Below are 57,671 nucleotides of genomic sequence, written 5' to 3'. Positions count from 1 at the left end.
GCTGGTTCGACGCCGGTGACTTCCTCAAGTTCACCGGCACGGCGTCGTACGCGGTGGCGCAGATGCTGACCGCCGTCCGCGACGCGCCCGCCGTGCCCGGGCTGCCGGAGGAGGCCCGCCATGGTCTGCGCTGGCTGGACAAGATGTGGGACGGGACGGACGGTGTGCTGTACTCCCAGGTCGGCCTCGGCGCCGGCAACGACCGCATCCGCTCCGATCACGACGTGTGGAGGCTGCCCGAGGAGGACGACGCCCTCACGGTGGAGCCGGGCGACCCCGACTACTTCGTCAAGTACCGGCCCGTCTTCCGCGCCAACGAACCGGGCGACCCCGTCAGCCCGAACCTCGCGGGCCGCGTGGCCGCCGCCTTCGCCCTCGCCGCGCAGACCGAGGCCGAGGACGACCCGTCCGCGGCCGGACGGTGGCTCGCCAAGGCGGCCGCCGTGTACGCGAAGGCCGACACCCGGCCGCGCGGAGCGCTGGTCACGACCGTGCCCGGGTCCTTCTACCAGGAGGACGCCTGGCAGGACGACATGGAGTGGGCCGCCGTGGAGCTGGCCCGCGCGGCGGACGTGCTGGACGACGGCCGGCGGGCGCGCTGGGAGCGGGAGGCGGCCGGCTGGGCCCGCGCGTACGTCCGGTCCGGCGCGCGCGGCACGCTGGGCCTCGCGGACGTCAGCGCCCTGGCCCACGCCGACCTGCTGTCCTCGGCCGATGCGGGAGAGGAGGTGTCGGAGGTCCTGGAGGCCGACCTCGGGCGGCAGTTGGAGCAGGGCGGGAAGAGGGCCGCGGGCGATCCCTTCCGGGCGGGGGTCGTCCTCACCGACTTCGACGCCGTACCGCACGCGTTCGGCCTGGTGGCGACAGCCGAGCTGTACGCGCGCGCGACCGGCGACCACCGCTACGACGCCTTCGCCGCCCGGCAGCGGGCCTGGGTGTTCGGCTCCAACGCCTGGGGCACCGGCTTCGTCGTCGGCGCGGGCGAGCGGTATCCGCACTGCCTGGAGCACCAGGTCGCCAATCTGGCCATGAGCCGCACCGGGAAGGGCGACATCCTGCGGGGGGCCGTCGTCAACGGGCCGAACAGGGCGGACCGCCTGCGGAAGCCGTCCCCCTCCGACGCCGTGCGGCCCTGTTCCGCCGCGCCCGAGGGCCACGCGTGGGCCGACTTCGACGGCCGCGGCGCCGGCTACGTCGACGAGGTCGGCGCCTGGCAGACGGTGGAGCCGGCGGACGACTTCACCTCCACGGCCCTCCTCGCCCTGTCCCTCGTCGCGGCGCGGTCCTGAGCCCCCGGCGGTGCAGGCGCCCCTTCCGCGGGAGACGGGGGAGGAACGCGGTGCGGCGGCCGGCCCCGTGGCGGCCCACCGGCACGCAGACCCGTGGCGGCCCACCGGCACGCAGACCGCGTGAACACTGCCGGACACCGGCACTGCGCGGGCGGACGCCGGCCGGGCATCATGCCGTCAGGGGAGCACCACGGAGGGATGCGGGACCGGAAGACTGCCGGACACCGGCAGGTTTCCGGTCCCGCATCCTGGTTCCGGCGGTGTACCGCCCGCGCGGGGCCCGGTGGCCGGCCGACGCGTTCCCCGATCACGCGGGCCGGGTCTTCGGCGGCCGTGCGGCACGCCCCGAAGCGGCGGCCGGACCGGGGGAGGCCGTGGGTGACCGGAACGCCGTCCCGGTCGTGCACCGGCACGCGGATGCCCCTCGGGTCGTCGGCCGCCGCCACGGGGGCCGGGACGCGCGGACGCCCCGCGGTCACGGTGGTCACGGGACGTGGCTGTCCGGATTATTCGGCTTGCCCTCATGTGCGGCCCTCGTGCTCCGCCGCCCGGCGGCGTCGTCCGCCACGGTCCTCGTCCGGACGCCGCACGGACCGGTAACACGAAGGACACGCAGAGGCGATGACGGATTCTAAGGATGATCATAGGATCGGCCGTCGTCGGCTCCCGTCCGGTCCGCGTCCGCGACGCGGTGCCCGCGCGTACGACCGCCGCCGCCGTCCCCCGACGGCGGGCCGGGGGCCGCTGCCCGACCGGTACACCTGCACCACCCCGCACCCCCACGACTCCGGGAGGAGCATGTGAAAAGACGTCACACGGCTGCCTGGGCCGCTTCGGCACTCGTCACCGCCTTCGCGCTGACCGGTCCCGCCGCCGCGGCGTCCGGCGCCGCCGCCACGACGCGGACCGAGGCGGGGCCGGTCGCCACCGCGACCGACCCCGTCACGCACGAGGAGAACGACCGCGTCCCCGAGGGCTCGGTCTGGACGCAGCACTACTTCCCGTCCTCGGACCGCTCCGGCACGGAACTGCACGCCGACGTCCTGCTGCCCGAGGGACTGCGCAAGAACCAGAAGGTCCCCGTCATCCTGTCCGTCGGCCCCTACTTCGGGCACTCCGGGCAGACGGACGACGAGGGCTTCACGCACACCGGGCCCTCCGCCCGCTTCAACGACTTCATCGAGGGCGCCGACGTCTTCGCCAACGGCTACGCCTTCGTCATGGTGGACCTGCGCGGCTTCGGCGGCTCCACCGGCTGCCTCGACTGGGGCGGCCCCGGCGAGCAGGCCGACGTCAAGGCCGCGATCGACTGGGCCGCGAAGCAGCCGTGGTCCACGGGCGCGGTGGGCATGTACGGCAAGTCGTACGACGCCGTCACGGGCCTGATAGGCAACAACCTGGACCAACGCGCGCTCAAGGCGGTCGTCGCCCAGGAGCCCGTGTGGGACATGTACCAGTACATCTACTCCAACGGTGTGCCCCGCCCGAACGTCACCGGCACCGCGGGCGCCTACAACGGCATCGCCACGCTCGGTCAGATGGCGGACGACGACGCGCACTACCTGGCCAACTCCCGGTACGAGGAGAGCCACCCGGAGTGCCTCACGGAGAACTCCGCCGGGTACCGCATCGCCGACCAGTGGGACGAGCACTGGACCTCCCGCGACCTGGCGAGGACGGCCAAGGGCACGGACACCCCGCTCTTCGTCACCCAGGGCTTCATCGAGAACAACACCAAGCCCGAGGAGATGGAGGAGTACCTCGACAACCACAAGGGCGTCGAGCGCGGCTGGCTCGGCCAGTGGGAGCACGTGCGCGGCGGCGACCGCGCCCCCGACGGACGCCTGTCCATGGGCCGCGAGGGCTGGTACGAGGAGACGCTCTCCTTCTACGACCAGTACCTGAAGGGCATCGAGCCGAAGGTCCGCTACCCGGCCTACTCCGTCGAGGACAACACCGGCGCCTGGCGCGCCCAGAAGACGTGGCCGGTCGTGGAGAGGTCCGCGACCCTGCGGCTCGGCGGCGGCTCGTACATCGACGACGGCGGCGCCTCCGCGAACGCGGCCCTGACCGGGGCGGACGGGACGGCGGCCCCGCAGACGGCGGACCGGCCGTCGCCGTCCGGCCGGTGGGACATGGAGAACGCGCCCAGGACCGACCGGACCGCCCCGAAGGGCCTGGCCGAGAAGCAGGCCAGGCGCCAGAAGGCCGGCGAGGTCACGTCCAGCTTCTTCGTGTGGTCCGAGCCGCTGAAGAAGGACGTGCGCGTCACCGGCACGCCGCGGATCTCCCTGAACGCCGAGGGAGAGGGCAACATCATGCTCAAGCTGTACGACGTCGCCCCGGACGGCAGGGCCGTCATGTTCGACGAGCAGGTCTCCCTGCTGGAGTCGGGCCGGCTGTCGGTGGACCTGAAGGCGACCGACTGGACCCTCGAGGCCGGGCACGTCCTGGCCGTGGAGATCGGCTCCATCCAGACCGGCTCGTGGCGTGACACGCCCTCCGGCGAGACCATCCAGGTCAAGGGCGCGCAGCTGAAGCTGGCCCTGGACGGCCCGGCCGACGACGTCCCCACCGCCGGCGACCGCTCGCCGTTCCTGGACACCTACCTGCGCCAGTACACGGTGGACCTGCCGGCCGGTCCCGCGACGTTCACGGTGCCCACCGTGGGCCGCCGCTGACCTTCGCGCACCACCGAATCCCCGGGCCGGCGTCGGCCCCACGGCTTCCGGCCCGCCCCGGAACGCCGGCCGGCGCCGGCCCGCCGCATGCCCGGCGCCGGCCCGCCCGTGCCCCGGACCGGAACCGGGCCCGTCCGCCCGCCCGCGGCCACAGGTAGTGCCTGCGCTACCACGGTCGGCCCGCTGGCTTCATGGCCGCCGGTCATCGGCCCGCCTACCGTCAGGAACCGCTCACGCAACCCCTCGCGGAAGGTGTCGTTCATGTCAGTGCCCTCGGCCGCCGTGGCCGTCGACGTCGAACGGGTCGGCAAGACCTACGGTGGTGACCAACCCGTCGTCGCGCTCGCCGACGTCGACGTCCGGTTCTTCCGGGGTACCGCGACGGCGGTGATGGGGCCGTCCGGCTCCGGCAAGAGCACGCTGCTGCACTGCGCGGCGGGCCTTGACCGGCCCACGTCGGGACGGGTCAGGATCGGCGCCACCGACCTGTCGTCGCTCACCGAGCGGAAGCTGACCGAACTGCGGCGCGACCGGATCGGCTTCGTCTTCCAGGCGTTCAACCTGGTGGGGGCGCTCACCGTGGAGCAGAACATCCTGCTGCCGGCGCGGCTGTCCGGGCGCCGTCCGGACCGGGCCTGGCTGGCCGAGGTGATCGACCGGGTGGGGCTGGGCCCGCGCCTGCGGCACCGGCCCGCCGAGCTGTCGGGCGGCCAGCAGCAGCGGGTGGCGATGGCGCGGGCGCTCGTGACCCGGCCCGAGGTGATCTTCTGCGACGAGCCGACCGGGGCGCTCGACACGCACACGGCGGCGGAGGTCCTGGCCCTGCTGCGGTCGGCGGTGGACGACACCGGACAGACCGTCGTCATGGTGACCCACGACCCGGTCGCCGCCTCCTACGCCGACCGCGTCCTGGTCCTCGCCGACGGCCGGCTCGTACGGGACATGCCGCAGCCCGGGGCGGAGCGGATCGCCGAGCAGCTCGCCCACCTGGGCCGCCGCCCGCACCTCGCCCACCGGGAGGGCTGACCCGTGCTGCACCTGGCCGCGCAGATGCTGCGCTTCCGCAAGGGCGGTTTCACGGCGACCTTCGTCGCCCTCGCCGCCGGCGTCGCGATCCTGACGGCGTGCGGGCTGCTCGTGGAGTCGGGACTGCGCTACGAAGGAGTGCACCAGCGCTACGACGGGACGGTCGCCGTGGTCGCCGACCGGGACCTGACCCTGAGCACGGAGGTGCTCGGCGAGCGCGAGTCCACCACGGTGCACCTGCCCGAACGCGGCAGTCTGCCCGCGTCGCTGGTCCGCGACCTCGCCCGGGTGCCGGGCGTGGAGAACGCGGTGGGGGACCGGTCGGTCGCGGTCATGGCGGCGGCGGCCCCCGGGCTGCCGGTCGCGGGGCACGGCTGGCGCAGCACCGCGCTCGCCCCGTACCGCACGGTCTCCGGCAGGGAGCCGCGGTCCGACGGCGAGCTGGCCGTCGACACGCGGCTGGCCGGGCGGGGGCACGTCCGCCCCGGCGACACGACCACCGTCGTCACCGCGGGCGCCGCCCGCCGGTACCGGGTGAGCGGCGTCGTCGAGGCGGCCGGCGCCGACGGGGCGAAGGCGGCGGTGTTCTTCACCGACGCCGAGGCCGCGCGGCTCGACCCGCACCCGGGGCGCGTCGACGCGATCGGCGTCCTCGCCGCGCCGGGCGCCGACGTGCCGGACGTGGTCGCCGGGGTGCGCCGGGTGGCGGACGGGGCCGGGGCCACGACCTACACGGGCGGCGGACGCGGGCTGGCCGAGGAGCCCGAGGCGGCCGGCGCCCGGGAGCTGGTGGTGCAGGCGGGCGCCTCGTTCGGCGGCTACGCCGCGATGATCGTCGTGTTCGTGCTCGCCGGGACGATCGGCCTGTCGGTGCGCCACCGCCGCCGCGACCTCGCCCTGCTGCGGGCGGTCGCGGCGACGCCGGGCCAGGTACGGCTGATGGTGCTCGGCGAAGTGGGTCTGCTCAGTGTGATCGCCGCGCTCGTGGGGGCCCCGGCCGGCTGGGGCTGCGCGCTGTGGACCAGGGAGCAGCTGGTGTCCCGCGGGTTCGTGCCCGAGTCGTTCACCGTGCGCGGCGGGCCGCTGTCCGCGCTGGCGGTCACGGGCACGGTGGTCGCCGTCGCGCTGCTCTCCGCCTGGATCGCCGCGCTGCGCACCACCCGCGTCCGGCCCACCGAGGCGCTGGGCGAGGCGGCCGTCGAACGTGGTCCGGGCGGCCGGGTCCGGCGGGTGTCCGGGCTGGTGCTGCTGGCCGTCGCCGCCGGCCTGACCGGCCTCACCGGTGTCACCGACGGGGAGACCGCCCTGGGCGCCGCGGTCAGCATGCTGTACACCTTCGTCCTGGCGGTCGCGCTGCTGGCCCCCTGGATCAACCAGGGCGCGGCCCGGCTGCTCGCGCCCGTCCTGCGGGCGGTCTGGGGCGACAGCGGGTACCTCGCCGCCGCGAACCTGCGGGCCAACGCCCGCGGCATGGTCGCCGTCCTGACGGCGCTGGTGCTCTCGGTCGGGTTCGGCGGCGCCGTCTGGTTCCTGCAGGACAACCTGGAGCGCCAGACGGTGGCGCAGCATCACGACGGGACCCTCGCGCAGTACGCGCTGACCGGCGGTGCCGGCCTTCCCGCGTCGGCCGCCGAGAGGGCCCGCGCGGTCCCGGGGGTCGTCGCCGCGACAGGCGTACGCCGTACGGCCGTCGTCGTGCAGAACGACCTCGGCGCGCAGAGTGTGACCGCCCAGGGCGTCGACCGGCAGGGCGCGGACCGGACGATGGACCTGGGGGTGCGCTCCGGGGACCTCGCGGACCTGCGGGAGGACACCGTCGCCGTGTCCGTGACGCAGGCCCGGGCGGCGGGCTGGCGGCTGGGCGGCGACGCGCGCTTCCGGCTCGGCGACGGCACCCCGGTCACCCTGCGCGTCGTCGCGCTCTACGACCGCGGCTGGGGGTTCGGCGACGTCACCCTCGACAACCGCACGCTCGCCGGTCACACCGTCACCGGCCTCGACGACCACGTCCTCGTCCGCACGGAGCCGGGCGCGGACGCCGGCGCGGCCCTGGCGGACCTGGCGGCGGAGTACCCGGCCGGCGCGGCGGTCCCCGCGGACCGGCTCACCGGGGAACTCGCCCAGGACCTGGCGGTCGGCGCCTGGCTGAACAAGGCGCTGATCACCGTACTGGTCGGGTACGCGGTGCTCGCCGCCGCCAACACCCTGGTCATGGCCGCCCTGGCCCGGGGCCGGGAGCTGTCCCTGCTGCGGCTGGTCGGGATGACACACCGTCAGGTGAAGCGGATGGTCCACGCCGAACAGGCGGGCCTGCTCGGTGTGGCGATCACGATCGGCGCGGCGATCGCGGTGGTCACCCTCTCCTCGGTCGTCGGCGCCGTCGCGGGCGAGCGCGTCCCCTACGTCCCGGTGCTCGGCTGGGTCACCATGGTCGGCGGCACGGCCGCGCTCGCCCTGACCGCCACCGTGCTCCCGATCGGCCGCCTCCTGCGCACCCCGCCGGTCGAAGGCATCGGCGTCCGCGAGTAGGCCGCCCGCCCCGGCCCCCGCGAACCGGCCGTCCCACCCCGCCGGAGCCCTGCCGCACGCGCGGCAGGGCTCCGGCGCCCTGCGTCCTGCCCGGTCCGCCGGGCACGACGCCGCCTTGCCGTGTACGGACACCCCGCGCCGCGGACAAGGACACGGCCCGTCCGGAGCCGCCCGCGGCGCTGTCGGCGAATGACTCGCCGTAGCGTCACGAATCGAGCAGGAAAGGCCCCGCAACCGCGTTTTCCGTTCGAGTCCGAAGATGGCCTGCAACAGAGCACAACCGCACGAGACGGTTGCCGCGAGACAAGGTCCACGCTCGGGAAGGTGGTGGGGGGCGCGGCACGTGTGCCTCCGGCTTGTGGTCTCTCCTCAAGGTCTTCCTGGTGGCTCCCGCGGGGCCGGCGTCAGCGTCGGCTCCACATGGAGCAACGCCCCCTGCCCCGTTCTGGTGGTGGACCGCGAGGGCCGCATCGTCGAGGCGAACGACGCCGCCCGCGTCCTGCTCCCCGGGCCGGCGGGCGACGACCGGGCGTCCGAGGACCTGCCGGACTGGCTGGCGGACGCGCACCGGCGCATGGTCGGCGGCCCCGGGGGCACACACGTGAACGCGCTCTACGGCACCATAGGCGAGCGCCTGTTCGAGGCCCACCCCACGCCGAGCTCGGACGGGGACGTGGTGTGGTGGCTCATCGACGACACCGACCGCCGCCTGGCCGAGGCGTCCCTGCGCAGCGAGCAGGAGCGCGCGGCGATCCTCTCCGAGGTGTCCAGCACGCTGCTGTCGTCGATGAACGTGGCGCACTGCACCGAGGCGACCGCGCGCCTGGCGGCGCACCACCTGGCGGACGCCGCCGTCCTCGTCTCCCCCGCCCAGGGCCGCCGCTTCCCGCTCACCCACGCGCGGGCCGGCGGCCCCGTCACCCAGGCGGTGCGGACCGTCGACCCGGCGACCGTGCCCGGACTGGTCGAGGCGCTGCAGGGCTTCCCGCCCGCCCCCACCCAGTGGATCAACCCGGACGACATCCCCGCGTGGGCGATCCCCCTGGGGTTCGCCGGCCAGGTCGGCTCCGTCATCGTCACGCAGCTGCCCGGCCACAGCGAACCCAACGGCGCGCTGATCCTGCTGCGCGCCGGCACCGGCCGGGCCTTCACCGAGGGCGAGGAGGCCTTCACCCGGCAGTTCGCCGCCCGTGCGGGAGCCGCCCTGTCCGCCGCCCGCCTCTACAGCGAGCAGGCCCGCGTCACCGCGACGCTGATGCGCGACCTGCTGCCCCCCGACCTGGGCGGCGTGCACGGCGTCGAGTACGCCGGACGCTACCGCGCCGCCCAGGACGACCAGCGCATCGGCGGCGACTTCTACGACGTCCACCCCGGTGCCGACCCCACCCGGGAGTCGCTCGTCGTCCTCGGGGACGTGGCGGGCAAGGGCCTGGACGCCGCCGTGCTGACCGGCAAGATACGCAACAGCCTGCACGCCCTGCTGCCCCTCGCCCACGACCACGAGTACGTCCTCAACCTGCTGAACGCCGCGCTCCTGACGTCCCATCACACACGGTTCGCGACGCTCGTCCTGGCCTCGGCGCGGCGCCAGGCGGTCCGGGTGCGGCTGCGGCTCACCAGCGCGGGCCACCCGCCGCCGCTGGTCGTCCGCGCCGACGGCCGGGTGGAGGAGAGCAGGACGTCCGGCGACCTGGTGGGCGCCATGCCGACCGTGTCGGCCCGAACCGAGGAGACCGACCTCGCCCCCGGGGAGACCTGCCTGCTCTACACCGACGGCATCACCGAGGCACGCGGCGGACCGCTCGGCCGCGAGCTGTACGGCATCGAGCGGCTCAAACGGGACCTGACGGGGTGTGCCGGCATGCCGGCGGAGGCGATGGTGGAGCGCGTCCACATGCTGGCCGCCCAGTGGCTGGGCCGCGGCCGCCACGACGACATGGCGGTGGTCGCCATCGGCGCGCCGAAGAGCGGCGCGCCGACCGTGGTCAACGGAGACACCCGCCCCCGGAACACACACCAGCGGCAGAGGAGAAACCCATGACCGACTCCGGCGACACCGCGGTCACGGCCGGCCTGCGGGACCGGCTGTGGCAGGCCGTCCTCGACGGCGACGCGTACACCACCACCGACGTCCTGCGCCAGAGCCTGGACGCCGGCCTCGACAAGGAGACGCTCCTGCTGGGTCTGGTCGCCCCCGTCCAGGAACAGGTCGGCCTCGCCTGGGCGGCCAACCGGATCACGGTCGCCCAGGAGCACGCGGCCACCGCCGCCAACGAGCGGGCCGTCACCGCGCTGATTCCGGCCGCCTCGGCCCGGCGCCGACAGCGCGGCCGGGTGACCGTGGCGTGCGTGGACGGCGAGTGGCACGCCTTCCCGGCCCGCCTCGTCGCGGAGGTCCTCCAGTTGCACGGTTGGCAGGTGGACTACCTCGGCCCCCAGATCCCCGTGGCGCATCTGATCGACCACCTGCACCGCACCGGCGCGGACGCGGTGCTGCTCTCGTCCTCGATCCCGGCCAGGCTGCCGACCGCCCACGCCGTGATCACCGCCTGTCAGGCGGCGGGCATGCCGGTCATGGCGGGCGGCAGGGCCTTCGGACCCGACGGCCGCTACGCCCGCGCCTGCGGCGCCGACCGGTGGGCGGCCGACGCGCGGGGCGCCGCGGCCGCGCTGGAGGCCGGTCTGCGGGCACCGGGCCCGGCGGCGGCCCGCCAGGCGGTGGACGACCTGCCGCACCTGGCCGACCAGGAGTACACCATGGTCGTGGGCGCCCGCTCCCGACTGGTCGAACAGACACTGACGGACCTGGAGAAGGACGCCCCCGCCATGCAGCTCTACACCGACGTCCAGCGCCACCGCACCGCCGAGGACTTCGCCTTCATCGTCGACTTCCTCGCCACCGCGCTCTACGTCGACGACACCGACCTGTTCACCGGCTTCGTCACCTGGACCGCCGACGTCCTGGAGGCGCGGTCGGTCTCCGCGCGGTGCCTGCCGCCCGGCCTCGACCTCATCGCCCGGCAGCTCCGCGACTTCCCGCGCGCCACGGCCCTGCTCCGCGAGGGGGCCGCCGCGGTCGCGGCCCGTCCGCGCCCCGGCCCGGGAGAAACCGCACCGGGTCCTGGGGGCGTCGCATGACCACTCCCGCGCCCGAGTTCGGCCTCGTCGTCACCCTCATGCCGAACGTGCTGATCGTCGAGGTCACCGGCGACCTCGACCACAGTACGCGGGACAGGCTCGTCCGCACCGTCGTCACGCACCTCACCCCGGGCACGGTCGTCCGCCGGCTGCGGCTGGACTTCGAGCGGCTGACGTGGATCGACTCGACGGGCCTGTCGGCGCTGCTGATGGTCCACCGCCACGCCCGCGCCCTCGGCGTCGGCCTCCGTCTGGACAGCCGGCCGTGCTTCCTCGACCGCCTGCTCGACCTCACCGGCACCTCGGCCTACCTGACCGCCCCCGTGGAGGCGGTCGACGGGGTCTCCGGCAGCGAAGCGGGCTGACCCGTACGTACGGGGGTGCGGCCCTCGCGCGGACCGGCTCGTCCGGCCGGGGCGACCCGTCGCACGCCGGGGCCGCGCCCGGCCCGTCGCCCGCCGGTCCCGTGCCCGGCGGCCACGGGCCGGGACACGCCGACGCACGGCACACCGTGTCAGTCGAGCAGGGTGACCGAGTGGTCGAGCGTGGTGCCGGTGACCGTGTAGGTGGCCGTCTGCCTGTTGTCGCAGTAGGACACGTACGAGTTGCCGTGGGCCGTGGGCCGTGGTGCCGGCGACCGCGTCGACCACGGGGCGCACGTCGGTGCCCTCGGGGAACGAGGTCGTGTTCAGGTCCGTGGTCCGCGTCTGGTTGATCGGGTACGCGTCCGTCGACGGCGACTGCTCGCCGGTGCGCGTGCTCGCCGCCCACGACAGCACGAACCCGGCGTTGTTCACCACCGCGATCTTCTGTACGCAGGGTGCCGCCTGGGCGGGAGCGGCCTGGGCCGCCACGGCCGGAACGGTGGCGAGTGCGACGGTGCCCACGAGTGGCAGCGCGGTCCGTGTGAACACCCGGTTCATCGTGCATCTCCTTCGGTCTGTGGGGGAGTTGCTCGCTTCTGCGATGCACGACCCGGGTGCCCGTGCGGACATCCGCAATCACTGCGGCCTCAGGGCGGCGACGCGAACCGGCCGGGAGCGCGCCCCGGCCGCGCGGACCCCGTCCCCCTCGGTACCGCGCCCGCTCCCGAAGGCGCGGTGCGAAGGGCGCTGACCACGCCACTCGCGCCTCCGCTCACACCGGCGGCCGCCGGATCCCACGGGTGCGCGATGTGCGGACATCGGTGTATTCGTGGCGCGAGGGGCGGATGTCGCATCGCGAACGGAGGCGCCGGCGGGTGCCCGCGCAGGTCACCCCGGCCGGTCCGGAGAGGCGGCGTCCTCCGCTCCGTAACTCCCGCACACACGCTTCCGGGGCGCTTTCCCCGGGGCATTCGGCCGGAACCCGTCCGGCGGCCCCGAGGCGGGTCACGCCTGGCGCTGGTCGAGGGCCTCCATCAGGCGCCGGGACGCGCCGTCCATGTGGTGGGCCATGGCCGCGCGGGCGGCCTCGGCGTCGCCCTTCTCGACCGCTTCGAAGATCGGTACGTGGTCGGCGTAGGCCGTCTCGCGGGACCGGACGGCGCCGGTGCGCTCCACCCAGCCGCGCTGGATCATCGCCCGCACGCCCTTGAGCATGTCCCGCAGCACCGTGTTTCCGGCCAGTTCGCCGAGGGCCGCGTGGAAGGCCGTGTCCGCCTCGGGGAACTCCTCGTCCGGACACTCGCGCATGGCGGCGAGGCGGGCGCGCAGCAGTTCGACGCCCGCCTCGTCGCGCGCCTGCGCGGCCAGTCCCGCGACGGTGACCTCCAGCTCCGCGCGGGCCTGCACCATGTCGCGGGCGCCCCGATCGCCGAGCACCAGACCCAGCTCGAACAGGCGGTACAGCACATCCGAACCGGTGCCGCGGAAGTAGGTCCCGCTGGACTGGCGGATCTCCAGCAGGCCGAGGAAGCCCAGCGACTTGATCGCCTCGCGCACGGTGGGCCGGTTCACCCCGAGCATCTCGGTCAGCTGCCGCTCGGAGGGGATGCGGTCGCCGGGCTGCACCTCGCCGGACATCAGGTAGTCGATCAGGCGGCGGGACACCTCGGTCGCCAGTGGCTCCCGCGGCTCGACCGTGATCCTGGCGAGTTCGGCCATCGATTCCCTTCCTTCGGTGGTGACGTGATGGCTGGATTCTAGTGACCTACCGGCCATCCGGTAGACCGGTTCATCGGATCGCTGGTACGGGCCTTTCCGGGAGGCCGGTCCCGGTCACCGCGCCGGGTCCGTGCCGCTCTCCGGGGACGGTTCGGTGGAGCGGGACGGTGGGGCGTCGTCGCCGTGCACGGGCAGCTCCACGGGGCGGCCGTGGCGGTGGGACCAGACGTCCTGGAGGATCACTTTGACCATGCCGGCGACGGGGATGGCGAGCAGCGCGCCGAGGATGCCGGCGAGGTCGGTGGCGAGGAGGATGGCCAGCAGCACGGTGAGCGGGTTGAGCTTCACGGTGCGGGAGAGGATGACCGGCTGGAGAAGGTGGTTCTCGACCTGCTGGTAGACGACGAAGAAGACGATCATGCCGATGCCGGCGGGGACCGAGTGGAGGAAGGCCGCGAGACCGGCGACGACGGCGCCGAGGGTGGCGCCGACCAGGGGGATGAGGTCGGCGACCGCGACGAAGAGGGCGATCAGGCCGGCGAACGGGACGCCGGCCACCAGCAGCGCGATGTACGTCAGTACGCCGCAGATGACACTGATCAGCAGGTTGCCGGTCAGATAACCGGTGACCGTGCGGGCGCACGCGGCACCCACGCGGCGGATGCGGGCCGCACGCACCTCGTCCACCAGCGCGAGCGCGCCGTCGACGACCTTGGGTCCCTCCAGCACCATGAGGTAGGCCAGGACGAAGACCGTGACGACGCCCGCCAGAGTGGTCGCGGCGCCGCGGACGAAGGCCAGGGTGGGCGTGCCCAGCCCGGCGGCGAAGTCGCGGACGTCGTCGCCGTGCCGCTGGACGTACTGCAGGACGTGGGTGCGTTCGAGCAGGTTCCCGACCGGTCCGCGGCCGGCCCGGGCGTCCTCGATCAGCTCGGGCAGACGGCCCGCGAGCCGTGTGCCCTCCTGGACGAGCGGGGTCACGAACAGGGCGACCAGCGCCCCGACGGCCACGGTCGCCACTGCGAACACCAGCAGGGTCGCCACCGCCCGGCGGCAGCGGGGCACCCACCGCTCCACCCTGCCGACGGCGGGGTGCAGGGCGACGGCGAAGAACAGTGCGATCACGGTCCACACCAGCACCCGGCGGGTCTCCACCACCAGATGCCATGCGATGTAGGTGGCCAGTACCAAGCCGATGACGGTGAGGACGGCCCGAACCGGAACGGGGCGGGGCTGCATGGACGCTGATTGCCCGTACGTTCCCCGGGGCAAACGGACCGGCCGGGTGACCGTCCGGAACACGCACCGCGGACGTCGACGAGGACGGGCGGAAGCGGGCGTTCTCCCGGCGCCCGCGCAGAAGGGCGCGCGCCCCGGTCCGGCCCGATCGCGCATCGCGCCCGCTTGGAGTCGTGAACCCGGGGTAGACGGGGGTCGTAACGAGAAATCGATCTTTGGGACGTAAGGAGTGGCCATGTCATTTCTCTGGGCCATCATCGCGGGACTCATCATCGGGCTTCTGGCGAAACTCGTCCTCCCCGGGCGTCAGCCCATCCCGCTGTGGCTGACGGTCATCCTCGGTATCGTCGGTGCGGTCGTCGGCAACCTCCTGGCCTCCGCGGTCGGTGTCCGTGACACCGGTGGTATCGACTGGATCCGTCACATCTTCCAGATCGGCATCGCCGCTGTCCTCATCGCCCTCGTCACCCCGATGTGGGCCCGACGACGCGCCTGACCCCGGCAGGCCGAGGCCCCGTTCGCTCCGCGCGGAGCGAACGGGGCCTTCGCCGTGCGGCGGGTCGGCACGGACGCCCCTTCCGGCGTCGGAGCGCGGCGCGTCAGGTGGCCGTGGCGAGGTCCCGGCCGTGCGGTCCGGGCCCGGTGTCACCGACGACGCGGCCGTCGCGAAGCTCCAGGACGCGGTCGGCGAGGGCGAAGAGCTGGGGATCGTGGGTGGCCACCACGGCGGTGACGCCCTCGCTGCGGACGATCGCGCGCAGGAGCTCCATGACGGCGCGTCCGGTCTCCGCGTCGAGCTGCCCGGTGGGCTCGTCCGCGATGACGAGGGCGGGGCGGTTGGCGAGGGCGCGGGCGAGGGCGACGCGCTGCTGCTGGCCGCCGGACAGCTCTCCCGGGCGCTGCGCCGCGTGGTCGGTGAGACCGACCAGATCGAGCAGCAGGGCGACGCGCTCCTCGCGCTCGCTGCGGCCGGCCCTGCGCAGCCGCAGCGGGACGCCCACGTTCTCGGCGGCCGTGAGGACGGGCAGGAGCCCGAAGGACTGGAAGACGAAGCCGATGCGGTCGCGGCGCAGCGCGAGCAGTTCGCGCTCGCCCAGGTCCGTGAGGGAGCCGCCGTCGACCAGGACGCGGCCGGAGTCGGGGCGGTCGAGGCCGCCGATGAGGTTGAGCAGGGTGGTCTTGCCGGACCCGGAACGCCCCCGCAGGGCGACGAGTTCACCGCGTGCCACGCTGAAGGAGACGTCGCGCACCGCGTGGACGGCCGTCGCTCCGCTGCCGTAGGTGCGCGCGAGGTTCTCGACGACGACCATCGCGCCGGACCGTGTGTCCTGGCTCCCCGCGCCGTGCCCCGCCCCCGGTTCCTCACTCATGGCCGTCAGCTTAACGACGGGTCGCGTGCGCCGGGGGCGACGGGAGCGCACCAAGTGGACGGGGGCTGCCCACTGTTGGCAAACGGGGCCGCCGGTGTAATGATCGGCGTACTTCGGGCCGGGCCAGGGCGGACGCGTGCGCCGCGGGCCGGCGGCAGGCGGTTCCGGTCGCGTCCCGGTGGTGCGAAGCGACGGTCCGGGCACGTCGTGCGGGCCACGGGGGAGTGGGGAACGGTTGGGGAGCCTCGTCTTTCTGCGGCTGCGCGCCCACCGTCTGCTGCTGACGGCCGCACTGCTGTCGGTCACCCTGACGACCTGCGCGGTCGCCGTGCTCGTGGCGTTCGGGTCGGCGGTCGGGGACGCGGGCCTGCGCCGCGCACTGGAGGACCCCACGTCCGGCCGGGCCCTGTTCGAGGTCTCCGTGCGCGCCGGGGACGAGGCGGACCCGGAGACGGACGCCCGGGTGCGGAGGACCGTCGTCCGCGCCTACGACGGACTGCCGGTGGACGTGTCGTCGAGCCTCCGGTCCGCTTCGTACGGTCTGCCGCCGTCCCTCTCCCCGTCGGGCACCGCGCGCCCGGACCACCCGGACCTGACCCTGCTCGCCACGCTCGACCGTGAGCGCGTCACCGTCGTACGGGGGTCCCTCCCCGGGGCGCCGGAGGACGGCCGTCCGGTCCCCGTGGCACTGCCCGAGACGGCGGCCGCCACGCTCGGGCTCCGCCCGGGGGACGAGGTCGCGCTCTCCGGCCGGCTCGACGGCGGGAGCCTGCGGGTACGGCTGACCGGCACCTACCGGCCGCGCGACGCCGCCTCCTCCTACTGGCGGCTCGACCCGCTGGGCGGACGCGGTGTGCGGACGCTGTCGTTCACCTCGTACGGGCCGATGCTGACCGACCCGGCCGCCTTCGCCTCGGGCCGCGTTCCGGCGGCCGAGACGGTGTGGCAGGGGCGGGCCCGGTTCGGCACCGTCACCGAGGACCGCGCGGACGGACTGCGCCGCGCCGTCGAGCGGGCGGTGGCGCAGCTGGAGGAAGCCGACCGCGCCCACAAGGTGTCGGCCGCCAGCGAGTTGCCGGCCCTCCTGGACGAACTCCAGCGGTCCCTCCTCGTGACGCGTTCCTCGCTGCTCGTCAGCGGTGTGCAGCTGGCGCTGCTGGCCTCGCTCGCCCTGCTGGTGGTGTCCGGGCTGCTCGCGGCCGACCGCGCGGCGGAGACGGTGTGGCTGCGGGCGAGGGGCGCCTCCCGGAGCGCCGTCGCCGGGCTCGCCGCGGCGGAGGCCGCGCTGCTGGCGGCGCCCGCCGCCGTGGCGGCGCCCCTGGTGACCGGTCGGCTGGTACGCCGACTGGCCGGGCAGGGGGAACTGGCCCGGGCTGGGGTGAGGCTCGACGTCCACATGCCCACGGTGTGGTCGGCCGCCGCGCTCACCGCCCTGGTGTGCGCGGCGGCCCTGACGGCACCGGCACTGCGGCGCACGGCGGCCTCCGAGGGACGGGGGGCGGTGCCCGGACGGCAGCGGTCCCTGCCCGCGGCCGTGCAGGCGGGCGCGGACGTCGCCCTGGTGGCACTGGCGGGCCTGGCCTGCTGGCAGCTGCTAGGCCGGACGGCGGAGCCGGGCGCACCCGCCCGGGACACCGGCACGGCCCTGGGGGTGGACCCCGTCCTCGTGGTGGCTCCCGCGCTGTGCCTGCTGGCGGGGGCCGTCCTCCTGCTGCGCCTGGTGCCGCCGGCCGTACGCCTGGCGGAGCGTCGGGCGGCGCGGACCCGGGGGCTGCCCCTGGCGCTGGTGGGCTGGCAGCTGGCGCGGCGGACGGCACGCGCGACCGCGCCGGTGCTCCTGCTCGTCGTCGCCGTGTCGACCGGCGTCTTCGCGCTCGGCGAGCACGCGAGCTGGAACCGCTCGCAGCGCGAGCAGGCCGACTTCGCCGCGGGAGCGGACGTGCGCGTGGACGACATGGACGTGCCGGCCCTGGGGCAGGGAGGTCTGTTCGACCGCCTCGACGGCGTGTCCGCCGTCATGCCGGCGCACCGGGCCGACGCGTCCCTGCCGGGGGACAAGGAGGCGACGGTGCTTGCCGTCGACGCCCCGGCCGCGGCCCGCGTGATGCGGCTGCGCGGCGACCTGGCGGACGAGCCCCTGGAGGACACACTGACGAACCTGCGCCCGGCGGGGACGAGGAGCAGGGGGAAGGCCGGGTTCGCCCTGCCCGGGGACGCGGCCCGGCTGCGGCTCACCGTACGGCTGGAGGCCCTGGACTCCCGCGGCCGGGCCGGGACGGGCGCGGTGACCGACCGGCTCTCGGTGACCCTGACCGACCGCTACGGCGTGCCCCACGACCTGCCCCTGGGCAATGTGCGCGCCGACGGGGAGGACCACGTCCTGGAGGCGGACCTCGCCGCCGGGACGGGACCGGCACGCGCCGCGGGACCGGCCGCCCCCTTGCGCCTCACGGGCGTGCGGGCCGACTACCCGGTGCCGCGGCGGGCCGAGCGGCACCGGCTCTCCCTCACCCGCGTCGCCGCGACGGTGGAGAGCGGCGGGGTCGTACGGGTGCCCGTGACGGCGGGCGCGGACGGCTGGACCGCCCGGACGAGCACGGACGCCGCGGACCCGCCGGGCGCGCCGCGACCGGGCGGCAGCCCCTCCCGGGCACAGGCCCCGCGGTCCGACGCGGACACACCGTTGTCCGTCCGGTACGACACCGGCCACGAACCGGCCCGGGACGACGGCACGGACGGCTCCCGCGACGCCGCGGTGGAGCTGCGGGCGGCGGGACCGCCGGCGGACACCGTCGCGGCGCTGGTCACGGACGCGTTCCTGGACGCGGTCGACGCCCGGGTGGGCGACACGGTGGGCGTCCCGCTGGCGGGCACGCAGGTGCGCGTCCGGATCGCCGCCGCCGTCCGGGCCCTGCCCACCACCGCGGCCGAGGCGCCCGGCACCGACGGCGGCGCCCTCGTGGTGGACCTGAGCACGCTGAACGGTGTGCTGGCCGACGCCCGCCTGGCGGGGCTGCGGCCGACCGAGTGGTGGCTGGCCGCGGAGCCGGGGCAGGCGCCGCGCACCGCGGCGGCCCTGCGGGCCCGCGGCGACGTGCCCTCGGTGACGGTCAGGGCGGAGGAACGCGCGGCGTTGCGCGACGACCCCCTGGTCATCGGCCCTCTGTCGGTGCTGCCCGTGGCGGCGGGGGCGGCGGCGGCCCTCGCCGTCGTCGGCTTCGCGGTCGCCTCGGTCGCGGCGACGAGGGAGCGGGCGCGCGAACTGGCGGTGCTGAGCGCCCTGGGCGCGTCACGGCGCGCGCTGCTGCGGGTGGTCGCCGCCGAGCAGGGCTTCCTCGTACTGGTCGCGGTGGCGGCGGGCTGGGCGCTCGGCGCTCTGCTGACGCGGGCGGTCGTCCCGCTGATCGTGCTGACGGCGCGGGCCGAGCGGCCCGTGCCGCCCGTGCGGGTGGAGCTGCCCTCCGCCCTGCTGATCGCCGCGTTCGCGCTGCCCCTGCTCGCCGTCGCACTGATCGTCCCGCGTCTGACACGCACGGTGCGGGCGCCGGACCGGACCGGTGGTGAGTGAGATGGGCCTGATCCGCGGACCCCGGCACGGCGACGTGTCCCTGTTCCGCGCCCGGCTCGCGGCCTTCCCGGGCGCGACCGCGGCGTCGGCGGTCCTGGTGCTGGTGACGGCGTTCCTGGCGGCCGCGCTGCCCGGAGCCGTCGAGGGGTACGAGAACGGCGCCCTGCGCGAGACACTGCGGGAGGCCTCGGTGGCCGGGCGCAGCGTCACCCTCTCCGCTCCGGTCTCCGACGTGGCCACACCGTTCGGGACCGAGTCTCTGCTCACGCCGCGGGCGCTGGCCTCGACCGAGGCGGCGTTCCGGCGCGTGGTGCGTCCGCCGCTGGCGCTGGACCGCGACGCCACCGTGTACGGCGTGCGCAGCGCCGACGAGCTCCCCCTCACCGACCCCGGGCTGCCGCGGCCCTCGGGCCTCGACCCGACGGCCACCCTGGTCGCCCAGCGGGATCTGGCGGCTCGCGCCCGGCTGGTCGAGGGCCGCATGCCGCGCGCGAGGGGCGACGCCGGGGGCGTCGAGGCGGTCCTCACCGAGAGCACCGCCGCGAGGCTCGGCGTGACCGCCGGCGCGGTGCTGCACGTGCCGCAGACGCTGGGAAGCGGGTTCACGATCCGTGTGACCGGCGTCGTCGCACCGCGCTCGCCGGCGGCCGCGTACTGGAACGCGGAGCGGGACGTGCGGGCGCCGGAGCTGAACAGCGTGGCCCGGGACGGCCGGATCGACCGCTTCTGGCACGTCACGGCCCTCGTCGACCCGCGGGCCGCGAACGCCCTGCTCCGGCTGCGGAACGGGGCAGTGGCCTATTGGTACCACCCGGCCGACGCCGAGGCGCTGACGGCGCGCGACGTGTCGGCCCTGCGCGACCGGCTCGCCGCCCTGAGGGCCGGGCCCGACGTCGTACGGCTGCGGGAGGGCGGCCGCCACCACGGCCTGACCGTGGAGGAGAACGGCCTCGCCACGCTCCTGGAGCCCTTCGAGCGCGAACGGCGGGCGGCCCGGCCCCTGGTCACGATCGCCGCGGTGAGCGTGGGCACGGTCGCCGGGACCGTGCTCCTCGTCTCCGCCGGGCTGCAGGCGACCCGCCGCAGGTCCGAGCTGGCGCTGCTCCGGGCCCGCGGCGCCGGCCTGCCGGGGCTCGCCGCCGGACTCTGCGCCGAGAGCGCCGTGGCGGCCTTTCCCGCGGCCGCCGCGGGACTGGCCCTCGCCCTGCTCGTGATGCCGCCGGACACCTGGCTCCCCGCCGTGGCCGCGGCGGCCGCCGTCGCGGCCACGGCCTCGCTGGCCCTGCCGCTGCGCGCGGTGGCCGCCGTCCGCGCACCGCGCCCCGAGCGGCGCGACGACCTGACCGCCGCGCGGCCCTCCCGCCGCCGGACCGTGGCCGAGCTGACGGCGACCGTCGTGGTGACCGGCGCGGTGGTCGCGGTCCGCCGCCGCGGTACCGGCGGTGACCCGGACCTGTTCACCGCCGCCGCACCGGTCCTCATCGCGGTGGTCGCCGCACTGGTGCTGCTGCGCGTCTACCCCCTGCCCGTACGGCTGCTGGCCCGTCTCACCCGGCGGCTCGACGGCCCGGTGCTGCACCTGGGCGCGGCCCGTGCGGGCCGGGCGCCGTCGACCGCCGTGCTTCCGCTGCTGGCGGTCGTCGTCGCGCTCACCATGACCTCGTTCGGGGGGTCGGTGCTGGCGGGAGTGGCCGAGGGCCGGGACCGCGCCGCCGTGGCGAAGGTCGGCGCCGACGCCCGGGTGGAGTCGATGTCCGCGCTGCCCAAGGGGCTGGCGGAACGCGTCTCCGCGGTCGCCGGCGTCCGCGACGTCGTGGGCGTGCACACCGAGACGGTGGTGGAGCCGAACGAGTCCGCCGCCCGTACACAGTACGAGGTGGCGGCCGTGGACCCGGAGCGGTACGCGCGCCTGGTCCGGGACGCCGGGACGGGCGGCGCCCTCCCCGCCGGGGCGCTGGCCGGGCACGGGCGCGAACCGCTCCCGGCGGTGGCCTCCCCGCGGCTGGCCCGGCAGTTCGGCAAGGGACCGGTGACGATCCCCACCTCCTTCGGACAGGTCCGGATACGGGTCGTCGCCACGCGCGACACCACCCCGGCCGCGCACGCCGGGGAGTTCGTCGTCCTGTCCGCCGAGGCGCTGGCACGCGCGCGTGCGGACCTGCCGCCCGCGGCCTTCGAGCCGACGACGCTGCTCGTCACCGGCCGGGACCTGGACGGCGACGCGCTCCGCCGGGCCGTGCGCCCCGCCGGCTCCGGGATCGCCGTCTCCGTGCGGGCCGAGGAGCGCGCCGCGTTCGCCACCACCCCGCTGCAGACCGGCGCGTCGCGCGTCTACCTCGCGGCCGTGGCGGCGAGCACGGGCTACAGCCTGCTGGCCCTGCTGCTCGCCACGGTGCACAACGCCGCGCAGCGGCGGGCGTTCCTGGCCCGGTTGCGCATCATGGGGATGCCGGGCCCGCAGCGGCAGTGGCTGGCGGTCCTGGAGACGCTGCCGCAGGTGCTGCTGGGAGCGGTCGGCGGCGTCCTGGTGAGCCCGGCCACGGTGCTCCTGCTGCGTCCGGGCGTGGACCTCACCGCGCTGGCCTTCACCACGGCGAAGGCCGCGGACGCGCAGGGGGCCGTGCTGCGGGTCGAACCGGCGTCCCTGCTGCTCCCGGCGGCCGGGCTCGTCGTGCTGGCCTGCGCGGCGCTGACGGCGCAGGCGTGGGCCGCCGGGCGCAGGAGCGAGGGAACCCAACTGCGGATAGGGGATCAACAGTGACGGACGAGGCCTCGCGCACCGCCACCGGCGCGGTGACACTGTCCGAGTTGGAGCGGCGTGCCGCGGAACGGCGGCAGCGGCCCCGCCACGGCCACGACGCACTGATCGTCTGCGACCGGCTGGTGCGCATCTTCACGGCCCAGGACGTGGAGGTGCAGGCCCTGCAGGGACTCGACCTGGTCGTCGCGCCGGGGGAGCTGATGGCGCTGGTCGGGGCCTCGGGCAGCGGCAAGTCGACCCTGCTCAACATCCTGGCCGGTCTCGACGCCCCGACGGCCGGGTCGGCGACCGTCGCCGGCTTCGACCTGCTGGGCATGGACAGCAGGACGCGGCTGCGCTACCGGCGCGAGGTGGTCGGCTTCGTCTGGCAGCAGACCGCCCGCAATCTGCTCCCCTACCTGACGGGCCGCCAGAACGCCCTGCAGGCCATGCGCCTGAGCGGCCGGGTCGAAGGCAGGCGGCGGCGCGCGGCCCGCGCGGCGGAGCTGCTGGAGCTCGTCGGCGCCGAGGAGTGCGCCGACCGGCGGCCGCACCGGATGTCCGGAGGGGAACAGCAGCGCGTCGCCATCGCGGTGGCCCTGGCCAACCACCCCGCCCTGGTCCTGGCCGACGAACCGACCGGCCAGTTGGACTCCGCCACCGCGGAACAGGTCCTGGGCGCCTTCCGCAGGGCGAACGAGGAACTGGGCACGACCGTCGTGATCGTCACCCACGACCGGGCGGTGGCCCAGGCGGTCGACCGCACCGTCGCCATCCGCGACGGCCGCACGGCCTCGGAGGTGGTGCGCCACACCACGGTCGACGAGGAGGGCCGCACCACCGTCCACGCCCGCGAGTACGCGGTGGTCGACCGCGTCGGCCGGCTGCAACTGCCGCACAACTTCACGGAAGCGCTCGGCATCCGCCACCGTGTGCTGCTGGACCTGGAACCCGATCACATCGAGGTCCGGCCGGACCGTCCCGCCGACGAGTGACGGCGGCGGTGACGGGCGGCACCCTCCGCGAGACGGTGAGCACGTCCCACCGCCCCGCGCCCCTCACCGTGTCACTGTGACTGCGGCGCGGCGGACTCCCCGGTCCGCACGGCGGCCGACCGTGTGCCGCGGGGCGGTCACGGCGCGGCCGGACGGGGGCCCGCGAGGGCCTCGGCCTGCTGGAGGAACAGGGGCAGCCACTCCTCGTACCCGGCGCCGCGGGCGAACTCCACCGCCGCCTCGGCACCCGGCCCGACCACCGTGTGCAGCGGGGTGGCGGGGTCCTCCGCGGCGGCGACGATCGCCTCGGCGGCCTCGCGGCAGTCGCCGGCGCCCTCACCCGCGCGGGACAGGAACGTCTTCATCCACGCCTCGTCCGCGGCGTACGGGTCGTCCTGCGACGGCTGCCGGACGGTGGCGTTGTCGTGGATGCGCGAGGCGTAGCTGCCCGGCTCCAGGCACACCACGCGCACGCCGAACGGCGCCACCTCCGCCGACAGCGCCTCGCTGACCACCCCGAGCGCGGCCTTGCTGGAGGCGTAGAACCCGCCGTGGGGCACCGCCCGGGTCCGGGCCGCCAGCGAGCTGACGTTGACGATCACACCGTTGCCGCGGCTCCGCATCCCGGGCAGGACCGCGCGGACGGTGCGCAGGGCGCCCCAGTAGTTGGTCTCCATGACCGCCCGCGCCTGCTGCAGGGGGGTGGCCTCGACGGCGCCGGTGCAGTCGACGCCCGCGTTGTTCACGAGCACGTCGACGCCGCCGTACCGGCTCTCGACCGCGGCCACGGCGGCGGCGACGGACGCGTCGTCGGTCACGTCGAGCGCCGGCACCTCGACGTCGAGTCCCTCACCGCGCGCGCGGTCGAGGAGCGCGCCGGCCCTGGCCGGGTCGCGCATCGAGGCGCACACCTGATAGCCCCTCCTCGCGAACGACAGCGCGGCCTCCAGACCGATCCCGCTGCTGCAGCCCGTGATGAGGACCGTTGCCACGGCTGACCACCTGCTCTTCCCTCGGGAGACGTCGTCGTTCCGCAACCGCCCGAAGACTACGGCCGCCGCCGCGCGTCGTCCGCCCCTATGCGCCCCTACGTCCGTCCCGCGCCCGGCCCGCGGCCGACCGCCACGTGGCCGCCGCCGCGGGCACCGCGGCCCGGCGCGCCCGACGCGTCCTCGGCTCCTCAGCGGAGCGAGCGGAAGCCCGCACGGATCTCCCGCACCAGGAGGTCCGGCTGCTCCCATGCCGCGAAGTGCCCGCCCTTGCCGAGCCTGCGGTAGTGGACGAGGTTCGGGTACGCCTGCTCCGCCCAGCTCCTCGGGGCCTGGTAGAGCTCGTCGGGGAAGACGCTCACGGCGGCCGGCACGGAGACGCCCCTGACGACGAAGAAGGGGTCCTTGTTCTCCGCGTAGAGACGGGCCGCGGAGAGCGCCGTGTTCGTCAGCCAGAAGAGGGTGACGTTGTCGAGGACGTCGTCCCGCGTCAGGCCCTCGGCGTGCCCGGCGAAGGCCCGGGAGATCAGCTCCAGGCTGGCCGCGTCGTGGTCGAGCAGGAAGGCCGCCAGCCCGACGGGGGAGTCCGCGAGCGCGGTCAGCGACTGCGGGCGCGACGCCATCATACGGGCGTAGGCGTCGTGCCTGTAGACGAAGTCCAGCTGCCCGCACGCCGCCTTCTCCTCGTCGGACAGCGGCATCCCGGACGGCAGCGGACTGCCGGTCGCGATCGCCTCGTGGACGGCGGGCGGGACCGCGCCGGGCATGTTGGTGTGGATGCCGACCAGCCCCCGGGGCGCCCGCACCCCCATGAAGTCCGTGACGATCGCGCCCCAGTCGCCGCCCTGTGCCCCGTACTTCGTGTACCCGAGGCGGTCCATCAGCTCCGCCCAGGCGCGCGCGATCCGCTCCGGGGTCCAGCCGGTCGTGGCCGGCTTGCCCGAGAACCCGTAGCCGGGCAGCGACGGGACCACCACGTGGAAGGCGTCCGCGGCGCTCCCGCCGTGGGCCGTGGGATCGGTGAGCGGCGCGATGATCTTCAACTGCTCGACGATCGAGCCGGGCCACCCGTGCGTGACGACGAGCGGCAGGGCGTCGTCGTGGACGGAGCGGACATGGAGGAAGTGGATGTCCAGTCCGTCGATCTCGGTGACGAAGTGCGGCAGTCCTTTGAGCGCGGCCTCGGCCCTGCGCCAGTCGTACTCCGAGGCCCAGTAGCGCGCGAGTTCGCGGACCGTCGCGAGCTGCGTGCCCTGCGACTGGTCCGGGACGGTCTCCTTGTCGGGCCAGCGCGTGGCCAGGACGCGCGTACGCAGATCCTCCAGTTCCGCGTCGGAGAACCCGAACGTGAAAGGCCGGACCGCCGGCCCATGGGATGTGGCGGACATGGGGTCTCCTCGCCGGGCGAGTTCGTCGGAGGCCGAAAAGGGCTTCCCTTCCCGCGCTGTCGCGCTGTCGTTCCGCGAGGGCAACGTCCCGCCGGGGCCGGTGGGCGTCAACACCCGGCCGTGGTCCTACGTCCCGGACCGGCCGACTGCGGGGGTGCGGCGCAGACGGTGTCGTACGCCCCGGGGCGGCGGTCCGGAGCTTCCCGGCCGCCGGCCCAGAGCACACGGCCCGGGGCGCGCCGGGCCGTGTGCTCTCTGGGCCGTGTCAGCCGCCCGCCTCCGCCCTGCGGCGCAGGTCCGCCCAGGCGCTGTCGGCCAGGCCGGGTGTGAGCAGGACGTCGGCCGCGGTGCACGCCAGCGCCTCGGCGGCGGCGAGCATCGTCCGCCTGCCCCGCGGACCGGCGGCCGCGGCGGCGAACTCGGGGGTGTGGTCCGAGGCGTCGGGGTCCAGGATGGCGACGAACGGATGGATGGCGGGGACCCTGGTGCTGACGTTGCCGATGTCGGAGGAGCCGAGGAAGACCCCGGGGGAGGGGTCCCCGACGGTGATGCCGGCCCGCCGCAGGTGCCCGGCGAAGACGCGGGACAGCACCTCGTTGTCGCGGAAGTGCTCGTAGCGGGCCGACGCCTGCTCGACCTCGGCCCGGGTGCCGGTGGCCAGGGCGGTCCCCTCGGCGCACCGGGTCAGCTCGGAGATCAGGGCGTCCAGGTCGGTGCCGGTGGCGCCGCGCAGCCCGAAGCGCCCCTCGGCGTACGCGGGCACGATGTTCGTGGCCCTGCCGCCGTCGGTGACGATGCCCTGCACGTGGGAGCCCTCGGGCAGCCGGCGCTGGAGCCCGTCCAGAGCGGTGAACAGCCGGATGAGCGCGGCCAGCGCGTCCCGCCCCTCGGTCGGGTTGCCGGTGGGGTGCGCGGCCTGCCCGTGGAAACCCACCGTGTACTGCACCTGGGCGGTGAGCGGCGCCGTCGACCAGCTGTACACGCCCGGGTGGAACATCAGGGCCGCGTCGACCCCGTCGAAGACGCCCGCCTCGACCTCCTTCACCTTCCCGCCGCCGCCCTCCTCGGCCGGCGTGCCGACGACCAGCAGGGTCCCCTCGATCGGGCGCAGCGCCCGGTGCAGCGCCAGCGCCGCGCCGAGACCGGCGCCGGCGATGAGGTTGTGCCCGCAGGCGTGCCCGAGGTCCGGCAGGGCGTCGTACTCCAGCAGCAGCGCGACGCGGGGGCCCGCGCCGGAGCCCGCCGCCGCCGTGAAGGCGGTGGGCATGCCGGCGACGCCGCGCTCGACCGCGAACCCGGCGGCTTCGAGCTCCTTGCCGAGCAGGGCGGCGGAGCGGTGCTCCTCGAAGGCGGTCTCCGGGTGCGCGTGCAGGTCGAGCGCGATCTCCCAGAGCCGTTCGGCGAGGGAGGCGGTCTCCCGGCCGATGGCGGCGTGCACGCTGTCGGGGGTGAGGGGCATGAGGTCTCCAGACGGTGTGCGGTGCGGTGGCCCTCTCCGGCGGCGGGGACCGGCCGGAGGGCCGGTGCGAGCGCCGGCCGCGTCCGCGGCCGGTGGCCGGAGGGCGCCGCCGGTGGTGGCACGGGCCCGGGGCGTCGCAGCCGCGCGGCGGGGCCCGGCACCGGCGGCCACGATCTTCATCGTGCCGAAGTACCCAGGCGCGGGACCCGGACACCCGCGCCTGCGGTCCTCCGGACCCGCCCCTCGGGCACCGGCCACCGGAGCGGGACGTGGCCACGGCCCGCGCCGGGCGCGCCCCGGACCGTACGGCCGTGGTGCCGGATCACCGGCGTCACGGTCCGTACGCGGCGGCGGGCGCGGCGGGTGAGGTGATCGACGAGGAGCGGTGGCGGCGGGCCGTCCCCGCGCCGAACGGGACCGGCGGCAGGGCGGCCGTGCCGGGCAGCGGTCCGTCCGCACCGGTGACCTGGAGCGTCGCCGTCCCGGACCACCGTCCCGCACCGGCGCACGGCCGGTTCCGCGGCACCATCGGTGGCACGGGACCGGCGGCGAACGGACGCCACGGTGTGTCATACGCACCGCCGCGAGGGGCTACCGGTCCGCGGGGTCCCCCGCGTCGAAGGCCCGGGCGACGGCGAGACTGTCCTCGTAGACGTGGTGCCGTGTGACGAGGCCGTGCTCGACCGTGAGATGCAGGGCGAACCGCGCGCGGTACGGGCGTCCGGTGGCCCGGGCGGTCTGGCGGATCTCGCCGAGCACGACCGCGTCGCCGCCGTCCACGAGGACGCGCTCGACCGAGGTGGCCGCCTGCCCGGGCACATGGTGTTCCGCGAGGTCGCGGTAGTGGGCCGCGGCGTCGCCGCGGGTGGACCGGTGGCGTATCCACGGGGTGGCGGCGCGGCCGTGCTCGGACTCCGGCCAGTCCAGTCTCCAGTCGATCCGCTCCGCGTACAGCTCGGCGATGCGGTCGGGGTCGCCCTCGCCGATCCGGCGCAGCAGCTCCTGCACCACGGCGCGGGTGGCCGTGGACGTCTCCGGCGTCCCTGACGCTTCTGCGGACATGGCTGATCCCTCCGTCGTGAACCCGCGGGTCGGTGCGGGGCGACCACACTCCTACCAGCCCCGGCGCGTCACGACGAGCGCTTTTCGGGGCGGGCGGCGGCACCGTCACCCACCCCTCCGGCGGCCCTTCCGGCGGCTTCTCCCGCCCCCTTCGGCGGCGTCAGGAGGCGTCCGGCGCTCGTGGTCCCGTGCCGCCTCCCGCCGGCCGCAGACCGCCTCCAGCGGCGGTGACGCCACCCCGCAGTGCATCCGGCACTCGGGGCGGGCCCCGGAGGGTGCCCTCCCCGCCCCGGCGGCCGGGGCGCGCACGGCCGCCCAGGCGATCAGGGCGCCCGCCACCAGCAGCCCCGCGCAGATCGGCATGGCCGTCCGGAACGCGTCGGCGAACTCCCCGGCCACGCGGTAGGCATCCGGGCCCATGCCGGTCAGCAGCGGCAGCGCCGCCACGGCGACGAGTCCCGCCGCGCGGGCGGCCGCGTTGTTGATGCCGCTGGCCAGACCGGCCTTGCCGGTCTCCACCGAGGCCAGCACGGTGGCGGTCAGCGGCGCGACCAGGGTGACCATGCCGAGGCCCAGGACGACGAGGGCGGGCAGCACGTCGGGAAGGTATTCGGAACCCTCGGTCACGCGCAGCATCAGCAGCATGCCGGCGGCGCACAGCAGGGGACCGGCGGTCAGCGGGATCCGCGGCCCGATCCGCTGGGCCAGCGCGCCCGAGCGGCCGGAGAGCAGCAGCATCAGGACCGTCGTCGGCAGCAGCGCGGTGCCGGCGCCGAGCGCGGACCAGCCGACGACGACCTGGAGTTGGAGCGCGGAGAGGAAGAAGAAGCCGCCGAACGCCGCGTACACGCAGACGGTTACCACGTTGACGGCGGTGAACAGCCGGGACGCGAAGAGCGACGGCGGGAGCAGCGGGTCGGGGCGCCGCCGCTCGACGAGGACGAGGGCGACGCCGACCGCGACCCCGGCCGCCCCGGCCACGGGCACGCCGTCGATCAGGGCGTACGTGACGAGCGCCAGCGCCGTCGCGCCGAGGACCGCGCCCAGGGCGTCGAAGCGGCCGTGCCGGTGCGGATCGCGCGACTCGGGCACGTGCCGCAGGGCCACCGGCACGCACACCGCGGCCAGCGGCACGTTCAGCAGGAACACCCAGCGCCAGCCCGGCCCGTCCACGAGCCAGCCGCCCAGGAACGGCCCGACCGCCGCGCCCACTCCGCCGAGACCGGACCAGACACCGACCGCCTTCGCCCGGTCGTCCGGGTGGAAGGACGCCTGGATCAGCGCCAGGGAGCCCGGGGTGAGCAGCGCGCCGCCGACGCCCTGGAGCACCCGGGCGCCGATCAGGACCCCGGCGTTCGGGGCGAGGCCGCACAGCAGCGAGGCGAGCGCGAACCACACCACGCCGACGACGAAGACCCTCCGGCGCCCGTACCGGTCGCCCAGCGCTCCGCCCAGCAGGATCAGCCCGGCCAGGGTGAGCATGTAGCCGTTCACGGTCCACTGGAGCGCGGCCATGCCGGTGCCGAAGTCCCGGCCGATGCGGGGCAGCGCCACGTTGACCACGGTGGAGTCGAGCAGCGCCATGGTCGAACCGAGCACGGTCGCCAGCAGCACCCGGCGGCCCACGGCCGTGCCCGTCCGCACGGCCCCGTCCGCACCGGCGGCCGCGTCCTTTCGCGCCGGAGCCGGAGGAGCCGCCGGGGCGGGCGCGGACTCCGAGGCAGACGGCGCCGACGCCTCCGACGACCCGGGCCGCTCGTACGGTTCGGGCTGCTCGTACGGTTCGGGCCGCCCGTACGGCTCGGACTGCCTGTACGGCTCCGGTGGCATCCCTGGCGGGCGAGGCCCCTCACTGCCGCTGCTCATACCGGAATCATCCCGGCACCGCGCCCGCCCGACCAGCCCGCGCCCACGGCGATGTACGGGCCGCCGGCGCACGGGCGCGAGCACAGCGGGTTCGCCGTGCCGACGGGGCGGGGGAGCCGGGGCCCGGCGGAGGCGGGGACCGCGGGCACGCAGACGCCGAAGGGCCGCGGAACCCCGGCCCGGCCCTTCGTTTTCGGGACGTTCCCCGGACGGTGTGTTCGTCCTTCGGGCTGTGCACCGACGGAAAAGAGGAGAGGGTGAAGAATCGGCCGGGACATCGGTCCGGCCGGCAGGCGACCGAGACCCCGTCGCGCTGTCGGGCCACCTGTCCCGGCTGCTCGCCGTGCCGGGCGGTGAGCGCCCGTCCGCGGAACGTCCCGCAGGGACCGGGCAGATGTTCGATGGCACCGGTCGAGGAGACGTGACCCGCTGACGTCTCGTCACCGGATATCGTGCGGGGGGACGGCATCCCGTCCACACACCGTGCATGTGCGAGAGCGAGCCTTGAACAGGGAAGCAGCGAGAGCCACCCCGGCGGGCGGGCCGTGGCGGACCACCCAGGTGCGGGGGCGCCGTGTGTTCGCCACCACCGACGCCGAGACCGCGTGGGCCTTCCTGGACGCCACCTACGGCGCCCGCCTGGGCATCAACACGACGGTGGCGACGACCGACTTCCGGCACGCCCGCTCCGACGGAGGCACATTCTCCGTCGACGACTACCAGGTGCCCGCCGACTGGCGGTTCGACTCCGATCCGCTGAACGCCCTGGTGCTGGTACAGGCGACGCGCGGCCGTATCGAAGTGGGGTGCGGGGACGACCACCAGTACCTCGCGCCCGGTGACGTCGTGGTCCGTACCCACGGACCCGACCTGCCCTGCTCCGGCCGGGCCCACGACACCGAGCTGCGGATCGTGACCCTCTCCGAGCGGTCCTTCGTCGAAGCGACCGGTGGCGTGTACGACGAGCTGGACGGACCGCTGCGCCTGCCGAGCCGCGAGCCGAGGTCCCGGGCGCTGGCGCAGGCGTGGAAGCGCACCGTCACCTACCTGACCGACGACGTGCTGGCCAACCCGGAGGCACGGGCCGAGCCCCTGGTCATGAGCAACGCCGAGCGGATGCTGGCCGCCGCCACGGCCGCCGCCTTCCCGCGCACCGCCGCGCCCGGGGAGCCGTCCGACCGCTCCGACGCCACCCCGCCGCTGCTGCGGCGCGCCGTCGCCTACATCGAGTCCCACCCCGACGCCGACATCGGGGTGGCCGACATCGCCGCGGCCGTCCATGTCAGCCCCCGGGCCCTGCAGTACGCCTTCCGCCGGCACCTGGACACCACACCCGTCGCCTACCTGCGCCAGGTCCGGCTCGACCACGCGCACCAGGACCTGCGCCGCGCCGACCCGTCCGACGGCGACACCGTGGCCTCGATCGCCCTGCGCTGGGGCTTCCTGCACCAGGGCCGCTTCGCCCGGCTCTACCGCGACGCCTACGGCACCTCGCCCGGCCACACCTTGCGCCAGTGACGGGCGGACCGGCCTCCTGACCGGTCCGGCCCCGTGACCGGTCCGGCCCCTTGGCGGGCTGGGTCTCCCGGAGGGCCGGTCGCGTCCTCACCGCGTCACTTCGCCGGGCAAGTGCCCGTGTGCACCGGCGAGTCAGGGGCAAGCGGAGTGCACGCAGTGCGACAACCTCAGTCATCCGAAAGGGCGGACATCGTGTTGGCGATCATCTCCGCGGTCCTGTTCTTCATCGCCTTCCTGATCAACGCGGCCGACATCGCGACCAACGACATCTTCTCCTCGACCAATGTGATGCTTCTGGGCCTCATGGCGCTGGCCCTGCACCTGGCGGGCGTCGGGAGCGGCTGGTCCGCGCGCGGCCGCAGACGCTGACCCCCGGCCGCCGCGCCGGAACGGCGGGACGCCCGGTGGGGCGTCCGCCGACACGGCCGACGGCCGGACACCGCGGTGGCCGCCGTCCGTTCCCCCTGTGTGCGCAGGAGGGGGCGGACGACGGCCACTTGGCCGTGCGGGGGCCGAGCGGGCCGGCGTCGGTGTCACCGGACGCCGGCCGCGGGCTCAGCAGCCGAGGTTGCCGCCGGGCTCGACGCCGAGGACCTGGGTGAAGCGCTGGTAGTTGTCGATCCGGCTCTGGACCTGGGCCGGGTTGCCGCCGTTGCACTCCAGACTGCCGTTGATGGCGCGGATGGTCTCGCCGAACCCGGCGCCGTCGACGATGGCGTCGTGCGGCGTCATGGTGCCGGGGCCGCTCTGGGTGTTCCAGTACCACAGGCCCGTCTTCCAGGCGATGGACGCGTCGGTCTGCACGAGGTCGGGGTTGTTGAGCAGGTCGATGCCGAGGGCGTCGCCCGCGGCCTTGTAGTTGAAGTTCCAGCTGAGCTGGACGGGGCCGCGGCCGTAGTACTTGTCGTTGCCGGCCGGGCAGCCGTAGGGCTGGGTGGTGTCGCAGTAGTGCGGGTAGTTGGCGGTGTTCTGCTCCACCACGTACTGCAGGCCGCCGGTCTCGTGGCTGACGTTGGCGAGGAAGGCGGCCGCCTCCTGCTTCTTCACCGTGTCGCTGCCGGTGTTGGTGAAACCGGGGTAGGCGCCGAGCGCGGCGGTGAGGCCGCTGTAGGTGTAGAACGAGTTCCGGTTCGGGAACATCTCGTCGAACTGCGCCTCGCTGACCACGAACCCGGCGGCGGTGTCCTCGCCGGCCTGCTGCGCGGACGCCGTCGGGGCGAGCGTCGGGGTGCAGAGGGCGGCGGCCGCGCCGGTGGCGGTCAGCAGACCGAGGATGCGACGGTGCACGGTGTCGACTCCTGAAGAGTGGGGTGTGGGGGGACGGCGCGGGCCGCGGCGGAGAAGAGTGTGGGGGGCCGCCGCGAACGCGCGCCGGAAGCGGACCGGAAGGTGTGTCCCGGCCCGGGCGGGCCGGGACACGTTCTCCGGCCAGATGGGTCGGTACATGTCCTCCGGCCCGGGCCGGCCTTCACAGAGCCGGCCCGAGTGGCCTGTCAGCCGCCGACGTTGACGTCGATGCAGGCGTAGAAGGCGTTGCTGGTGTCGGCCACGTTCCAGACGGCCAGGACCTTCTGCTTGCCGGTGAGGCCGCCGAAGTCGACCTGGTGGTTCACGACCGCGCCCGGCTTGGCGCCGCCGTCGTCGAAGACGGCGATCCGCCGGCCGCCGGCGTAGTACTCCCAGGTGCTGGTGGAGTGCTGTGCGGTGAGCTTCCAGGAGAACGTGGTGTTCTTGGACACCGGAGTGACGACCCAGCCCTTGCTGTCGTCGTCCAGTTCGGAGAAGCGGCTGTTGCCGCCGCTGCAGCTGGTCAGGCCCTTGGGGCCCTCGACGCTCTGGGGCTCGTAGGTGATGTCCCCGCAGGACACCGTGCCCGCGGCGCACTGTGCCTGGCGGCTGGGCGGGTCGGAGATGTAACCGTGGGCGCTCGCCGAGCCGGCGGGGAGGCTCACGGCGAGAACGGGGGCGAGGACGGCGCCGGCGAGGGCGGCCGCCTTCCTGCTGGCGTGCATGCGGAACTCCTTCACAACAGGTCGTCCCGGGCACGCACGGCCGTGTGGGGGGACCGCGCGTGACGAGATCGACCTCTCGGGTGGGGCCAAGAGGCGCGAAGGTGACGCGCTCCCGCCGTTCCCGCAGGCGAGAGCTGCTCCCCATAGGGAATCAACTCTCCAAACGGGACGGCGAGTTCTGTTGGACTAGACCATACAAGGGTTGGTCATGACCGTGTCAAGGGTGCGGAACGGTGGCGTCCGCGGGGCGTCCGGGAGGTCGCGGAGGCGTCACGTTCCAGGAAAGAGGGGCGTGCACCGCGTCGCACACGTGTGAACCGGGCCTGTGCGGAGCCGTCGCACACCGTGTTGCGCGATCTCGAAATTCCGGTCCGATCGCCCGGTGCGGCAGGTGACTTGTGTGCGCAACGTGGTGTTCGGGCCCGTCGAGACGGCGGACGCTCCGGACCGGACATCCGGAGCGACGGAGTCTTCGCGGGGACGGCCCGGTCCCTCGAGGGGCGGTAAGGAGCGGCAGGCGCGAACGGCGCTCGGCCCGGCGCGGTGGATGGGCGAGCTACGGAAGCCGGCGGTCCCGCAGTGGACGATGTGACGGTTCCTCGGCCGGTCGCGCCGGACCGGAACCGCTCCGCCGCGGCGGCTTCCCGTGCGCGGACCCGCCTGACGGCCGCCGAGCCGACCGCGATCCTGGTGGAGTCGACCGCGGCCTCGATCGATCCGCCGACCGCGACCTCGATCGATGTGCTGTATGTACGATATGAACCCTTTCACTACTTTTTCACATATTAATGAGGCATACACCTGTTTTGGGGTGGTACTGGATTCGCTCCGGAACGTCCGGGCGGGCCAGGTACCGCTTCATCGGCGGCGCGGGGTCCGACAGCCGGAGGGCCTGGACGACCGGAGCCGGCCCGCGCGAACCGTGTGGGCCGCCAGCCGAACAGCTACCGCAGGAAGAGGAGAGAAGATGTCAGTTCCCCGGTCTCTCGCCGCCCTTCTGGTCGCCACGGCCGCCTCCACCGCATTGACGGCCGCACCCGCGTCGGCATCGGCCGCTCCGTCCACCATGCGGGCGGCCGTCATCAAGCTGACCAACGCCGAACGGGCCAAGGCCGGCTGTTCCGCCCTCAAACGGAACGCCGCGCTCGGTGACGCCGCCCAGCGCCACTCCGCGGACATGGCGAAGCACCATTTCGTCGGCCACGACGGCTCCAGTGGCAGCACCATGACGAGCAGGGCCGAGACGGCGGGCTACACCGGCTGGCGGGCGCTGGCCGAGAACGTCGCCGGCGGCCAGCGCACGGCCGCCGCCGTGGTCAAGGCGTGGATGAAGTCGCCCGACCACCGGGCCAACGTGGTCAACTGCTCGCTGAAGCACATAGGCGTCGGCTACGTGAAGAAGGACGGCCGCGCCTACTGGACGCAGGACTTCGGCTCGAAGTCCTGACACCGGCGCCCGCAGGGAAACACCGTCGCCGTTCCGGCGAACGGGAAACACCGTCGTCGTTCCGGCGGACCGCCGCGGCGGTCCGCCCGAACGGTGGCCGAGACCCGATCGGCATCCGCCCGGCCACCGCGCCTCGCGCCCCGACGCCCCACGTACCCTGTTCCCGTGCCGCCCTCCCGTCTGCATCGTGTCGCCGTTCTCGTGCTCGAAGGTGCGAAGCCGCTCGATGTCGGCATCCCCGCACAGGTGTTCACGACCCGCGCGAGCATGCCGTACGAGGTGCGGGTGTGCGGTGCGGAACCCGGTCTCGTGACCGGCGGCGACGGCCTGTCGTACCACGTCGCCCACAGCCTCGACGCACTGCAGTGGGCCGACATCGTCTTCATCCCCGGCTACCGCTTCCCCGGCCGCGACGAGCCGCCGCGGACCGTCGTCGACGCGCTGACCGCCGCGCACGAGCGGGGCGCGCGGCTCGCCGCCATCTCGACGGGCGCCTTCGCGCTCGCCGCCACGGGCCTGCTCGACGGCAGGCGCGCCACGACGCACTGGCACTACACGCAGGCGCTCGCGGCGAAACACCCTCTCGTCCGGGTCGACGAGAACGTCCTGTTCGTGGACGAGGGCAGTGTGCTGACGTCGGCGGGCGCCGCCTCCGGCATCGACCTGTGCCTGCACATCCTGCGCGGCGACCTGGGGGTGGCCGCATCGAACCACGCGGCCCGGCGCCTGGTCGCGGCCCCCTACCGCAGCGGCGGCCAGGCCCAGTACGTGCCGCGCAGCGTGCCCGAGCCGCTCGGCGAGCGGTTCGCCGCCACCCGAGAGTGGGCGCTGCACCGGCTCGCCGAGCCCCTCACCCTGGAGGCGCTCGCCCGGCACGCGGCGGTGTCGCCGCGCACGTTCTCGCGGCGCTTCGCCGAGGACACCGGGTACACGCCGATGCAGTGGGTCATGCGCGCCCGGGTCGACCTGGCCCGTGAGCTGCTGGAGCGTTCGGAGCGGAGCGTCGAGCAGATCGCCGCCGACGTCGGTCTCGGCACCGGCGCGAACCTGCGGCTGCACTTCCAGCGCATCCTCGGCACCACACCGAGCGAGTACCGGCGCACCTTCGCCCGGGGCGAGTAGCCGTCCGGTCCGGGGCGAGTGGTCCGTTCGGCCCGGGGCTGGTGGCCCTTCCGTCCGGCACCGGGGTGGCGGCCCGCTCGCCTGGCACGATCCTTGCGAACCATGGCGCTCACGCCACTGCCGCGGGCGGGCGGCGAGCGCGAGATTGGGTGGCGAACGGAAGGGACACCATTCATGACTCGCATCGCCATCAACGGATTCGGCCGCATCGGACGCAACGTGCTGCGCGCCCTGCTCGAACGCGACAGCGACCTCGAGGTCGTCGCCGTCAACGACCTCACGGAACCCGCCGGCCTCGCCCGTCTGCTCGCCTACGACTCGACGGCCGGCCGGCTCGGCCGCCCGGTGACCACCGACGGGGACACGCTCGTCGTCGACGGTCGGCGCATCAAGGTGCTCGCCGAGCGCGAACCGGCGCGGCTGCCGTGGGCCGAACTCGGCGTCGACATCGTGCTGGAGGCGACCGGCCGCTTCACCTCGGCCAAGGCCGCCCGCGCCCACCTCGACGCGGGTGCACGGAAGGTGCTCGTCAGCGCGCCGTCGGACGGTGCCGACGTCACCCTCGCCTACGGTGTCAACACCGACGCCTACGACCCGGCCCTGCACACGGTGGTGTCGAACGCCTCGTGCACGACCAACGCGCTCGCACCGCTGGCCGCGGTGCTCGACGAACTCGCCGGCATCGAGCACGGCTTCATGACGACGGTGCACGCCTACACGCAGGAGCAGAACCTGCAGGACGGCCCGCACCGCGACGCCCGCCGCGCCCGCGCCGCCGCCGTGAACATCGTGCCGACCACGACGGGCGCCGCCAAGGCGATCGGCCTCGTGCTGCCGAACCTCGACGGGAAGCTGTCGGGCGACTCGATCCGCGTGCCGGTCCCGGTGGGCTCGATCGTCGAGCTGAACACGACCGTCGCGCGCGACGTGACGCGGGACGACGTGCTGGCGGCCTACCGCGCCGCGGCCCAGGGGCCCCTCGCGGGCGTCCTGGAGTACTCGGAGGACGAGCTCGTGTCCTCCGACATCACGGGCAACCCGGCCTCGTCGATCTTCGACTCGGCCCTCACCCGCGTCGACGGCCGGCACATCAAGGTGGTCGCCTGGTACGACAACGAGTGGGGCTTCTCCAACCGTGTGATCGACACGCTCGAACTCCTCGCCGCCCGCTGACCGGACGCCCGGCCGCGGACAGCCGCCCGCCGCGCGCGCCCCGGCGCGGACGGCGGGCGGCCCGGCTTCTGAAGCGGTACGCCGGATCCGGCCCGAGGCCGGCGCGAGCCGAGGCGGCGGACGGACGCGGCGTGCGGGCTCCTTCGGACGTCGGGCGGGGGCGCCGGCCGGTTCCCGTACACCGTAGTGACCTGGATCACATGGGGTGAGTCGAGTGCCGTGGCGGGGCAGCATCCGTACCCATGCATGACGGCCCGGGCCCGATGCGAGGATGAGGCGGCATGACAGCAGGGTGGTGTTCTCGCACGGTACGGGCCGCGGTGTTCGCGGCCGTCTGCGTGCTGCTCGCCGCCCTGGGGCACGTCGTGATGCCCGGCAGCGACGTCCCCGCGTGGGCGCTGGCCGCGGGCGCGGCGGGGACCGGCGCCGCCGGGTGGTGCCTGGCGGGCCGTGAGCGCGGACTGCCGCTGATCGTGGCGGTCGTGGTCGCCGCGCAGACGGCACTGCACTCGGCGTTCTCCCTTGCCCGGTCCTCCGGACCCGGGGGTCCCGCCTCCGGGTCCGGAGGCGGCACGGGGTCCATGACCACGGGCGCCACGGGATCCAGGTCCGTGCACATGAGCATGGGTACAGACACGGGCATGGACATGGGCTTGCACACCGGGGCGATGCCGCCGGACCCGATGTCCATGGGCTCCTCGGGTCCCATGAACTCCTTGGGCTTCGTGAACTCCCCGGGCCCCTTGGGTACAGGGCACACGGCCGTGAGCCACATGGAGTACATGGAGCACATGGGCCACTCCATGGACGCCGGTCCGTCGTCGTCCGGCATGCTCGCCGCCCACCTGCTGGCCGCGCTGCTGTGCGGCCTGTGGCTCGCGCACGGGGAGAAGGCCGCCTTCCGCATCCTGCGGGCCGTGGCCGGACGGCTGGCCGCGCCCCTGCGGCTGCTGCTCGCCCCGCCCCTCGTCCCTGACCGCCCCCGCCTGCGTCCGCGGCGCCCCCGTTCCGACCGGGCGCCCGCCCTGCTCCTTCTCGTCCACGCGATCACTTCCCGGGGTCCTCCCGTGGGGACGGCTGTCGTCTGACGACAGCCGGCCGGTACCCCGGGGCTGCCTGTGCGCGCCTCGGGCCTCGGTCGTACGCGCGCACGCGCCGTGGTGTCCTCCCGGCGCCGCACCGCCGCGCGTGGGGCCGCCCCCTCCCACCGGACCCCGCGCCCCGCGCGCCTTCGGTCCGGATCACGGATCCCGAGAAGGACACCAAGTGATCACTTATGCCCTGCCCGCCCCGCGCGGGGAAACCGCGGGAACGGTCTCGGCCGACGAGCCGGCGACCGCGTGGGCGCTGGCCGCCCGGAGCGGCGACGCGGACGCCGTCGAACGCTTCGTCCGGGCCCTGCACCGCGACGTCCTGCGCTACGTCGCCCATCTGTGCGCCGACCCCCAGGCGGTCGACGACCTGGCGCAGGACACGTTCCTGCGCGCCCTCGGCAGCCTCCACCGGTTCGAGGGCCGCTCCTCGGCGCGCGCCTGGCTGCTGTCCATCGCCCGCCGCGCGGTGATCGACGGCTACCGGTACGCCGCCACCCGGCCCCGGCTGTCGGACACGGCGGACTGGCAGGTCGCCGTCGAACTGGCCCAGCCGCGGGACCTGCCGGGCTTCGACGACGGCGTCGCCCTGCTGGACCTGCTGGCGTCCCTGCCGGACGAGCGCCGGGAGGCGTTCGTCCTCACCCAGCTGCTCGGCCTGCCCTACGCGGAGGCGGCCGAGGTCAGCGACTGCCCGGTCGGCACGGTCCGCTCCCGTGTGGCGCGCGCCCGGGCGACTCTGGCGGAGCTGCTCGAAGGGGCCGACGAACTCGCCGCCCTGGCGGTCTGAGCCGCAGGGGAGGCCGGCACCGGCCGCGCCGGTCGGTGCCGGCTGAAAGGGGCCGGGGCGTACGTCAATCGAGGGTGTGCACGTCAGTTGAGGCGGGCGACGTGCCGGGGGCCGGGAGGCGCGGGAAGGCGGTCCGACAGCGTGCCGTCGGCGGGCATCCCGCTCGGAGCCTCGCCCGACGGCCTGCGCGTCGGCCGCGGTGAGGAGCGGACCGGCCGCACAGGCGGGCCGTGGGCCGGCGTGAGGCCGGGCCGGGCGGTCCCGTGGCCGCGGCGGCCGCCCGGCCCGGGGACCAGGGGGCTAGAGGGCCGCCGCCGGGACCGGCGGCTCGTGCTCCGGGCCGCAGGCGGCCCCGCCGTCGCGGACGAGGGCGGCGTCGATGTCGACCTCGCTCATGTCGTTGACGATCACCGCCACCCGCAGGCCCTGGCGGTTGGTGAGGACGTGGTTGAGCGGGGTGGTCTTGCTGCCGACGTCGAGGAATCCCGACAGGACGGTCACGGGCAGGCGTCGCGACGGCATCCGCTCAGTCCTCGGGGCGCAGCAGACCGCGCCGGTAGGCGGGGACGAGGTGCTGCGGCACCAGGTGCTCCACACCGTCCACGGTGACCGGTACGAGGCGGGGCGCGGCGGCCTTCCACTGTGCGCGGCGGTGGCGGGTGTTGCTGCGGGACATCTTGCGCTTGGGCACGGCCACGGGGGCGTCCTTCCGTAGGGGCGGTTGCACGACAGCATACGACAATGATTTTCATTAATGGTAGGGGGTGCCCTCGCGAAGAGGCGTGCGGCGGTGGAGGCGGCCGTGGGGGGGGATGACTTCCGGTGGGCAGGGGCCCCACCCGGGCGGGCCAGGACTCGTTCCCACCCCGGAGGACCCATGGCCGAGCACTCCCGGCTTCTGCAGACCGTGCTGGACGCCACCAGGCCGGGAGAGCCCGCCGAGTTCTACCGGCGGTTGCTCGGGCTGACGTACCGGCCCGGTGACGAACCGCCCGCGGCCGGGGTGCCCGACGAGCCGGACTGGCTCGTGCTCCGCGACCCCGAGGGGGCCGACAGGCAGGCCTTCCAGTACGTCGACCGCCTCCCGCGGACGACGTGGCCCGACCCGGAGGTCCCGATGCAGCTGCACCTCGATCTCACGGTCCCGGACACGGCCGGGCTGACCAGGCAGCGCGAACGCGCGGAAGCGCTGGGCGCCGGACTCCTCCTGGACCGGTACGACGATCCCGACGAGCCGCTGTACGTGTTCGCGGACCCCTCCGGCCACCCCTTCTGCGTCCTCGTCTCCTCGGCGCACCGAGCCTCGGGCGGGCGGACGCGGCGGCCGGCGGTCGAGGCCGCCGCCTCGGCCGAGGCCACCGCTGCGAGGGGGCCGCTCCTCCAAAGCCGTCAGACGGGCGGTGACGGCGTCGGCGAAGCGGCCAGGAGCCGGCCGAGGTCCGCCCGGTCCTGGTCGGTCCAGTCGCTCACCCTTGCGTTGAAGCGCACTTCAATTGCCAGCATGACCGGCGCGCACCGCACCTCTCCGCCATCGGTCGAGGAAGGACCGGACCATGCCTGATGTGAACTTCGCGCTGGGGACGCTGGGATTCGGCACCACGGTGGACGCCGCGACGTCCCTGGACCTGCTGGACCGATTCGCCGACGCCGGCGGGACCATGCTGGACACGGCCGACTGCTATGCCTTCTGGGCCGACCCGAGCGGTCGCGGCGGGCAGAGCGAGGAGGTCGTCGGGCGGTGGCTGGCCCGCCGTCCCGGCCGGCGCGACCAGGTGTACCTCAGCACCAAGGCCGGTGCCGAGCCGGCCGGCCCCGGCGACTGGCCGGCCAACCGCCAGGGCCTGTCGGCGGCCGCCGTCGCGGCCGCCGCCGAGGGCAGCCTGCGCCGGCTGGGCACCGACCGCATCGACCTGTACTGGGCCCACATGGAGGACCGCACGGTCGCTCTGGAGGAGACCGCCGGTGCGTTCGCCGCGCTGGTGGCCGAGGGCACGGTGGGGCGGCTGGGCTGCTCCAACCACCCGGTGTGGCGGGTGGAGCGGGCCCGGCGGATCGCCGAGGAGCGCGGCTGGGCCGGGTACACCGCGCTCCAGCTGCGCCACTCCTACCTCCAGCCCCGGCCCGGTGTGCCGGTGCCCGGCCAGAACCACCGGTTCGGCTGGGTCACCGAGGAGGTCGTCGACTACGTCGACAGCGAACCGGACCTGTCCCTGTGGGTCTACACCGCCCTGCTGTACGGCTTCTACAGCCGTCCGGACGAGCGCCCGCTCCCCGAGGCCTACGACCACCCCGGCACGCCCCGGCGGCTGGCGGCCCTGGACAAGGTGGCCGGGGATCTCGGGGTGAGCCGGAACCAGGTCGTGCTGGCCTGGCTGACCGGCGGGACACCGGCCGCCGTCCCGGTCGTCGGCGTCAGCGACGCGCGGCAGCTCGACGAAGCCCTCGCCGGGGCCCGTCTGCGGCTGCCCGCCGAGCACCGCCGCCTCCTCGACGAGGCCGTCTGACGGCCGTACGCCGGGGAGGGCGCCCCCGCCGCACCGGAGCCGCCCGCGGTGCCGCGGACCGGTTCCACGGGGGAGCCGGATGTCGGGAAGGCCCCCGCGGTGCAACGGCGCTCCGGTATGGGTATCCCCATCGGACTCGGGATGTTCGATGCGGCGGATGCGACGGGGGCGAACGCATGCGGAGACAGGTGTGGTCCGGCAGTGCCGGACTGGAGGCCGCCGACGCGGTCTTCGAACTCATGAGACGGCTCATCGACGGCTTCCGGGCCAATCCTCCGGTGACACCGCTGGTGGTGCTCCAGGCCGCCGAGGAGGACGCCACCGGGACCCTCGACCGGCGGGTCGCGCAGGTGGTGGAGTTCGTCCGGCAGAGCCAGCAGCCCAGGGGGCTGATCGCCAAGCAGCTCGACGGCGGGGGCGGCCCGGACCCGTACTCCTCCGCCGTCGACATGGTGCGCCAGCTGTGCGAGCACTCCTGGGACAACCAGAGGCGGTCGCAGTACAAGCCGTTCGCGTTTCCGCGCTCGCGGCTGCTGCGGGCGATCGAGCAGGCCGCGCCCGAGGTCGGCGCGGAGGCGTCCACGACGGTGTGGACGGCCGCGGAGCGCCGTGAGCGGCTGGTGCGCAGACTGGGCGAGCTGCGCTGGCGGCCGGGCGGAGGCCCGGACGGAGGAGAGGGGGAGCGGCGTGTCCCGGCCCTGGCGCAGGGCGTCGGCGCCGTCGTCAACCCCTCCGGGTTCGTGGGGGCGTTGTTCATCGCCTGTCTCAGCGTGCTGCTGGGCGAGGGCGGCTGGCGCACGGCCGTGTGGGGCGGCGCGCTGGCGCTGGCGGGGTTCGGCCTGGTCCACCTGCTGGCGCGCAGCGCGCCGCCGCTGCTGTGGCTGCGCCGGGCCAGCCGGTGGTTCGCCACCACCACGTTCCTGGCGCCGCTCAGCGACCGGCCGGAGGCCGCCGACTGGTCGCGCTGGCGGCCGGCGAAGTCCTGGGAGGCCATCCGCGGACGGGCCTTCGCCGTCGCCCAGCAGGTGGTCGCCGCGCAGGCGGGCGACGCGACGGCCCGTCAGCTCCACGTGGAGCTGCGGGTGCTGGCGCTGCTGGAGGACCTGCGCGACAACTTCCGCCCGCGGGCGCTGGACCTGCGCCGTCGCAAGCGCACGGTGCCGCCGGTGGTGTACCTGCCCCGTGCCACCGAGGAGGACGGCGGCCTGCTGCTGCTCCGCACCATCAGCAACGTGCGCAGCCGGCGCAGCGAGGTCGACCCGCTGCTCGTGCTGGCCGCGATCCCGGCCGCCGCGCACCTGCGGCCGCCGGGCTCCGCGGACCCCGCACCGTCCGCCGGGCCGGCCGGCGGCGACTCCGAGGACGAGGAGCATGCCTTCGGGGCGGACGCCAGGTACCAGCGGTGGGTGACCGACCTCAACGCCGGGCAGTCCCCGGGCCGGTCGGCCGCCCTGCCGTGGATCCTGCGCATACCGCTGTCCTCCGAGGAACTGCGCCACCGGTACTCCGCGCAGCACTCCACCCACAGGATCCGCCGCACACCCGCCTGGCTCCTGTGGTCCAGGCCCTGCCTGGCCGTGCTCCTCGCCCTCGGCCTGGGCGCGGGCTTCCTGGGCAACCGGCACATGGCCCAGCGCTACTGCGAGGGCCGGCTGCTGGGCTCCAACACGGACTCACGCCTGTACGACGGCGAGTGCGTCGGCGTCGCCACGGGGAGCGTACGGCTCGCGAAGGGCAACGGCCTGAGCCTGTACGGCGCCGGTAAGGGCGTCACCTTCGACGCCGTCGAGCGGGCGATCAGGGCCGAGAACGCGGCGATCGGACCGGAGGACGACCACGTCACGATCGTCTACGCGGGCCCGGTCACCGCGGCCGATCCCGCCGACACCCGCAAGGGGCTGGAGGAGATCACGGGGGTCTACCTCCACCAGCACTACACCAACGTCAGCACCGACCAGCCGACCAAGATCAAGGTGCTGCTCGCCAACGGCGGCGAGCACATGCTGCACGTCCTTCCCATGGCCCGGCGCATCGCCGATCTGGCCCGGCGCGACCGGTCCGTCGTGGGCGTCGTGGGCATGGGACGCAACACCACCGAGACCGAGCGGGCCGTGCGGATCCTCAAGGGCGCGGGCCTGCCCGTGGTGAGCACCACCAACTCCGGCAGCGACCTGGCGCGCAGGCTGTCGAACTGGTTCGGCCTGGCCGCCACCGACGAGGAGCAGGCGGACGCGCTCCGGCTGGTGGCCGGGCAGCTGGCCGCGCGCGAGGACGGCGCGCGGGCCGTCGTGCTCTCCCGGGCGGTCGGCAGCGAGAAGGACCGCTACACCACCGAGCAGGCCAGGGTGGGCCGGGAGATGCTCGTGGAGGCCGGCTTCGCGCCGGTGTCCGCCCGGACCTACGGGCTCAGCTCCCAGGGCGAACCGGAGCTCACGGACCCCGTCGGCGACATCTGCGGCAGCGAGCCCGTGCCCAAGGCCCTCTACTTCGCGGGCCGGGTGGAGGACGTGCCCAACCTGATGGCCCAGCTCGGCTCCACCCCCGGCTGCTCGGGGCGCGGCATCACGGTGTTCACCGGCGACGACCTCGCCAAGAGCAACTACGACGAGGGGGAGAGCCTGCGCATCCCCGACGAGACGACCCTCTACCACTTCGCCCTCGCCCCCATGGGCCTGGCCGCCGCGACCGGCTTCTACCGGGACGCCCACCGCGCCCTCACCGCCCTGCTCCCCGCGGGATCACCGAGCGCGGAGCTCGCCGACCCGGCGCGGCCCTGGGACGACGCGCTGTTCTCCAGCGGGCAGACGGCGCTGGCCTACAGCGCCATGGCGGTGCTCTACCGGGCGTCGAGGTACCAGGACGCCCCGCAGACGGCCGCGGAGACCTGGGCCGACCTGCGCTGGCGCGCCAACCCGAGCCTGCCGGTCGGCACGGTGAGCTTCGCCGGCAGCCGCCCCTACGCCGACCAGGAGGGCCACGGCTACGAGATCGTGCGGGTGACCTACGAGGACGGCGAGATGCGGTCGGTGAGCGTCTGCGGACGGCGGGCGGGCAGCGACCGGAAGCTCACCGCACCGCCCGGACCCGAGGGGGCCGAGGCACACACGGTGTGCCGTCTGCAGTGACGGTGCGCACGGACCGGAGCGCGGCCGCGTTCGCCACGGTGTCCCGCGGCCGGTCCCGTCCGCGTACGGTCCGCTCCCTCCCGGGCGGCCGGAGCGGACCGGCCCCCCCCGCGTCTCGCGGGCCCCGGGTGTCCCTTCGGGACCCGCTCGACGCGCGACGGCTCCGCCCGGCGCGCGACGGCACCGGCGGCCGGGCGGCGGACGCGGTCGGCGTCCGGGGCGGGACGCGGCTCAGAACTCCTCGTGCGTCTCCGGGTCCCCGCCCAGGCGCCGGTGGGCGCGGTCGGCGACGGCCCGCATCTCGGAGGCGTCCAGTTCGAAGCCGAAGACGTCGAGGTTCTGCCGCTGCCGCTCGGGGCTCGCGGACTTCGGGACGGGCACGGCGCCCAGCTGGACGTGCCAGCGCAGCACGACCTGCCCGGGCGTCACACCGTGTGCTTCGGCGACCCGGGCGATCGCGGGGTCCTCCAGCAGGTCGCTGCCCCGGCCCAGCGGGCTCCAGCTCTCGACGACGACGCCCTTGTCCGTGTGGAAGGCGCGCGCCTCCTCCTGGGGGAGGAGCGGGTGCAGCTCGATCTGGTTGACGGCGGGCAGGACGCCGGTCTCCTTCTCCAGGCGGTCGATGTGCTCGGCGGTGAAGTTGGAGACGCCGATGGACCGCACGAGACCCTCCTCGCGCAGCTTGATCATGGCCTTCCAGGAGTCGACGTACTTGTCGACGCGGGGCAGCGGCCAGTGGATCAGGTACAGGTCCACGTAGTCGAGGCCGAGACGCCGGCGGGACTCCTCGAAGGAGGCGAGGGTCTCCTCGTAGCCGTGGTGCCGGCCCGGCAGCTTCGTCGTCACCACGATCTCCTCGCGGGCGACGCCACCGGCGGCGACACCGCGGCCGACGCCGGTCTCGTTGCGGTAGTTGGTCGCCGTGTCGACGAGCCGGTAGCCCAGCTCCAGGGCCTTCGCGACCGCCCGCTCCGCCTCGTCGTCGTCCATCGGCCAGGTGCCCAGGCCGATGCCGGGGAGCTTCCTGCCGTCGTTGAGCGTGTGCACCGGAATGCTGGTCACGGTCCGACCTTCCCTCTCGATGGTGTCGTACAGCGAGTACGGGTTCCCGCTCGGTGCCGGGAGGAACGGCTTCCGGGAAGCGAGCGGGAGACGTTTCGAGACAGTGTCGCGCGGCCCCGGCACCGGTCCCTCCGGACCTCCCTTCGCCGGGCAGATCCGAAATTTTTATTGCGCAAATTGTCTTTTGTATCTACCGTGACGGCATGCCACCGAAGCGCGAGCCCGACCGGATCACCGACCTCTCCCGGCTGAAGGCGTTCACGAACCCGCTGCGGATGCAGCTCTACCGGCTGCTGTACGCCGCGGGCTCCGCGACCGCCTCCCAGCTCGCCGAGCAGGTCGACCAGGCCCCGTCACTGGTCAGCTACCACCTGCGCAAGCTGGCCGAGCACGGCTTCGTGGCCGAGGCGAGCGGCCGGAGCGCCGACGGCCGCGAGCGGTGGTGGCAGGTCGCGTCCGAGGAGGGCTGGGGCTTCAGCGGCTCGGACTTCGCGGACACGCCCGAGGGGGCCGCCGCCGTCGGCGCGGTGACCCGCGGCATCCTCGACACCCGCGTCGCCCAGTACCGCGCGTACCTGGACCAGACGTCCGCCTGGGGCAGGGAGTGGACCGACGCGTCCTTCAGCTCCGAGTCGCTGCTCGACCTGACTCCGGACGAACTCGCCGAGATGAGCCGCGAGCTGGAGGCGCTGACCCGGCGCTGGCGGGAGCGGGGCAGGGCCGCGAGGGCGGCCGGCGACACCGAGAACCGCGAACACGTGTCCGTGCACCTCTACGGCTTCCCGTTCCGGCCCTGACCCGGCCCGCACAGTCCTGACCCGACCGTACGTACAGCCCTGACCCGGCGTACGTACAGCTCTCACTCGGCCCGTGCAGTCCGGCACGGCCCGTCCCCGACCCGCTGGAGCCCGCCATGGCCACCGTGGAGACAGCCCTGCCCGAACGCGCCGGCGCGCCGGCCCACCGCGACGGCAACGTACTGCGCTGGCTCGCCGCGTACACCGTCTCCCTCGTCGGAGACGGTGTGTACTTCGTCGCCCTCGGCTGGGCCGCCCAGGGGGCCGCGGGCCCGGCCGAGGTCGGCCTGGTGATGGCGGCCGGGGCGGTGCCGCGCGCGGTGCTCATGCTCGGCGGGGGCGTGCTGGCGGACCGGTTCGACCCCCGCCGGGTCGTCCTCGGCAGCGACGTGCTGCGCTGCCTCCTCGTCCTCGCGGTGGCCGCGGGCGTCGCACTGACGGCGCCGGCCCTGTGGATGCTGGTCGCGGTGGCGCTCGCCTTCGGCGCCGTGGACGCGCTGTTCGTCCCCGCGGTCGGAGCGCTGCCGCCGCGGATCACCGGCCCCGACCAACTGGCCCGGGTCACCGGCATGCGCTCCTTGGCGATGCGCCTCGGCCAGGTAGCGGGCCCGCCGCTCGGCGGTCTCGCCATGGGGACCGGCGGCGCGGCGGCCGCCTTCGCCGTCGCCGGCCTGCTCTTCGCCCTGTCCCTGCCGCTCCTGCTGACCGTACGCATACACCCCCTCGAAGCACGCGGCGAAGCACGGCCCGCCCCCGGCACCGTGTGGAAGGACCTGCTCGACGGCCTGCGCTACATCCGCCGCCACCGTCTCATCGGCCCGCTCGTCGCCGTCGGCGCCGTCTGCGAACTCGGCCTCACCGGGACGCTCAACGTCGGCATGGTGCTCCTGAACGCCGAGCGCGGCTGGGGACCCTCCGGCTACGGCTGGATCGGAGGCGGCTTCGGTGCCGGGGCGGCGGCGGGCGCCGCGCTGCTCGCCGTCGTGGGCCGGCTGCCCCGCGCCGGCCTCGTGCTGACCGCGGCACTGCTCGTGAGCAGCGCGGGAGCGGCCGCCGTCGCGCTGGTGCCGGCTCTCTGGGCCGCCGCGGTACTGGCCGCGGTCGTCGGACTGGGCGCGGGTCTCTTCGGCGGCCTCGACAACGCCCTCGTGCAGACCGCGGCGGACCCCGCCTACCTCGGCCGGGTCACCTCGGTCGTCATGCTCACCGTGATCGGCCTGGCGCCTCTCAGCTATCCGCTGGTCGGTGCGGCCGTCGGGACCTGGGGCGCGGCACCGGTGTTCGTCGGCTGCGGCGCCTTCGCCTCCCTGGGGGCGGTCGTCGCCCTGGCCTCCGATGCCGTACGCCGTGCCGAGCTGCCCCGGCGCCGGACGCGGGCGACCGCCTGAGCGCACCGGTCGGGGCCCGCCGGCGGTGTCACGCCGGGCCCGGCCGGGAGGTCCGGCTCGGTGTGGCCGGCCCGGTCCCGTGGCGGGAGGTCCGGCTCGGTGTGGCCGGCCCGGTCCCGTGGCGGGAGGTCCGGCTCGGTGTGGCCGGCCCGGTCCCGTGGCGGGAGGTCCGGCTCAGTGCGGCCGGGCCAGTCCCGCGACGAGGAGTCCGACCAGGCGGCGCGCGTCGTAGCGGGAGTCGTGGTCCGAGCCGATGCAGAGGTTGCCGACGCCGCGCAGGAACGCGTAGGACTCCATGCCGGAGCGGATCTCGCCGGCGTCGGCCGCCGCGTCGAGCAGCTCCGTGCACACGGGCAGGAGGCGGTCGAGGAAATACGCGTGCAGCGTCTCGAAGCCGGCGTTGTCGGACTGGAGCACGGCGGCGAGCCCGTGCTTGGTGACCAGGAAGTCGACGAAGAGGTCGATCCACTGTCCGAGCGCGGCGTAGGGCGACGCGCTCTTCGACAACAGGGCGGGACCGGCCTCGGCGAGGGCCTCGACCTGGTGCCGGTAGACGGCGACGATGAGGTCCGCCCGCGTCGGGAAGTGGCGGTAGATGGTGCCCATCCCGACACCCGCCCTGGCCGCGATGTCGCGTACCGGCGCCTCCACGCCCGACGCGACGAAGACCGCGGCGGCCGCGTCGAGCAGGTTCTCCTCGTTGCGCCGGGCGTCCACCCGCTTGGGCCGGGCCGTGCGCCCCGTGCCCTCCTCGCCGTCGTTCACCGCGTCGCTCCTTCCGCCGACCCCTGGCCCCGACCGGGCCCGCCAAAGCGGAACGTTGCACCGTATATTTTCCGGAGCGTCGTTCCGTTTGCTTATGATGCCAGAGCACGGGACCGCCGCCAAACCCCGCATGCCCTCACTCGACGCCCCCTGCCCCCTCCCCGGTGGAGGAACACCGTCATGCAGTGCCGCACCTCGGGCCGTACCGGTGTGCAGATCGGCTCCCTCGCGCTCGGCGCGATGAACTTCGGCACGCTCGGGCGCACCACCCGGGAGGACGTCACCGCCCTCGTCGACGCCGCCCTGGAGGCCGGGACCAACCTCGTCGACACCGCCGACGTGTACATGCGCCGGCGCGTCGGAGGAGACGGCCGGCAAGGCGATCGCCGGGCGCCGGGACGACATCGTGCCGGCCACGAGGGCGGGCCTGCCATGGGCGACCAGCGCAACCGCCGGGGCGGCTCGCCCCGCCGGCCGGTCACCGCGCTGGACGACAGCCTGCGCCGCCTGGGTGTCGACCACGTCGACCTCCACCGGATCCACCGGTGGGACCCGCGCACCGGCGACGAGGCGGGCCCGACCATGATCCAGCCCGCGCTCGGATCCGTGACCGCGCATCCCGCCGTGACCAGCGCGCTCATCGGCCCCGCACGCTGGACCACCCGCATTCGCAGCTCGCCGCCGCAGACACCGTGCTTCCCGCCGACGTGCCCGACGCGATCGTCGCCGGGGCCCCGGCCGGAGTTCTCGCCCGTGCGGCGGCTACCCGGGCTCCCGCCGGGACGTCTCCTGCGAGACCTCTTCCCGGCCGGCCTCAGGGGGAGCCGAGACGGATACGGGTGATCCGGTCCTCGCCGGCCGGTCCGGAGGCCGACTTGTCGAGGACGTAGGCCATGCCGTCCTGCGTCAGGTGGACGTGGTTGGGAAGCGCCTCGGTGGCGACCGTCTCCACGACGGTCCCCGCACGGGGGTCGACGACGGACACACTGTCCGCCAGGCGGTTGACGGCCAGGACACGGCCCGAACGGCTGTCGGCCGCTACGGACTTGGCGCCCTCGCCGGTGGGGATCGACCGGGTGACGACGCCCTTGCGCAGGTCGACGACCGACACGGTGCCCGCGCCCTGGCCGGCGGTGCAGGCGGTGCGGCCGTTCGCGGAGAACGAGACCGAGAGGGGGCCGTCGCCCGCGGGGACGAACCGCGGGACGGCGGAGCCGGGGGAGACCTGGATGAGGCGGTCGTTGGTGAAGTCGGAGGCGAGGACGGTGCCGGTGCGCTCGTCCACCGCCAGTCCCGTCGGACCGGCCCCCTCGACCGTGACGCGCCCGACCTCCCGGTACGTACGGCTGTCGAAGGCGACGACGGAACCGCTCCCGAAGGCCGTCGCCCACACCGTGTCGCGCCTCTCGTCGACGACGATCTCGCGTGCGTGCGCGACGCCGGGCACGGCCGCGAGGTGCCTGCCGGTCCGCTGGCTGTACCACTGCCAGGAGCGCCTTGTGCCCGTGCCGCTTCGTCCTGCCCTCGAACCCCTCCTCGACCTGCTGCGCTGTCCGACGTGCCAGGCACGTCTCCGTCCCGATCCCGGCCGTGGCGCCCTGCGCTGTCCGGCGGGCCACACCTTCGACATCGCCCGTCACGGCTACGTCGGCCTTCTGACGGGTGCTCGTGCCACCAGCGGCGACGACGCGGACATGGTCCGGGCCCGGGACCGGTTCCTGGCCACCGGGAAGTACGGTCCCGTCCGCCGCACCGTGGCCCGCCTGGCGGCCGGCGCCGTACCCGGGCAGGGCGCGGTCGTGGACGTCGGCTGCGGTACGGGCCACTACTTGGCCGGCGTACTCGACCACCTGCCCGGCGCACACGGTCTGGGTCTGGACACCGCGGCGCGCGCACTGCGCTCGGCGGCCCGGGCCCATGCGCGAGCCGCCGCAGCGACCTGGGACGTCTTCCGTCCCTTCCCTCTGCGCGACGGAGCGGCCGACGTGGTGCTGAACGTGTTCGCCCCGCGCAACCCGTCGGAGTTCCACCGAGTGCTGCGCTCGACCGGCCGGTTAGTGGTCGCGCGTCCCACCGGGCGGCATCTGGCCGAACTGCGCGGCCGGGTGCCCGCGATGGTCACGATCGACCCGGCGAAGGAGCGACGCCTGCACCGAGCGCTGGACCCTTTCTTCGCGGCCGTCACCGAACGGGTCGAGTACGTCACACCGTTGACCAGGCCGGAGGCGCTCGATCTGATGGGGATGACACCGAGCGCACGTCACCTGAGCCGTGCGGACACGGACGACGGCGTCCCCCTGCCCGACCGGGTCACCGTCTCCGTGCTGGTGACCGCCTATGAACCCCGGTGACGGCCGGAGCGGACGTCGGCGACCCGCGGCCCGGACCTCCGCGGCCCGAGCTGCCGATGCTCACTGGTCCCGTGCTCCTTCCTCGAGCCCTTCTTCGTACGGCACGCGGAGGGCCTGCTCGACCCGTGGGAGGGCGCTCCTGCGCCTGCTCGGCGAGGGCTTCTTCCAGCCGCCGCTCATGGCGCGCGCCGCGGCGTAGGCGCTTCCACCGCCTGCGGAAGCCGTCGCCAGGTCCGCCCGGCACGGCCGTCCGGCCGCGCGTGTTCCTCACGTCCGGCCGCAGGGACACGTTCCTGGTGCCTGCCCGCAGGGTGCGTCTCCCGAGGGCGGGGACGGTGAGGAGGGTCAGACCTCGAGGCTGTTCTCGATCCTCTTGAGCTGGTGCCTGGCCATCGCCAGGTTGGCGCGCCGGGAGTCGAGCGCCAGGTACAGGAACAGACCGTTGCCGTCCTGTCCCCTGAGGAGGCGGATGAGATGGTACTGACTGCTCAGTGTGATGAGGATGTCCTCGATGCTGTCGTCGAGCCCCAGGTGTTCCATGGTGCGGAGCTTGGCGCGGACCACGTCGGTGTTCCCGGCCGCGGCCACGGTGAGGTCGAGATCCTTGCCGCCGCCGACCGTGCCCAGCGCCATACCGCTGGTGTAGTCGACGAGCGCGGCTCCCAGCGCGCCCTCGATCGAGGTCATCGCCTCTTTGAGCGCTGTTTCGGTGTTCGTCATGGTCGGTGTTCCTTTCGTACGACGGGTTCGGCCAGTGCGACGTGTCCGGTCCGTGCGACGTGTCCGGTCCGCGTTGCGTGTTCGCTCCGCGTGACGTGTTCAGTGACCGGTCCCGCCGCGGTGAGCGGACGACGGTGGTGTCCCGAAGGTGGGGGCGGCCGGGGCGCCGGCCTCGGTGACGGGCGTACGGAGGGGGAGGCCGGAGGGCGTGAGGGGTGGTGCGGCCGGGGGAGTGACGGACGGCACGGCGGAGGGCCGTTCGACCGGTCGCCCCGCTTGGTTCGCTCCGGAGGGCGTGGTCCGCCCGGTGCCGTCAGGTCCTCCGGTCTCTCCCGCGGCACCGGGGGAGCGGGCGGCGGACATGGTCTTGGGCGGGTGCACCGCCCTGTCCCCGGCGGCCGCCGCCGTGGTGGCGGCCGCGAGGATCTCGGCGATGCGGCGGCCGGACCGCCGGCCCTCCAGGTGCAGCCGGCCGACGTTGACGCGGTCCTCGGCCAGCAGGGTCAGCACGGCCGAAGGGCCGGCCGCGTAGGTCGCCACGTAACCGTGTTCGCCGCGGACGAGCAGTTCGCGGAAGCCGCCGCGGGCCGTCGCGTCCGTCATGCGTACGGCGACGCCGAGCGAGGCGGCGGTGAGGGCGGCCACGCCCTCCGGTTCCACGCCGGGGGCGTCGTGGGCGAGCACCAGCCCGTCGACACTGGCCGCGAGGGCGCCTGTCAGCTGAGGAATGCGGCTCCGCAGGCGGTGCAGTTCGTCCAGGGCCTCTGTTTCGGCCGCCATCAGGTGTTTCCTCTCGGCACGCTGTCGAAGCGCGCGGATCACAGGGCCTCCAGAGCTTCTTTGAGGCGGTGCAGCAGAGCGATGTCCTGGTCGGGGCTGTGGACCGGTGGGAGGACGGTCGCGGTCCTCGTCCCTGTCTCCGTCTCCGTCACGGTTCCCGTCCCCCTCCCCGTCCCCGTCCCGGACTCGGGGAGAGGGGCGGGGGAGACCGTCGGCGCGGTCGCGGTGACCAGGCCGGCCGCTGCGAGCCGCCGCAGTTCGACCACGGTGTGGAAACCGGGCCGTCCCAGGGCCAGCGAGATGTCCGCGGCCGTGCGCTCGCCGTCCACGCGGTCGAGGACCGCGCGCCGGCGGGGCGGCAGGGTGAGCCCGTCGCAGGACCCGGCCCGCCGGACCGGCTGGGTGTCGGTCGCGGAACGACGCCATATGCGGTCCAGGAGCCGTCGACGCCGTCGGGTCTCCCGTTCCACGGCCGTCACGGGGACCGGGCGCACCGGCCCGATCCAGTGGGCGACACCGTGGCGGAACCGGGTCGGCCCGTCGTGCGACGCCAGCGTGAAGTACGCGGCGTCGTACAGGGCCCCCAGGTGGCACAGTTCCAGGGCGCCGGCGGACAGCTGACCGCTGTCGATGAGGAACCGGCCCACCCGCTGCGCGGGACCGGCCTTGTCCACCGCCTCCCACCAGCCCTCGGGCCGCACCGTTCCGCCGGTGGTGAGCAGGACGTCGAGTCCCGGGGTGGCGGAACTCTCGGCGTGTGTCACCAGGCCGTCGTGGAGGTACAGCACACCGTGGTCCCGGGTGAGCGCGCCGCTCGCCCGCTCGGCGGCCAGCCGCCTCAGCATCGGCCAGACACCGGTGTCCGCCGTACGGTCGTCCGCGGTGCGGCCGCCCGTCGTGAGCGGGACGGCGGCCGTCATTCGATCACCAGTCGCTCCGCCATCTCGCCCAGCCGGATGCGGGCCAGCGCGAGGTTGCCTTCCGTGCGGTCCAGCCACAGATGGAGGAAGACGCTGCTGTCGAACGTCGTCCTGACGAATCGCATGAGGTGGTAGCTGTCGCTGTTGGTGAGGATCAGATCGTGGACGGGGAGTTCGCCGTCCTCCCGGTCCGTCCCGCCCGAGGGTGCGAAGGCCTTGTGCTCCGCGGCGAGCCGGGCGAACTCGGCCGTCTCCGCCGCGGTCGCCTCGTGGTCCCCGTCGGGGGAGTCGCCGATCGTGCCCAGGGGCAGTCCGCTCGTCCAGTCGACCACGGAGGCGCCCCGGGCGCCGGGCACCCGTATGGCCTCCAGCAGGCACGCATCGATACCGGACACGCCGCTCCCCTCACTTCTGAACACACTGTTTCGCGCTCGGTAGTGGAGAAGCTACTCGCTGTGTGCTTGTGGGATGAAGGAAACGATGCATTTATTTGCGTGACAAACCTTTTGCCCGTCCGCAGTGGTGGTCTGTGCTATACGGGCTTCCGGGTCTCCCCTGCCGGGGAGTCAGTTGCCGCCCTGCAGGCCGGGGTTGGTGGTGCAGTCGGGGCAGGCGAACACTTCGGCGTCGAGGTTGACCGAGCCGACGCACCCGCGGGCGATGCCGACGCTGATCGCGCCCTGTGCCAGCGGGACGCCGCACCAGACGCAGGCCCGTCCGGCCCACTGCTCGGCGGTGAGCGTCTGGGCGCGGGGGAGACGGTGCGCGCTCATGGGCATATCGCAGAGGGAGGCGGCGGCGGGTGCTGGGCCGACCCGGTGCCGGCCGGCTCGCCGGGGAAGAGGCCGACGGGGCCGGGCCCCGGTGTGACCGGCACTGTGGTCACGGCGGTTTGCCGGGGCGACACGTCCGCCCCGGGGTAACCGGTGACGGTGCGCCGGGCACTCGTCGTGGCCACTGCACGTTCGCTCGTTGTGCCGTGCACCAGGTGGTCCCTCCTTCCCTTGAGCGGCGCCGGACGGAACACGACGTACGGCGGCAGTGGTGCGCTGTCGCCACACTTCCGCACTTCCGCACTTCTCCTTTTCTGTGCCTCTGTTCCTTCCTGCGGGGCTGCGCCGGGAGTCGACGTGCGAGCCCCTGTCTCCCCCACTTCCGTGCTTCGCCGGTGCGCGGATGCAGCGCGCCGCGACATCCCGCGAAAAACGGCCCGGTACACCCCGCTGCCCTCCCGCCGTCTCGGCCTGTGCCGTCGCTGCGTGTGCAGTCTCCGCCCGGGGCACTTCCGTCAGTTCCGGGTCCGGGTCCGGGTCCGGGCCGGTCCGAGCATGATTGCCCCATGCATGAGGTCGGGGACCGTCACGGGCGGCCGCGCTGCACGCTGACCGGGACGGAGCACGGCCGCGTCCTGGGTGTGTGCGCCGAGGCGGAGGGGCTGTTCGGTGAGTCCCTGCGCCAACGTGCGAACTCTTCGGCTGGCTTCCGGAGGCGGGCGAGGTGTCGGGCCGGGTCGGTGGCCGGGTGTGGCTGGTACCGCGGGACCAGTCGGTCGAGCCCTGGGCGCTGGAGGACGTGGGGGGCGTCTGACGACGGGCGAGGGCGGGCGACAGCCTCGTACTCACCGGCCTGGACGACTACGAGGGGCCACCCGAGGGGTATCGGGGCCTGGTCCGGCTGCACGACGAGCGCCGGTGGCCGGGCTCCTGCCGGAAGTTCGCCCGCGTCCTGCCGCCCGAGCGAGCGGTGCCTCGGCTCGTCCTGCGCGGACTGGCGCCGAGCGCACTGTTGCGGCAGGCGCCGCGGCCGGTGACCTCCGATCCGACGGCGGTAACCGCTCCCGTCCACTCGTGATCGAAGGCAGCCGGGGTGACACGGTCTCGTTGGTGCAACGGTGAACGTCGGTGGCGGCAGAGGGCCGGAAGCGGAGAGAACCGGGCGGGAAAGGGGCGGAAGCGAGAGGGTAGGGCAGCGGAAAGGGCCGGAACCCGGTGGGTTCCGGCCCTTCGCTGGACCTCGGTGCCGGCCGTCAGGCGGTGACGATCTCCCCGGCGTGGCCGTGCAGGCGGGCGACGACCTCGGTGAGCTGCGCGGCGACCTCGGCGTCGTCCGACGGGTGGGTCTCGGCGAAGCGGGTCACGGAGCCCGGGATGGAGAGCTTGATGTCCTCGATCACCTTGCCGCCGGCGATGCCCACGGCCTTGCGGGTGTCGTCCTGCGCCCAGACGCCGCCGTACTGGCCGAAGGCGGTGCCGATCACGGCGACCGGCTTGCCGCCGAAGGCGCCGGCGCCGAACGGGCGGGACAGCCAGTCGATGGCGTTCTTCAGGACGGCCGGGATGGTGCCGTTGTACTCGGGCGAGAAGAGGAGGAAGGCGTCAGCGGCCTGGGCGGCCTCGCGCAGCTTGGTGGCGGCGGCCGGGACGGAGCCCTCGACGTCGATGTCCTCGTTGTAGAACGGGATGTCGGCCAGACCCTCGTACACCTGCACCTCGGCGCCCTCGGGCGCGAGCTTGGCGGCGGCCTCGGCGAGCTGGCGGTTGTGCGAACCGGCGCGAAGGCTGCCGACGAGGGCGAGGATGCGAACAGACATGTGAACTCCCAGTGCTGAAATAATGCCGTAGCGATCCGGACCAAGGTCCGTTTAACTTTCTACCACCCTAAACGGACCGAGGTCCACTTTTCTTCCCCGCAGGCTGTACGCAGACCGCGTGGCTTTACGCTGGCTTCATGTCCGCCGCCCTGCCACCTGCCTCGATACCCCAGGAGCCCATCGACCGGTCCGACCTCCGAGCCGATCTCCAGCCGGATCTGCTGCAGCTCGGCACCGGGGAGGACGAGCCCTGCCTGCGTGCCGACGCGGCCCGTAACCGGGCCCGCCTCCTGGAGGCGGCCGCGGGGCTGGTGGCGGAGCACGGCGCGGCCGGTCTGACGATGGAGGCGGTGGCCGCGGCGGCCTCGGTGGGCAAGGGCACGGTCTTCCGCCGCTTCGGCGACCGCACCGGCCTGCTGCTGGCCCTGCTGGACCACTCGGAGAGGAAGTTCCAGGCCGCGCTGCTGTCCGGACCGGCGCCGCTGGGGCCCGGGGCGCCGCCCGTGGAGCGGCTGCACGCCTTCGGCCGCGCGATGCTGCGCCGGCTGGCCGACGAACTGGACCTGCAGCTGGCGGCCGAACCCGGCGCGGAGCGCCGTTTCACCTCCGCGCCGCGCCGCTTCCTGCGCGGCCACGTGATCCTGCTGCTGCGGCAGGCGGTGCCGGACGCCGACTGCGAACTGCTCGCGCACACACTGATGGGATATCTCGACCCGGTCCTGGTCCACCATCTGACCAGACAGTGCCGTGTCCCCCTGGACCGTCTGGAGGACGGGTGGGTGGACCTGGTGGCCCGTGTGACGGGAACCGAGCCCCCGGCTGAGCCGTGATCGGCCCTGACCCGCTGAGTCATGACCGGCCCGAGTCATGACCGGCAACCGAGTCCCATCCGCCGTGACCGGTGGTGGAGTTGTCGCGGGTGCGGGCCGTCGTAGGTGCGGACCAGTGGGGACGCGGAGCGCGGTCGTCACGGTGGTGACCACCAGGTCCTGCAAGTCCTGCAGCTCCTGCAGGTCCTCGAGTTTTTCAGGTGCTCCAGGTTCCGCAGGTCCTCCCCACGGTGTCGACGGCGTCGCACAGCCCGTCAGGTACGAAGGTGTGAGGCGCCGTTGAGGTCGAGGATGGTTCCCGACGCCCAGGTCGCCTCGGCCGAGGCGAGGTAGTGCACGGCCGCGGCGACCTCCTCGGCGGTGCCGACCCGGCCGAAGGGGCTCTGGGCGCGCAGCGCGTCGCCCTCGGCGCCGGACAGCTTCGCGCTCTGGCGTTCGGTGGCGATGAAACCGGGCGCCACGGCCGTGACACTGATGCCGTGCGGAGCCAGAGCGACGGCCATCGACTGCCCGAAGGCGTGCAGCGCGGCCTTGCTCGCCCCGTAGGCGGGGTGCTCGGGCTCGCCGCGGAACGCCCCGCGCGAGCCGACGTTCACCACGTGGCCGCCGGCCCCCCGGTCGACGAGGTGCCGGGCCACGGCCCAGGTCAGGTCGGCGGCCGCCAGCAGGTTGACATCGATCATCCGGCGCCACACCGTGCGCCACGCGTCGAGGGGGACGTCCGCGACGGGGTGGCGGTTGGCGGCCGAGGGCGCCACGGCGGCGTTGTTCACCAGGACGTCGACCTGCCCGAGGCCGGCCACCGCCTCGCTCACCACCTGCTCGGGCGCTCCCTCCTCGCCCAGGTCGCCGCGGACGAGCACATGACCGCTGCCGGGCAGCAGCCGCAAGGTCTCCTCGGCGTCCTCGCGGCGGCTGACGTACTGCACGGCCACCCGGTCGCCCGCCGTCGCGAACGCCACCGCGACGGCCCGGCCGATCCCCCGGGAGGCCCCGGTCACCAGGACGCCTCTCATCGTTCGAACACCGCCGACTCGTCCGTGAACGACTTGAACTCCAGGGCGTTGCCCGCGGGGTCGCGCAGGAACATCGTCCACTGCTCGGCCCGCTCGCCGGCGTAACGCCGGTACGGCTCGATGTCGAACCGGACCCCGGCCTCGCGCAACCTGCCCGCCAGGTCGTGGAACCGGTCGTGGCCCAGCAGCAGGCCGAAGTGCGGCACCGGGACCATGTGCTGCTCCACCGAGCTGAGCCCGGCCGGGA

The 57,671-nt window shown here is 74.5% G+C and carries 50 protein-coding genes and 1 pseudogene (2 of these 51 running past the window's edge); 27 read left to right on the top strand and 24 right to left on the bottom strand.

Translation table 11 applies throughout. The annotated features are described in order from the left end of the window. The 7 genes from IE271_RS21215 to IE271_RS21185 all read left to right on the top strand — a co-directional run. Positions 1–1,289: the 3' portion of a glycoside hydrolase family 9 protein gene (locus IE271_RS21215; RefSeq protein ID WP_190191954.1), read on the top strand. Its footprint begins 616 nt before the window's first position; 1,289 of the gene's 1,905 nt are visible here — the last part of the coding sequence; the start codon falls outside the window, past its left edge; its stop codon occupies positions 1,287–1,289. An 800-nt stretch (positions 1,290–2,089) separates the two neighbouring features. Next, entirely contained in the window at positions 2,090–3,970 is a 1,881-nt protein-coding gene (locus IE271_RS21210) for a CocE/NonD family hydrolase (RefSeq protein WP_190191953.1), read from the top strand. Positions 3,971–4,231: 261 nt separating this feature from the next. Next, entirely contained in the window at positions 4,232–4,996 is a 765-nt protein-coding gene (locus IE271_RS21205; protein ID WP_190191952.1) for an ABC transporter ATP-binding protein, read from the top strand. Positions 4,997–4,999: 3 nt separating this feature from the next. Then, positions 5,000–7,525 carry an ABC transporter permease gene (locus IE271_RS21200; protein WP_190191951.1) on the top strand — a complete coding sequence of 842 codons (2,526 nt, stop codon included), beginning with the start codon at positions 5,000–5,002 and terminating at the stop codon, positions 7,523–7,525. A 448-nt stretch (positions 7,526–7,973) separates the two neighbouring features. After that, positions 7,974–9,566 (top strand): PP2C family protein-serine/threonine phosphatase, encoded by a 1,593-nt coding sequence (locus IE271_RS21195; RefSeq protein ID WP_373308803.1) that lies wholly within the window; start codon positions 7,974–7,976, stop codon positions 9,564–9,566. Beyond that, positions 9,563–10,663, top strand: coding sequence for a cobalamin B12-binding domain-containing protein (locus IE271_RS21190; RefSeq protein ID WP_190191949.1), 1,101 nt, complete (start codon positions 9,563–9,565; stop codon positions 10,661–10,663). Before IE271_RS21195 ends, IE271_RS21190 begins: the two co-directional genes overlap by 4 nt. Further along, positions 10,660–11,028: an STAS domain-containing protein gene (locus IE271_RS21185; RefSeq protein ID WP_190191948.1), complete on the top strand. Its 369-nt coding sequence runs from the start codon at positions 10,660–10,662 to the stop codon at positions 11,026–11,028. The genes IE271_RS21190 and IE271_RS21185 overlap by 4 nt, the downstream gene beginning before the upstream one ends. 1,005 nt (positions 11,029–12,033) lie before the next feature. Here the strand turns inward: IE271_RS21185 and IE271_RS21180 are convergent. Then, the gene (locus IE271_RS21180; protein ID WP_190191947.1) at positions 12,034–12,747 is read right to left on the bottom strand and encodes a FadR/GntR family transcriptional regulator; all 714 of its coding nucleotides are present in this window, start codon (positions 12,745–12,747) and stop codon (positions 12,034–12,036) included. Between the two features lie 114 nt (positions 12,748–12,861). Beyond that, a complete protein-coding gene (locus tag IE271_RS21175) occupies positions 12,862–13,986 on the bottom strand; it encodes an AI-2E family transporter (RefSeq protein ID WP_190191946.1) in 1,125 nt (374 codons plus the stop codon). 235 nt (positions 13,987–14,221) lie between these two features. On the opposite strand from IE271_RS21175, the gene IE271_RS21170 reads away from it, so the two are divergent. After that, the gene (locus tag IE271_RS21170) at positions 14,222–14,482 is read left to right on the top strand and encodes a GlsB/YeaQ/YmgE family stress response membrane protein (protein ID WP_190191945.1); all 261 of its coding nucleotides are present in this window, start codon (positions 14,222–14,224) and stop codon (positions 14,480–14,482) included. A gap of 103 nt (positions 14,483–14,585) precedes the next feature. On the opposite strand, the gene IE271_RS21165 is transcribed toward IE271_RS21170, so the two are convergent. Then, positions 14,586–15,356, bottom strand: a complete 771-nt coding sequence (locus IE271_RS21165; RefSeq protein WP_190191944.1) for an ABC transporter ATP-binding protein — start codon at positions 15,354–15,356, stop codon at positions 14,586–14,588. A 235-nt stretch (positions 15,357–15,591) separates the two neighbouring features. Between IE271_RS21165 and IE271_RS21160 the strand changes: the two genes are divergently transcribed. Genes IE271_RS21160 through IE271_RS21150 form a run of 3 tightly spaced genes read left to right on the top strand, consistent with a single transcriptional unit; the run spans position 15,592 to position 22,659 of the window. Beyond that, positions 15,592–18,924 carry an FtsX-like permease family protein gene (locus tag IE271_RS21160; protein WP_190191943.1) on the top strand — a complete coding sequence of 1,111 codons (3,333 nt, stop codon included), beginning with the start codon at positions 15,592–15,594 and terminating at the stop codon, positions 18,922–18,924. Continuing rightward, positions 18,917–21,685, top strand: a complete 2,769-nt coding sequence (locus IE271_RS21155) for a hypothetical protein (protein WP_190191942.1) — start codon at positions 18,917–18,919, stop codon at positions 21,683–21,685. The genes IE271_RS21160 and IE271_RS21155 overlap by 8 nt, the downstream gene beginning before the upstream one ends. Next, positions 21,682–22,659 carry an ABC transporter ATP-binding protein gene (locus tag IE271_RS21150; protein ID WP_190191941.1) on the top strand — a complete coding sequence of 326 codons (978 nt, stop codon included), beginning with the start codon at positions 21,682–21,684 and terminating at the stop codon, positions 22,657–22,659. Before IE271_RS21155 ends, IE271_RS21150 begins: the two co-directional genes overlap by 4 nt. Before the next feature lie 137 nt (positions 22,660–22,796). Here IE271_RS21150 and IE271_RS21145 read toward each other — a convergent pair whose 3' ends face one another. The 6 genes from IE271_RS21145 to IE271_RS21120 all read right to left on the bottom strand — a co-directional run bounded on the left by IE271_RS21145 (position 22,797) and on the right by IE271_RS21120 (position 29,141). Further along, positions 22,797–23,651, bottom strand: a complete 855-nt coding sequence (locus IE271_RS21145; RefSeq protein ID WP_190191940.1) for an SDR family oxidoreductase — start codon at positions 23,649–23,651, stop codon at positions 22,797–22,799. A 188-nt stretch (positions 23,652–23,839) separates the two neighbouring features. Next, positions 23,840–25,036, bottom strand: coding sequence for an epoxide hydrolase family protein (locus tag IE271_RS21140; RefSeq protein ID WP_190191939.1), 1,197 nt, complete (start codon positions 25,034–25,036; stop codon positions 23,840–23,842). Between the two features lie 265 nt (positions 25,037–25,301). Next, positions 25,302–26,495 (bottom strand): amidohydrolase, encoded by a 1,194-nt coding sequence (locus IE271_RS21135; RefSeq protein WP_190191938.1) that lies wholly within the window; start codon positions 26,493–26,495, stop codon positions 25,302–25,304. Between the two features lie 331 nt (positions 26,496–26,826). After that, entirely contained in the window at positions 26,827–27,024 is a 198-nt protein-coding gene (locus IE271_RS21130; protein ID WP_190191937.1) for a hypothetical protein, read from the bottom strand. Positions 27,025–27,086: 62 nt separating this feature from the next. Beyond that, on the bottom strand, positions 27,087–27,557 hold the full coding sequence (locus tag IE271_RS21125; protein ID WP_190191936.1) for a nuclear transport factor 2 family protein: 471 nt from the start codon (positions 27,555–27,557) through the stop codon (positions 27,087–27,089). Between the two features lie 105 nt (positions 27,558–27,662). Continuing rightward, entirely contained in the window at positions 27,663–29,141 is a 1,479-nt protein-coding gene (locus tag IE271_RS21120) for an MFS transporter (protein WP_373308806.1), read from the bottom strand. A gap of 858 nt (positions 29,142–29,999) precedes the next feature. Between IE271_RS21120 and IE271_RS42200 the strand changes: the two genes are divergently transcribed. Both IE271_RS42200 and IE271_RS21110 read left to right on the top strand, forming a co-directional pair. Next, a complete protein-coding gene (locus tag IE271_RS42200; protein WP_229919465.1) occupies positions 30,000–30,941 on the top strand; it encodes an AraC family transcriptional regulator in 942 nt (313 codons plus the stop codon). Positions 30,942–31,133: 192 nt separating this feature from the next. Further along, positions 31,134–31,310: a hypothetical protein gene (locus IE271_RS21110; RefSeq protein ID WP_190191935.1), complete on the top strand. Its 177-nt coding sequence runs from the start codon at positions 31,134–31,136 to the stop codon at positions 31,308–31,310. A 186-nt stretch (positions 31,311–31,496) separates the two neighbouring features. Here the strand turns inward: IE271_RS21110 and IE271_RS21105 are convergent, their stop codons facing one another. After that, positions 31,497–32,228 (bottom strand): chitinase, encoded by a 732-nt coding sequence (locus IE271_RS21105; RefSeq protein WP_190191934.1) that lies wholly within the window; start codon positions 32,226–32,228, stop codon positions 31,497–31,499. Positions 32,229–32,434: 206 nt separating this feature from the next. Continuing rightward, a complete protein-coding gene (locus IE271_RS21100) occupies positions 32,435–32,953 on the bottom strand; it encodes a lytic polysaccharide monooxygenase auxiliary activity family 9 protein (RefSeq protein WP_190191933.1) in 519 nt (172 codons plus the stop codon). A 579-nt stretch (positions 32,954–33,532) separates the two neighbouring features. Here IE271_RS21100 and IE271_RS21095 point away from each other — a divergent pair. From IE271_RS21095 to IE271_RS21070, 6 genes are all read left to right on the top strand, one after another. After that, entirely contained in the window at positions 33,533–33,742 is a 210-nt protein-coding gene (locus IE271_RS21095) for a hypothetical protein (RefSeq protein ID WP_190191932.1), read from the top strand. Between the two features lie 178 nt (positions 33,743–33,920). Continuing rightward, positions 33,921–34,400 (top strand): CAP domain-containing protein, encoded by a 480-nt coding sequence (locus IE271_RS21090; RefSeq protein ID WP_190191931.1) that lies wholly within the window; start codon positions 33,921–33,923, stop codon positions 34,398–34,400. A gap of 165 nt (positions 34,401–34,565) precedes the next feature. Then, positions 34,566–35,522 (top strand): GlxA family transcriptional regulator, encoded by a 957-nt coding sequence (locus IE271_RS21085; protein WP_190191930.1) that lies wholly within the window; start codon positions 34,566–34,568, stop codon positions 35,520–35,522. A gap of 174 nt (positions 35,523–35,696) precedes the next feature. After that, the gene (gene gap, locus IE271_RS21080; protein ID WP_190191929.1) at positions 35,697–36,695 is read left to right on the top strand and encodes a type I glyceraldehyde-3-phosphate dehydrogenase; all 999 of its coding nucleotides are present in this window, start codon (positions 35,697–35,699) and stop codon (positions 36,693–36,695) included. Positions 36,696–36,976: 281 nt separating this feature from the next. Continuing rightward, positions 36,977–37,783, top strand: a complete 807-nt coding sequence (locus tag IE271_RS21075) for a hypothetical protein (RefSeq protein ID WP_190191928.1) — start codon at positions 36,977–36,979, stop codon at positions 37,781–37,783. Between the two features lie 178 nt (positions 37,784–37,961). Then, the gene (locus tag IE271_RS21070) at positions 37,962–38,576 is read left to right on the top strand and encodes a sigma-70 family RNA polymerase sigma factor (protein ID WP_190191927.1); all 615 of its coding nucleotides are present in this window, start codon (positions 37,962–37,964) and stop codon (positions 38,574–38,576) included. 327 nt (positions 38,577–38,903) lie between these two features. On the opposite strand, the pseudogene IE271_RS21065 reads toward IE271_RS21070, so the two are convergent. Both IE271_RS21065 and rpmF read right to left on the bottom strand, forming a co-directional pair. Continuing rightward, positions 38,904–39,098: pseudogene (locus IE271_RS21065) on the bottom strand (GTP-binding protein); the annotation flags it as partial. Positions 39,099–39,102: 4 nt separating this feature from the next. Beyond that, complete coding sequence (gene rpmF / locus IE271_RS21060) at positions 39,103–39,273, bottom strand: 50S ribosomal protein L32 (protein WP_190191926.1); 171 nt, start codon at positions 39,271–39,273, stop codon at positions 39,103–39,105. A gap of 180 nt (positions 39,274–39,453) precedes the next feature. Between rpmF and IE271_RS21055 the strand changes: the two genes are divergently transcribed. From IE271_RS21055 to IE271_RS21045, 3 genes are all read left to right on the top strand, one after another. Next, a complete protein-coding gene (locus tag IE271_RS21055) occupies positions 39,454–40,137 on the top strand; it encodes a VOC family protein (protein ID WP_190191925.1) in 684 nt (227 codons plus the stop codon). Beyond that, a complete protein-coding gene (locus IE271_RS21050; protein WP_190191924.1) occupies positions 40,130–41,080 on the top strand; it encodes an aldo/keto reductase in 951 nt (316 codons plus the stop codon). The genes IE271_RS21055 and IE271_RS21050 overlap by 8 nt, the downstream gene beginning before the upstream one ends. Before the next feature lie 176 nt (positions 41,081–41,256). Next, on the top strand, positions 41,257–44,205 hold the full coding sequence (locus IE271_RS21045) for an ABC transporter substrate-binding protein (RefSeq protein WP_190191923.1): 2,949 nt from the start codon (positions 41,257–41,259) through the stop codon (positions 44,203–44,205). A gap of 231 nt (positions 44,206–44,436) precedes the next feature. Here the strand turns inward: IE271_RS21045 and IE271_RS21040 are convergent, their stop codons facing one another. Continuing rightward, on the bottom strand, positions 44,437–45,267 hold the full coding sequence (locus IE271_RS21040) for an aldo/keto reductase (protein WP_190191922.1): 831 nt from the start codon (positions 45,265–45,267) through the stop codon (positions 44,437–44,439). Between the two features lie 203 nt (positions 45,268–45,470). On the opposite strand from IE271_RS21040, the gene IE271_RS21035 reads away from it, so the two are divergent. Both IE271_RS21035 and IE271_RS21030 read left to right on the top strand, forming a co-directional pair. Continuing rightward, positions 45,471–46,064 (top strand): ArsR/SmtB family transcription factor, encoded by a 594-nt coding sequence (locus tag IE271_RS21035; protein ID WP_190191921.1) that lies wholly within the window; start codon positions 45,471–45,473, stop codon positions 46,062–46,064. Positions 46,065–46,180: 116 nt separating this feature from the next. After that, entirely contained in the window at positions 46,181–47,452 is a 1,272-nt protein-coding gene (locus tag IE271_RS21030) for an MFS transporter (protein WP_190191920.1), read from the top strand. A gap of 174 nt (positions 47,453–47,626) precedes the next feature. Here the strand turns inward: IE271_RS21030 and IE271_RS21025 are convergent, their stop codons facing one another. Further along, the gene (locus tag IE271_RS21025; RefSeq protein WP_229919464.1) at positions 47,627–48,217 is read right to left on the bottom strand and encodes a TetR/AcrR family transcriptional regulator; all 591 of its coding nucleotides are present in this window, start codon (positions 48,215–48,217) and stop codon (positions 47,627–47,629) included. 180 nt (positions 48,218–48,397) lie between these two features. Here IE271_RS21025 and IE271_RS21020 point away from each other — a divergent pair, with 180 nt between their 5' ends. After that, entirely contained in the window at positions 48,398–49,060 is a 663-nt protein-coding gene (locus IE271_RS21020) for an aldo/keto reductase (RefSeq protein ID WP_190191918.1), read from the top strand. Here IE271_RS21020 and IE271_RS21015 read toward each other — a convergent pair. After that, positions 49,032–49,664, bottom strand: a complete 633-nt coding sequence (locus IE271_RS21015; RefSeq protein ID WP_190191917.1) for a YncE family protein — start codon at positions 49,662–49,664, stop codon at positions 49,032–49,034. The two genes, IE271_RS21020 and IE271_RS21015, sit on opposite strands and share 29 nt — an antisense overlap. 52 nt (positions 49,665–49,716) lie before the next feature. Here IE271_RS21015 and IE271_RS21010 point away from each other — a divergent pair, with 52 nt between their 5' ends. Continuing rightward, complete coding sequence (locus tag IE271_RS21010) at positions 49,717–50,568, top strand: putative RNA methyltransferase (RefSeq protein WP_190191916.1); 852 nt, start codon at positions 49,717–49,719, stop codon at positions 50,566–50,568. Between the two features lie 345 nt (positions 50,569–50,913). Here IE271_RS21010 and IE271_RS21005 read toward each other — a convergent pair whose 3' ends face one another. From IE271_RS21005 to IE271_RS20980, 6 genes are all read right to left on the bottom strand, one after another. Further along, positions 50,914–51,288, bottom strand: a complete 375-nt coding sequence (locus IE271_RS21005; protein ID WP_190191915.1) for a hypothetical protein — start codon at positions 51,286–51,288, stop codon at positions 50,914–50,916. Between the two features lie 99 nt (positions 51,289–51,387). Then, positions 51,388–52,068 (bottom strand): roadblock/LC7 domain-containing protein, encoded by a 681-nt coding sequence (locus tag IE271_RS43995; RefSeq protein ID WP_373308802.1) that lies wholly within the window; start codon positions 52,066–52,068, stop codon positions 51,388–51,390. A 38-nt stretch (positions 52,069–52,106) separates the two neighbouring features. After that, on the bottom strand, positions 52,107–52,913 hold the full coding sequence (locus tag IE271_RS20995) for a transcriptional regulator (protein ID WP_190191980.1): 807 nt from the start codon (positions 52,911–52,913) through the stop codon (positions 52,107–52,109). Positions 52,914–52,984: 71 nt separating this feature from the next. Beyond that, positions 52,985–53,383, bottom strand: a complete 399-nt coding sequence (locus IE271_RS20990; protein ID WP_190191914.1) for a hypothetical protein — start codon at positions 53,381–53,383, stop codon at positions 52,985–52,987. A gap of 171 nt (positions 53,384–53,554) precedes the next feature. Then, positions 53,555–53,761 (bottom strand): hypothetical protein, encoded by a 207-nt coding sequence (locus IE271_RS20985; protein ID WP_190191913.1) that lies wholly within the window; start codon positions 53,759–53,761, stop codon positions 53,555–53,557. A 1,253-nt stretch (positions 53,762–55,014) separates the two neighbouring features. Beyond that, complete coding sequence (locus IE271_RS20980) at positions 55,015–55,578, bottom strand: NAD(P)H-dependent oxidoreductase (RefSeq protein ID WP_190191912.1); 564 nt, start codon at positions 55,576–55,578, stop codon at positions 55,015–55,017. A 137-nt stretch (positions 55,579–55,715) separates the two neighbouring features. On the opposite strand from IE271_RS20980, the gene IE271_RS20975 reads away from it, so the two are divergent. Beyond that, entirely contained in the window at positions 55,716–56,408 is a 693-nt protein-coding gene (locus IE271_RS20975) for a TetR/AcrR family transcriptional regulator (RefSeq protein ID WP_190191911.1), read from the top strand. A 254-nt stretch (positions 56,409–56,662) separates the two neighbouring features. Here the strand turns inward: IE271_RS20975 and IE271_RS20970 are convergent, their stop codons facing one another. Continuing rightward, positions 56,663–57,424, bottom strand: a complete 762-nt coding sequence (locus IE271_RS20970) for an SDR family NAD(P)-dependent oxidoreductase (protein ID WP_190191910.1) — start codon at positions 57,422–57,424, stop codon at positions 56,663–56,665. Further along, positions 57,421–57,671: the 3' portion of a VOC family protein gene (locus tag IE271_RS20965; protein ID WP_190191909.1), read on the bottom strand. It continues 172 nt past the right edge of the window; 251 of the gene's 423 nt are visible here — the last part of the coding sequence; its start codon lies off the right edge, out of view; it ends in the stop codon at positions 57,421–57,423. The genes IE271_RS20970 and IE271_RS20965 overlap by 4 nt, the downstream gene beginning before the upstream one ends.

The organism is Streptomyces minutiscleroticus, from assembly GCF_014650875.1.
GTDB lineage: Bacteria > Actinomycetota > Actinomycetes > Streptomycetales > Streptomycetaceae > Streptomyces > Streptomyces minutiscleroticus.
The sequence above is the reverse complement of the archived record's forward strand: the minus strand, read 5'-3'. Positions and strand labels throughout refer to the sequence as shown.

Bases quoted from the DNA above. Each gene is read 5' to 3' on its own strand.
- IE271_RS21205 (WP_190191952.1), top strand. From the start codon at position 4,232: ATGTCAGTGCCCTCGGCCGCCGTGGCCGTCGACGTCGAACGGGTCGGC.
- IE271_RS21190 (WP_190191949.1), top strand. From the start codon at position 9,563: ATGACCGACTCCGGCGACACCGCGGTCACGGCCGGCCTGCGGGACCGG.
- IE271_RS21185 (WP_190191948.1), top strand. From the start codon at position 10,660: ATGACCACTCCCGCGCCCGAGTTCGGCCTCGTCGTCACCCTCATGCCG.
- IE271_RS21180 (WP_190191947.1), bottom strand. From the start codon at position 12,747: ATGGCCGAACTCGCCAGGATCACGGTCGAGCCGCGGGAGCCACTGGCG.
- IE271_RS21175 (WP_190191946.1), bottom strand. From the start codon at position 13,986: ATGCAGCCCCGCCCCGTTCCGGTTCGGGCCGTCCTCACCGTCATCGGC.
- IE271_RS21170 (WP_190191945.1), top strand. From the start codon at position 14,222: ATGTCATTTCTCTGGGCCATCATCGCGGGACTCATCATCGGGCTTCTG.
- IE271_RS21165 (WP_190191944.1), bottom strand. From the start codon at position 15,356: ATGAGTGAGGAACCGGGGGCGGGGCACGGCGCGGGGAGCCAGGACACA.
- IE271_RS21140 (WP_190191939.1), bottom strand. From the start codon at position 25,036: ATGTCCGCCACATCCCATGGGCCGGCGGTCCGGCCTTTCACGTTCGGG.
- IE271_RS21135 (WP_190191938.1), bottom strand. From the start codon at position 26,495: ATGCCCCTCACCCCCGACAGCGTGCACGCCGCCATCGGCCGGGAGACC.
- IE271_RS21130 (WP_190191937.1), bottom strand. From the start codon at position 27,024: ATGGTGCCGCGGAACCGGCCGTGCGCCGGTGCGGGACGGTGGTCCGGG.
- IE271_RS21125 (WP_190191936.1), bottom strand. From the start codon at position 27,557: ATGTCCGCAGAAGCGTCAGGGACGCCGGAGACGTCCACGGCCACCCGC.
- IE271_RS21120 (WP_373308806.1), bottom strand. From the start codon at position 29,141: ATGGCGCTGCTCGACTCCACCGTGGTCAACGTGGCGCTGCCCCGCATC.
- IE271_RS21100 (WP_190191933.1), bottom strand. From the start codon at position 32,953: ATGCACGCCAGCAGGAAGGCGGCCGCCCTCGCCGGCGCCGTCCTCGCC.
- IE271_RS21090 (WP_190191931.1), top strand. From the start codon at position 33,921: ATGTCAGTTCCCCGGTCTCTCGCCGCCCTTCTGGTCGCCACGGCCGCC.
- gap (WP_190191929.1), top strand. From the start codon at position 35,697: ATGACTCGCATCGCCATCAACGGATTCGGCCGCATCGGACGCAACGTG.
- IE271_RS21075 (WP_190191928.1), top strand. From the start codon at position 36,977: ATGACAGCAGGGTGGTGTTCTCGCACGGTACGGGCCGCGGTGTTCGCG.
- IE271_RS21055 (WP_190191925.1), top strand. From the start codon at position 39,454: ATGGCCGAGCACTCCCGGCTTCTGCAGACCGTGCTGGACGCCACCAGG.
- IE271_RS21050 (WP_190191924.1), top strand. From the start codon at position 40,130: ATGCCTGATGTGAACTTCGCGCTGGGGACGCTGGGATTCGGCACCACG.
- IE271_RS21045 (WP_190191923.1), top strand. From the start codon at position 41,257: ATGCGGAGACAGGTGTGGTCCGGCAGTGCCGGACTGGAGGCCGCCGAC.
- IE271_RS21035 (WP_190191921.1), top strand. From the start codon at position 45,471: ATGCCACCGAAGCGCGAGCCCGACCGGATCACCGACCTCTCCCGGCTG.
- IE271_RS21030 (WP_190191920.1), top strand. From the start codon at position 46,181: ATGGCCACCGTGGAGACAGCCCTGCCCGAACGCGCCGGCGCGCCGGCC.
- IE271_RS21020 (WP_190191918.1), top strand. From the start codon at position 48,398: ATGCAGTGCCGCACCTCGGGCCGTACCGGTGTGCAGATCGGCTCCCTC.
- IE271_RS21005 (WP_190191915.1), bottom strand. From the start codon at position 51,288: ATGACGAACACCGAAACAGCGCTCAAAGAGGCGATGACCTCGATCGAG.
- IE271_RS43995 (WP_373308802.1), bottom strand. From the start codon at position 52,068: ATGGCGGCCGAAACAGAGGCCCTGGACGAACTGCACCGCCTGCGGAGC.
- IE271_RS20995 (WP_190191980.1), bottom strand. From the start codon at position 52,913: ATGCTGAGGCGGCTGGCCGCCGAGCGGGCGAGCGGCGCGCTCACCCGG.
- IE271_RS20985 (WP_190191913.1), bottom strand. From the start codon at position 53,761: ATGAGCGCGCACCGTCTCCCCCGCGCCCAGACGCTCACCGCCGAGCAG.
- IE271_RS20980 (WP_190191912.1), bottom strand. From the start codon at position 55,578: ATGTCTGTTCGCATCCTCGCCCTCGTCGGCAGCCTTCGCGCCGGTTCG.
- IE271_RS20975 (WP_190191911.1), top strand. From the start codon at position 55,716: ATGTCCGCCGCCCTGCCACCTGCCTCGATACCCCAGGAGCCCATCGAC.
- IE271_RS20970 (WP_190191910.1), bottom strand. From the start codon at position 57,424: ATGAGAGGCGTCCTGGTGACCGGGGCCTCCCGGGGGATCGGCCGGGCC.